Origin of the sequence: Paenisporosarcina sp. (assembly GCF_049671445.1) — a bacterium.
Lineage (GTDB): Bacteria > Bacillota > Bacilli > Bacillales_A > Planococcaceae > Paenisporosarcina.
Genome location: NZ_JBATUX010000023.1, coordinates 1 through 57,671 on the forward strand (window position 1 = coordinate 1; position 57,671 = coordinate 57,671).

The 57,671-nt window shown below is 36.1% G+C and carries 61 protein-coding genes and 1 pseudogene (1 of these 62 running past the window's edge); 50 read left to right on the forward strand and 12 right to left on the reverse strand.

Going from position 1 to position 57,671, the window contains the following annotated elements; translation table 11 throughout:
* From WBG45_RS03320 to WBG45_RS03365, 10 genes are all read left to right on the forward strand, one after another.
* Nucleotides 1-310, forward strand: a 310-nt coding sequence (locus WBG45_RS03320; protein WP_424412373.1) for a hypothetical protein, incomplete at its 5' end; no start/stop codon positions are given.
* Between the two features lie 206 nt (nt 311-516).
* Nucleotides 517-1,563 carry an ADP-ribosylglycohydrolase family protein gene (locus tag WBG45_RS03325; RefSeq protein WP_424412374.1) on the forward strand — a complete coding sequence of 349 codons (1,047 nt, stop codon included), beginning with the start codon at nt 517-519 and terminating at the stop codon, nt 1,561-1,563.
* Nucleotides 1,564-1,640: 77 nt separating this feature from the next.
* Nucleotides 1,641-2,372, forward strand: a complete 732-nt coding sequence (locus WBG45_RS03330; protein ID WP_424412375.1) for a metallophosphoesterase family protein — start codon at nt 1,641-1,643, stop codon at nt 2,370-2,372.
* A gap of 64 nt (nt 2,373-2,436) precedes the next feature.
* Nucleotides 2,437-3,900: a DUF2157 domain-containing protein gene (locus WBG45_RS03335; protein ID WP_424412376.1), complete on the forward strand. Its 1,464-nt coding sequence runs from the start codon at nt 2,437-2,439 to the stop codon at nt 3,898-3,900.
* Nucleotides 3,878-4,420: a GDYXXLXY domain-containing protein gene (locus WBG45_RS03340; protein WP_424412377.1), complete on the forward strand. Its 543-nt coding sequence runs from the start codon at nt 3,878-3,880 to the stop codon at nt 4,418-4,420. Before WBG45_RS03335 ends, WBG45_RS03340 begins: the two co-directional genes overlap by 23 nt.
* 283 nt (nt 4,421-4,703) lie before the next feature.
* Complete coding sequence (locus WBG45_RS03345) at nt 4,704-5,996, forward strand: MFS transporter (protein ID WP_424412378.1); 1,293 nt, start codon at nt 4,704-4,706, stop codon at nt 5,994-5,996.
* A gap of 107 nt (nt 5,997-6,103) precedes the next feature.
* The gene (locus WBG45_RS03350; RefSeq protein ID WP_424412379.1) at nt 6,104-6,382 is read left to right on the forward strand and encodes a hypothetical protein; all 279 of its coding nucleotides are present in this window, start codon (nt 6,104-6,106) and stop codon (nt 6,380-6,382) included.
* Nucleotides 6,383-6,541: 159 nt separating this feature from the next.
* On the forward strand, nt 6,542-6,892 hold the full coding sequence (locus WBG45_RS03355; protein ID WP_424412380.1) for a VOC family protein: 351 nt from the start codon (nt 6,542-6,544) through the stop codon (nt 6,890-6,892).
* Nucleotides 6,893-7,243: 351 nt separating this feature from the next.
* Nucleotides 7,244-7,399 carry a hypothetical protein gene (locus tag WBG45_RS03360; RefSeq protein WP_424412381.1) on the forward strand — a complete coding sequence of 52 codons (156 nt, stop codon included), beginning with the start codon at nt 7,244-7,246 and terminating at the stop codon, nt 7,397-7,399.
* A gap of 103 nt (nt 7,400-7,502) precedes the next feature.
* Nucleotides 7,503-7,946 carry a hypothetical protein gene (locus WBG45_RS03365; RefSeq protein ID WP_424412382.1) on the forward strand — a complete coding sequence of 148 codons (444 nt, stop codon included), beginning with the start codon at nt 7,503-7,505 and terminating at the stop codon, nt 7,944-7,946.
* A gap of 205 nt (nt 7,947-8,151) precedes the next feature.
* On the opposite strand, the gene cysK is transcribed toward WBG45_RS03365, so the two are convergent.
* The 3 genes and pseudogenes from cysK to WBG45_RS03380 form a co-directional block, all read right to left on the reverse strand.
* On the reverse strand, nt 8,152-9,069 hold the full coding sequence (cysK, locus tag WBG45_RS03370; RefSeq protein WP_424412383.1) for a cysteine synthase A: 918 nt from the start codon (nt 9,067-9,069) through the stop codon (nt 8,152-8,154).
* Between the two features lie 593 nt (nt 9,070-9,662).
* Nucleotides 9,663-9,764, reverse strand: a pseudogene (locus WBG45_RS03375) (H-type small acid-soluble spore protein); the annotation flags it as partial.
* Nucleotides 9,765-9,895: 131 nt separating this feature from the next.
* Nucleotides 9,896-10,132: a YkuS family protein gene (locus tag WBG45_RS03380; RefSeq protein WP_424412384.1), complete on the reverse strand. Its 237-nt coding sequence runs from the start codon at nt 10,130-10,132 to the stop codon at nt 9,896-9,898.
* Between the two features lie 185 nt (nt 10,133-10,317).
* On the opposite strand from WBG45_RS03380, the gene WBG45_RS03385 reads away from it, so the two are divergent.
* The 6 genes from WBG45_RS03385 (at nt 10,318) to WBG45_RS03410 (ending at nt 15,615) form a co-directional block, all read left to right on the forward strand.
* Nucleotides 10,318-11,505: a DHH family phosphoesterase gene (locus WBG45_RS03385; protein ID WP_424412385.1), complete on the forward strand. Its 1,188-nt coding sequence runs from the start codon at nt 10,318-10,320 to the stop codon at nt 11,503-11,505.
* A 73-nt stretch (nt 11,506-11,578) separates the two neighbouring features.
* Nucleotides 11,579-12,367 carry a VLRF1 family aeRF1-type release factor gene (locus WBG45_RS03390; protein WP_424412386.1) on the forward strand — a complete coding sequence of 263 codons (789 nt, stop codon included), beginning with the start codon at nt 11,579-11,581 and terminating at the stop codon, nt 12,365-12,367.
* Nucleotides 12,368-12,625: 258 nt separating this feature from the next.
* A complete protein-coding gene (locus tag WBG45_RS03395) occupies nt 12,626-13,411 on the forward strand; it encodes a basic amino acid ABC transporter substrate-binding protein (RefSeq protein ID WP_424412387.1) in 786 nt (261 codons plus the stop codon).
* A 34-nt stretch (nt 13,412-13,445) separates the two neighbouring features.
* Nucleotides 13,446-14,156, forward strand: a complete 711-nt coding sequence (locus tag WBG45_RS03400) for an amino acid ABC transporter permease (protein ID WP_424412388.1) — start codon at nt 13,446-13,448, stop codon at nt 14,154-14,156.
* Nucleotides 14,157-14,175: 19 nt separating this feature from the next.
* Nucleotides 14,176-14,898: an amino acid ABC transporter ATP-binding protein gene (locus tag WBG45_RS03405; protein WP_424412389.1), complete on the forward strand. Its 723-nt coding sequence runs from the start codon at nt 14,176-14,178 to the stop codon at nt 14,896-14,898.
* 153 nt (nt 14,899-15,051) lie between these two features.
* Nucleotides 15,052-15,615, forward strand: coding sequence for a sterol desaturase family protein (locus tag WBG45_RS03410; RefSeq protein ID WP_424412457.1), 564 nt, complete (start codon nt 15,052-15,054; stop codon nt 15,613-15,615).
* A 374-nt stretch (nt 15,616-15,989) separates the two neighbouring features.
* Here WBG45_RS03410 and WBG45_RS03415 read toward each other — a convergent pair whose 3' ends face one another.
* Complete coding sequence (locus WBG45_RS03415; RefSeq protein ID WP_424412390.1) at nt 15,990-16,667, reverse strand: amino acid ABC transporter permease; 678 nt, start codon at nt 16,665-16,667, stop codon at nt 15,990-15,992.
* 17 nt (nt 16,668-16,684) lie between these two features.
* Nucleotides 16,685-17,545, reverse strand: coding sequence for a transporter substrate-binding domain-containing protein (locus tag WBG45_RS03420; RefSeq protein WP_424412391.1), 861 nt, complete (start codon nt 17,543-17,545; stop codon nt 16,685-16,687).
* Between the two features lie 261 nt (nt 17,546-17,806).
* On the opposite strand from WBG45_RS03420, the gene WBG45_RS03425 reads away from it, so the two are divergent.
* Entirely contained in the window at nt 17,807-18,196 is a 390-nt protein-coding gene (locus WBG45_RS03425) for a cytochrome-c oxidase (RefSeq protein ID WP_424412392.1), read from the forward strand.
* Between the two features lie 250 nt (nt 18,197-18,446).
* Here the strand turns inward: WBG45_RS03425 and WBG45_RS03430 are convergent, their stop codons facing one another.
* Complete coding sequence (locus WBG45_RS03430; protein ID WP_424412393.1) at nt 18,447-19,010, reverse strand: MEDS domain-containing protein; 564 nt, start codon at nt 19,008-19,010, stop codon at nt 18,447-18,449.
* A gap of 255 nt (nt 19,011-19,265) precedes the next feature.
* Here WBG45_RS03430 and WBG45_RS03435 point away from each other — a divergent pair, with 255 nt between their 5' ends.
* Nucleotides 19,266-19,826: a maltose acetyltransferase domain-containing protein gene (locus WBG45_RS03435; RefSeq protein ID WP_424412394.1), complete on the forward strand. Its 561-nt coding sequence runs from the start codon at nt 19,266-19,268 to the stop codon at nt 19,824-19,826.
* Nucleotides 19,827-20,033: 207 nt separating this feature from the next.
* On the opposite strand, the gene WBG45_RS03440 is transcribed toward WBG45_RS03435, so the two are convergent.
* Complete coding sequence (locus WBG45_RS03440) at nt 20,034-20,282, reverse strand: hypothetical protein (RefSeq protein ID WP_424412395.1); 249 nt, start codon at nt 20,280-20,282, stop codon at nt 20,034-20,036.
* Nucleotides 20,283-20,719: 437 nt separating this feature from the next.
* On the opposite strand from WBG45_RS03440, the gene WBG45_RS03445 reads away from it, so the two are divergent.
* Together WBG45_RS03445 and WBG45_RS03450 are read left to right on the forward strand one after the other, a co-directional pair.
* Nucleotides 20,720-24,334, forward strand: a complete 3,615-nt coding sequence (locus tag WBG45_RS03445; protein ID WP_424412396.1) for a dynamin family protein — start codon at nt 20,720-20,722, stop codon at nt 24,332-24,334.
* Nucleotides 24,335-24,338: 4 nt separating this feature from the next.
* Entirely contained in the window at nt 24,339-25,151 is an 813-nt protein-coding gene (locus WBG45_RS03450; RefSeq protein WP_424412397.1) for a sulfurtransferase, read from the forward strand.
* 364 nt (nt 25,152-25,515) lie between these two features.
* On the opposite strand, the gene WBG45_RS03455 is transcribed toward WBG45_RS03450, so the two are convergent.
* Nucleotides 25,516-25,740: a DUF2187 family protein gene (locus WBG45_RS03455; RefSeq protein ID WP_024534779.1), complete on the reverse strand. Its 225-nt coding sequence runs from the start codon at nt 25,738-25,740 to the stop codon at nt 25,516-25,518.
* A gap of 214 nt (nt 25,741-25,954) precedes the next feature.
* On the opposite strand from WBG45_RS03455, the gene WBG45_RS03460 reads away from it, so the two are divergent.
* A complete protein-coding gene (locus WBG45_RS03460) occupies nt 25,955-27,400 on the forward strand; it encodes a DEAD/DEAH box helicase (RefSeq protein ID WP_424412398.1) in 1,446 nt (481 codons plus the stop codon).
* Between the two features lie 65 nt (nt 27,401-27,465).
* On the opposite strand, the gene WBG45_RS03465 is transcribed toward WBG45_RS03460, so the two are convergent.
* Nucleotides 27,466-28,365 carry a diacylglycerol/lipid kinase family protein gene (locus WBG45_RS03465; RefSeq protein WP_424412399.1) on the reverse strand — a complete coding sequence of 300 codons (900 nt, stop codon included), beginning with the start codon at nt 28,363-28,365 and terminating at the stop codon, nt 27,466-27,468.
* 268 nt (nt 28,366-28,633) lie between these two features.
* Here WBG45_RS03465 and WBG45_RS03470 point away from each other — a divergent pair, with 268 nt between their 5' ends.
* The 4 genes from WBG45_RS03470 to WBG45_RS03485 all read left to right on the forward strand — a co-directional run bounded on the left by WBG45_RS03470 (nt 28,634) and on the right by WBG45_RS03485 (nt 33,131).
* Nucleotides 28,634-30,799: an ATP-dependent helicase gene (locus tag WBG45_RS03470; RefSeq protein ID WP_424412400.1), complete on the forward strand. Its 2,166-nt coding sequence runs from the start codon at nt 28,634-28,636 to the stop codon at nt 30,797-30,799.
* A gap of 65 nt (nt 30,800-30,864) precedes the next feature.
* Entirely contained in the window at nt 30,865-31,788 is a 924-nt protein-coding gene (locus tag WBG45_RS03475) for a hypothetical protein (RefSeq protein ID WP_424412401.1), read from the forward strand.
* A gap of 120 nt (nt 31,789-31,908) precedes the next feature.
* On the forward strand, nt 31,909-32,739 hold the full coding sequence (gene coaW, locus WBG45_RS03480; protein ID WP_424412402.1) for a type II pantothenate kinase: 831 nt from the start codon (nt 31,909-31,911) through the stop codon (nt 32,737-32,739).
* A 191-nt stretch (nt 32,740-32,930) separates the two neighbouring features.
* The gene (locus WBG45_RS03485) at nt 32,931-33,131 is read left to right on the forward strand and encodes a cold-shock protein (RefSeq protein ID WP_016427350.1); all 201 of its coding nucleotides are present in this window, start codon (nt 32,931-32,933) and stop codon (nt 33,129-33,131) included.
* An 83-nt stretch (nt 33,132-33,214) separates the two neighbouring features.
* On the opposite strand, the gene WBG45_RS03490 is transcribed toward WBG45_RS03485, so the two are convergent.
* Together WBG45_RS03490 and WBG45_RS03495 are read right to left on the reverse strand one after the other, a co-directional pair.
* Nucleotides 33,215-33,610: a ribonuclease HI family protein gene (locus tag WBG45_RS03490; RefSeq protein ID WP_424412403.1), complete on the reverse strand. Its 396-nt coding sequence runs from the start codon at nt 33,608-33,610 to the stop codon at nt 33,215-33,217.
* Between the two features lie 12 nt (nt 33,611-33,622).
* On the reverse strand, nt 33,623-34,306 hold the full coding sequence (locus tag WBG45_RS03495; RefSeq protein WP_424412404.1) for a queuosine precursor transporter: 684 nt from the start codon (nt 34,304-34,306) through the stop codon (nt 33,623-33,625).
* A 196-nt stretch (nt 34,307-34,502) separates the two neighbouring features.
* On the opposite strand from WBG45_RS03495, the gene WBG45_RS03500 reads away from it, so the two are divergent.
* Nucleotides 34,503-34,694 (forward strand): zinc-finger domain-containing protein, encoded by a 192-nt coding sequence (locus WBG45_RS03500; RefSeq protein WP_424412405.1) that lies wholly within the window; start codon nt 34,503-34,505, stop codon nt 34,692-34,694.
* Between the two features lie 45 nt (nt 34,695-34,739).
* Here WBG45_RS03500 and WBG45_RS03505 read toward each other — a convergent pair whose 3' ends face one another.
* The gene (locus tag WBG45_RS03505; RefSeq protein ID WP_024534770.1) at nt 34,740-34,946 is read right to left on the reverse strand and encodes a cold shock domain-containing protein; all 207 of its coding nucleotides are present in this window, start codon (nt 34,944-34,946) and stop codon (nt 34,740-34,742) included.
* A gap of 205 nt (nt 34,947-35,151) precedes the next feature.
* Between WBG45_RS03505 and WBG45_RS03510 the strand changes: the two genes are divergently transcribed.
* From WBG45_RS03510 to WBG45_RS03625, 24 genes are all read left to right on the forward strand, one after another.
* Nucleotides 35,152-35,787 (forward strand): HD domain-containing protein, encoded by a 636-nt coding sequence (locus WBG45_RS03510; protein WP_424412458.1) that lies wholly within the window; start codon nt 35,152-35,154, stop codon nt 35,785-35,787.
* Nucleotides 35,784-37,661, forward strand: a complete 1,878-nt coding sequence (locus tag WBG45_RS03515) for an ABC-F family ATP-binding cassette domain-containing protein (protein ID WP_424412406.1) — start codon at nt 35,784-35,786, stop codon at nt 37,659-37,661. The genes WBG45_RS03510 and WBG45_RS03515 overlap by 4 nt, the downstream gene beginning before the upstream one ends.
* A gap of 29 nt (nt 37,662-37,690) precedes the next feature.
* A complete protein-coding gene (locus tag WBG45_RS03520) occupies nt 37,691-38,806 on the forward strand; it encodes a virulence factor (RefSeq protein WP_424412407.1) in 1,116 nt (371 codons plus the stop codon).
* Between the two features lie 624 nt (nt 38,807-39,430).
* Nucleotides 39,431-39,865, forward strand: coding sequence for a BrxA/BrxB family bacilliredoxin (locus WBG45_RS03525; RefSeq protein WP_424412459.1), 435 nt, complete (start codon nt 39,431-39,433; stop codon nt 39,863-39,865).
* Complete coding sequence (locus WBG45_RS03530; protein ID WP_424412408.1) at nt 39,865-40,659, forward strand: class I SAM-dependent methyltransferase; 795 nt, start codon at nt 39,865-39,867, stop codon at nt 40,657-40,659. Before WBG45_RS03525 ends, WBG45_RS03530 begins: the two co-directional genes overlap by 1 nt.
* Nucleotides 40,660-40,901: 242 nt before the next feature.
* Entirely contained in the window at nt 40,902-41,480 is a 579-nt protein-coding gene (locus tag WBG45_RS03535) for a YpjP family protein (protein ID WP_424412409.1), read from the forward strand.
* A gap of 71 nt (nt 41,481-41,551) precedes the next feature.
* Nucleotides 41,552-42,496 carry a thymidylate synthase gene (locus WBG45_RS03540; protein ID WP_424412410.1) on the forward strand — a complete coding sequence of 315 codons (945 nt, stop codon included), beginning with the start codon at nt 41,552-41,554 and terminating at the stop codon, nt 42,494-42,496.
* A 15-nt stretch (nt 42,497-42,511) separates the two neighbouring features.
* Nucleotides 42,512-43,003, forward strand: coding sequence for a dihydrofolate reductase (locus WBG45_RS03545; RefSeq protein WP_424412411.1), 492 nt, complete (start codon nt 42,512-42,514; stop codon nt 43,001-43,003).
* 1 nt (nt 43,004) lies between these two features.
* On the forward strand, nt 43,005-43,754 hold the full coding sequence (locus tag WBG45_RS03550) for a lysophospholipid acyltransferase family protein (RefSeq protein ID WP_424412412.1): 750 nt from the start codon (nt 43,005-43,007) through the stop codon (nt 43,752-43,754).
* 95 nt (nt 43,755-43,849) lie between these two features.
* Complete coding sequence (locus WBG45_RS03555; protein WP_424412413.1) at nt 43,850-44,689, forward strand: DegV family protein; 840 nt, start codon at nt 43,850-43,852, stop codon at nt 44,687-44,689.
* Between the two features lie 58 nt (nt 44,690-44,747).
* Nucleotides 44,748-45,572, forward strand: coding sequence for a GDSL-type esterase/lipase family protein (locus WBG45_RS03560; RefSeq protein WP_424412414.1), 825 nt, complete (start codon nt 44,748-44,750; stop codon nt 45,570-45,572).
* 15 nt (nt 45,573-45,587) lie between these two features.
* Nucleotides 45,588-46,160, forward strand: coding sequence for a YpmS family protein (locus WBG45_RS03565; protein ID WP_424412415.1), 573 nt, complete (start codon nt 45,588-45,590; stop codon nt 46,158-46,160).
* Between the two features lie 14 nt (nt 46,161-46,174).
* Entirely contained in the window at nt 46,175-46,699 is a 525-nt protein-coding gene (msrA, locus tag WBG45_RS03570) for a peptide-methionine (S)-S-oxide reductase MsrA (RefSeq protein WP_424412416.1), read from the forward strand.
* A gap of 2 nt (nt 46,700-46,701) precedes the next feature.
* Nucleotides 46,702-47,124: a peptide-methionine (R)-S-oxide reductase MsrB gene (msrB, locus tag WBG45_RS03575; RefSeq protein ID WP_424412417.1), complete on the forward strand. Its 423-nt coding sequence runs from the start codon at nt 46,702-46,704 to the stop codon at nt 47,122-47,124.
* Nucleotides 47,125-47,480: 356 nt separating this feature from the next.
* The gene (locus WBG45_RS03580) at nt 47,481-47,711 is read left to right on the forward strand and encodes a YozE family protein (protein WP_024534756.1); all 231 of its coding nucleotides are present in this window, start codon (nt 47,481-47,483) and stop codon (nt 47,709-47,711) included.
* A 30-nt stretch (nt 47,712-47,741) separates the two neighbouring features.
* Nucleotides 47,742-48,512 carry a sporulation protein gene (locus tag WBG45_RS03585; protein ID WP_424412418.1) on the forward strand — a complete coding sequence of 257 codons (771 nt, stop codon included), beginning with the start codon at nt 47,742-47,744 and terminating at the stop codon, nt 48,510-48,512.
* A gap of 69 nt (nt 48,513-48,581) precedes the next feature.
* A complete protein-coding gene (deoD, locus tag WBG45_RS03590) occupies nt 48,582-49,286 on the forward strand; it encodes a purine-nucleoside phosphorylase (RefSeq protein WP_424412419.1) in 705 nt (234 codons plus the stop codon).
* 136 nt (nt 49,287-49,422) lie between these two features.
* Nucleotides 49,423-50,919 carry a S41 family peptidase gene (locus WBG45_RS03595; RefSeq protein ID WP_424412420.1) on the forward strand — a complete coding sequence of 499 codons (1,497 nt, stop codon included), beginning with the start codon at nt 49,423-49,425 and terminating at the stop codon, nt 50,917-50,919.
* Between the two features lie 56 nt (nt 50,920-50,975).
* The gene (locus WBG45_RS03600) at nt 50,976-51,872 is read left to right on the forward strand and encodes a CobW family GTP-binding protein (protein ID WP_424412460.1); all 897 of its coding nucleotides are present in this window, start codon (nt 50,976-50,978) and stop codon (nt 51,870-51,872) included.
* Nucleotides 51,873-51,879: 7 nt separating this feature from the next.
* The gene (locus WBG45_RS03605) at nt 51,880-52,140 is read left to right on the forward strand and encodes a hypothetical protein (protein ID WP_424412421.1); all 261 of its coding nucleotides are present in this window, start codon (nt 51,880-51,882) and stop codon (nt 52,138-52,140) included.
* Between the two features lie 158 nt (nt 52,141-52,298).
* A complete protein-coding gene (locus tag WBG45_RS03610) occupies nt 52,299-53,090 on the forward strand; it encodes a CAP domain-containing protein (RefSeq protein ID WP_424412422.1) in 792 nt (263 codons plus the stop codon).
* A gap of 730 nt (nt 53,091-53,820) precedes the next feature.
* The gene (locus WBG45_RS03615) at nt 53,821-54,843 is read left to right on the forward strand and encodes a glycoside hydrolase family 15 protein (protein ID WP_424412423.1); all 1,023 of its coding nucleotides are present in this window, start codon (nt 53,821-53,823) and stop codon (nt 54,841-54,843) included.
* Nucleotides 54,844-55,289: 446 nt separating this feature from the next.
* Nucleotides 55,290-57,239: a 1,4-alpha-glucan branching protein GlgB gene (gene glgB / locus WBG45_RS03620; protein WP_424412424.1), complete on the forward strand. Its 1,950-nt coding sequence runs from the start codon at nt 55,290-55,292 to the stop codon at nt 57,237-57,239.
* Nucleotides 57,229-57,671: the 5' end (the start) of a glucose-1-phosphate adenylyltransferase gene (locus WBG45_RS03625; RefSeq protein WP_424412425.1), read on the forward strand. Its footprint extends 715 nt past the window's final position; only the first 443 of its 1,158 coding nucleotides appear in the window; its start codon is at nt 57,229-57,231; its stop codon lies beyond the right edge, outside the window. Before glgB ends, WBG45_RS03625 begins: the two co-directional genes overlap by 11 nt.

Consider the following 57,671-nt stretch of genomic DNA (forward strand, 5'->3'; position numbering starts at 1 on the left):
AGAAGGAGAAAAGGCTTTTCGAGGAAATACCGTCGGAGTAATTAGTTCTGCTCTTGCCCATTTCAGCGAAAATGAATGTGATGTAAATTGGTATATTCATCAAATTGGGAAGCTTGTAAAAAAGAAAAATGAATTCATTGTGCAAGACGCCGAAATGGCATTAATGAAAATCATAATCAATAAATATGATACACCAGGGACGAATAGTGAGGGGATTCAAGAACTTGTGACATATTTAAAAAGTCATGAGGATGATACGGTTCGAAACTATGCAAATAAATTACAGCGTTTAATCGATCAGAAAAAATAGAAATAGTTTCTTTGAGGTTTAATTTTAGTGAAGAGTTACTAAAAAGGGACTTCTCAATTAATTATCGAATATTTGCAGGTAGTAAGTTCAAAATGTGATTGTTTGTCGCGACTATTAAAAGTAATCACATTAAATTTAACAAACGCGATAATGTATCTTTGGTCGTTATTCATTAATCCGAAAAGTCTAAAAGGGGTGACCATTGAATGAAGAAAAACCAAGAATTCTATAGAGGTTGTTTGATTGGGGGAGCAATTGGTGATGCCCTTGGGTTGCCAGTTGAATTTCTCGACTTAGAAGAAATCATTGAGCGATATGGTCCTAATGGCATTCAAGATTTACAACTATCATCTTCTGGGAAATCGCTAATTACTGATGATACTCAAATGACTCTTTTTACTGCTGAAGGAATCTTGAGAGCTGAAAATAGAGGTAGATCAAAAGGGATTTGTCATCCTCCTTCAGTCGTAGAATTTGCCTATCAGAGATGGTTGCTGACACAAGGGAATACAAGATTCGAAGATTATGAATGGATTTATAATGGATGGTTACTGGAGCTCAAAGAACTACACGCAAGGAGGGCTCCTGGACATACTTGTTTATCCGCTCTTATAAGTAGGAAACCAGGGTCAATAGAAGAACATGTAAATAATAGCAAGGGCTGCGGAGGGGTTATGCGGGTTGCTCCTGCAGGTCTATTTTATAGCAAATCAGAGGCTTTTCATATGGCAGCCGAGTTTGCTTCTCTTACTCATGGACATCCATCCGGTTATCTATCTGCTGGAGCTTTATCATATTTAATTGCGTCTATTATAGAAGGACATGACATTGAAACTGCGGTGAAAAATACACTTATTGAGCTTAAGAACCACAAAAAGCATGAGGAGTGCACTCTAATCTTGATGAAGGCAATGGAGCTTGCTAAAAGTGGATCTTCTAATATTAAGGCGATAACACAGCTTGGCGAAGGTTGGGTTGGTGAAGAAGCACTAGCGATTTCTATATATTGTGCTTTGAAGTACCAGGACGATTTTAAGAAGGCGATAATAACCGCAGTAAATCATAGCGGGGACAGTGATAGTACAGGCGCGATCACCGGTAATATTCTCGGAGCATACTTGGGATTGAGCGATATTCCTTCTGATTGGATCGAGAAGGTTGAATTAAGTGAAAGTATTCTACAACTTGCTGATGACCTGCTCATAAAATATCAAGACACTGAGGAATGGTGGAAGCGATACCCAGGTTCTTAGTCGGTTCTTAAAAGTACAATCTATTACCCAATCTGACTTAGTGTATAACATAGCAACTATTTAAAAGGAGAAATAGGATGAAAAGAATTGCAATACTTTCAGACATACATGGAAATATGACTGCATTAGAGGCTGTGATTGAAGATATTAAATTACGTAATATTGATGAGGTCATTTGTATTGGTGATCTTATTGGTAAAGGTCCAGAACCAGCAAAAGTCATCGCAAAGATTAGAAATCATTGTGATGTTGTCATTCGAGGAAACTGGGATGAATTTATTTTAAATGAATCAGATTCTGAGTCAATTAAATGGCAACAAAATCAATTAAGTACGGAAGATAATTATTATTTGAAACAGTTACCGTTTTGCTATGAATTTATGCTTGGAGATAAGTTTATACGATGCGCCCATGCCTCCCCGCGATCAGTTCACGAGCGAATTTTGCCCTTTCATCCGTTGGAGAAGCAAGAAACGTTATTCGAAAATAGCGAATTGACGACTAATATTTGTGGTGAACGAATACCTGATTACTATATATACGGTGATATTCATTATGCTTGTGTAAAGCCGATTAAAGGGAAGGGCATTTTGGTGAATGTTGGGAGTGTGGGAAATCCACTGGACATCCCTGAAGCTTCATATTGTATTCTTGAACAAGTTGGTAACAGTGTTGGTGTTCAACTTGTTCGTGTACCGTATGATAAAGAAGCTGTTCTCAAAATAGCAAAAGAAGTTGAAATGCCTGGGCTTGAAGTATATAGAAAAGAAATTATGGAATGTATTTATCGTGGTAAAAAAGAGAAATAAGCAATTGACTTAATTAACACAATAATAATTTAAGATAAAAACGACAATTATCGTTAGACATGAGGTGTGTCAATTGAAGAGAAGAATCTCGAGGGTAACATACGAATTCCTTAAAAAGGAGTTTAATTACTTAGAAAGCACTGGCAATTTGAACAAAGGGCAAGCTGACGAATTAATTGATTTGTACGAGTCTCCAACAACACAAGTTCAATCACAAATGGTGAAAATGAATGCTGTACAAATCCTTTCTATTATCGGTGGCGTCTTAATCGGTTTAGGAATTCTTAGTTTTGTAGCGAGTAACTGGTCTGAACTTACAAAGACATTCAAGTTCTTTATACTATTAACTACGCTTATCGGGTTTTATCTAGCTGGCTTGATGTTAGAAATGAAAAAACCGGCACTCTCAAGAGCATTATATTATATAGGGGCATTTGCGTATGGTGCTGAAATATTCTATATCGGCCAGATGTTTCATTTAGGTGGAAATTTAGAAGATGCCTTCTTAATGTGGGGGATAGGTATTTTGCCTTTAGGGATGTATTTAAAAGACAAAATATTAAAAGGGGCAAGTCTAGTATTTGTCTATGCATTTATTGAAATGAAGTTCCTTTTTGCAGAAGGTTTATTAGAATATGGACCTATTCTCATCATTCCTGCACTTTTTGCTTTTGGCTACTATTTCATGCGAAACAACGTTTATGTCAGACTGGTAAACTTCTTCATTCTCTATCAGTTTGTTGAAATGACCTTTATGTTTGCAGATGACTGGACCAAGTATTTATCGATATTAATCATTCCTGCACTTTTCGCACTAAACTATCTTGTTATGAATAAATCAATAGAACTAATGATTGCGAATTTTGTTTTACTCTATCAATTCATTGCCATGCATTTTTTATTCGAACCCATATTAGAACATGACAATTTTCCTTACGTAGCTGTATTATCTGTACCGATTCTTTTCTATATAGGACACGTCATTATGAATAAGTCACAACCATTATTTATCGTCAACTTCACATTCACACTAATTTTAACAGCACTCTTATTTTACCACTTTGAGTATGAGAATTTTGCAGCTATAGCACTTTTCTACTTCACACTATGGATGATCATAACCTATATTCAACATCCGGATTATAAAGATTTTATGAGGTTAACAGGGACAATACTACATTTCCCAACTGCTTTAATATTGTCATTTCCTGATATATGGTTTCCTATGTTTTACAAGGATCTTGGCAATTACATGGATACGCCAGACTCGAGAGCTTTAATAGCGTCAGTTGCTTTCTCAGTCGTCTATATAATCTATGCACTGACACTTGTAAAAAAAGAGAATCTGTACGGAGTAGCAATTGTCTGTGTGTTCGTTTTACGTTTCTATGTAGATCTATCACTAGCATTTATGGACAAATCAATTGCTTTCATCATTGGGGGCTTATTATTACTAGGTCTCGGCTATTGGTTTGAAAAAACGCGGAGAAAGGAGATGGTTAAGAATGAAGAACCTCACAAAGAATAAATTATTTTTAATCTCTCTACTATTTCCGATTATCCTTTTGTTAAGCATGACAATTAAGCCATTAGCCACAATCAATTATGGCGAAACAATACGGCTACAAACAGTACCAGTAGATCCGAGTAACATATTCTATGGCGACTATGTAGACTTAGAGTTTGAAGCGGAAAACATACCGATTAATCTTGTAGAAAAGACTCTGAGAAAGAAACTGGAAGATAACACTTATGGTAGTTACCCACAAGATGAATTAAAGGTGTATATCCTCTTAGCACATAATAATGAAACAAATACGCATCAAGTGACTAGCTTATCTTTGAGTAAACCAAAATCAGGTACTTATATTAAAGGGAGTCTTAACCCATACATCAACGATGGTAAAGTGAGAGCGTTAATTCCAATTGAACAGTACTATCTAGAGGATGACACGGGATTAGAGTTAGAAGACAAAGCACGTAATGGGGAGCTAATAGCAACAATTAAAGTACGTAATGGGTATGCAATCTTGAGGAGTGTAGAGTAATTTCTGATTTTTTTATGTAATGAGTTAATTAATAATTAATCCACTTTGAAACAGAACTGAGCGGGGGAACGTGACCCTGTAAAGCTCTGTTTCGTTGCTGCTTAAGGATGATCAATTCAGTTGTACTTTCAATCATTTATCCCTATTAATCCGATATGATATACAGTAAATATTTCTTGAAAAATCGTAAGTCATAGTAATAGTATTATTAAATGAAGAGGATATAATAATGAAAGAAATCATAAAATACATAAGATACTATTTTCGGAAAGAGGTTTGAATGATGTCGCAGAAACCTGATGATTCAGGCCTTATTAAAAGTCATCCAGATTGGATGCAAAGTTTTATTGATTCGCCAGAGAAACAACAAAAGCTTTACAGACGAACTTTGTGGATTGTTGTCATTTCACAAATTTTCGGTGGAGCAGGGCTTGCAGCAGGGATAACTGTTGGGGCACTTCTCGCTCAAGATATGCTAGGTACAGATAGTTTTGCAGGAGTTCCTGTTGCGCTGTTTACTCTTGGTTCTGCTGGTGCCGCACTAATTATAGGGCGACTGTCACAACGTTTTGGACGGCGCTCAGGACTTGCCACAGGATTCTTAACTGGTGGGGTTGGCGCAATCGGAGTAATTATCGCAGCATTAACCAATAATATCTTCCTGCTGTTTGCTTCATTCCTAATCTATGGTTTCGGAACTGCTACCAACTTACAAGCGCGCTATGCAGGGACTGACTTAGCAAATGCTAAACAGCGAGGAAAGGCAATTAGTATTGCAATGGTTTCAACTACATTTGGTGCTTTTGCCGGTCCAAACTTAGTCGGAGTCATGGGTAAGTTTGCTGTGTCAGTCGGTGTGCCAGCTTTAGCAGGTCCGTTCATTTTAGCGGCAGTAGCCTATATTATTGCCGGTTTAGTTCTTTTAGTTTTACTTCGTCCGGACCCACTTGCTGTTGCAAATGCCATTGCCGATTCTAATAGCGATCGTAATTTATTTGAAGAGAATGCCAAAACACTAGAAAGCAACAAGCGAGGAATCATCTTAGGCGCAACGGTAATGGTGATCACTCAAATAGTCATGGTTGCCATTATGACGATGACACCTATACATATGAGGCATCACGGACATGATCTAAGTGATATAGGAATGGTCATTGGTTTTCATGTTGCAGCCATGTATTTGCCGTCATTGGTAACAGGTGTATTAGTTGATAAGTTTGGACGTCTTGTCATGACAATCGCTGCTGGAGCTACGTTAATGGCTGCAGGTTTTGTAGCAGCATTTGCACCGGGCGATTCCTTAATCGTTCTAATAGTTGCACTTGTTCTACTCGGACTTGGCTGGAACTTTGGTTTGATTAGTGGCACAGCACTCATCGTGGATTCAACACAGCCATCCAATCGTGCAAAAACACAAGGGAAAGTTGATGTTTTGGTAGCGTTAGCTGGTGTATCTGGGGGAGGCCTTTCAGGAATAGTGGTAGCACAAACAAGTTACGCTATACTTTCTCTTGTTGGAGGCTTCCTTTCATTACTGCTAATACCAGTCGTTATTTGGTCTCGTAAAAAGGAATAAAAGTAAGAAAAAGGGAGTTCAATTCGTATATGAATTGAACCCCCTATATTTTTACAACTTTATTGTCATTTTATGTTAATATAAAAAAAAAATGAATTCATTGGTGAGTGAAGAGATATGCCGATGGAGCAGAAAAAAATAAAATCGAAGATGAAATAGGCTATGTTGTTTATGGGGAAGAAGGGCAACGTGGAGTTAGAACATTAACATTTGATGGAAAACAAATGAATGTCTCCCATAGTGTTGATGGTAAATTTATTGAGGAATTTAACTGTAAAGATATCATGTTTGAAACAAAGATAGAAGTAGACAAGTATATTCTTAGGCAATGTACTGGGGACTATACTGGGGACTTTGAGTTATTATCAGTTTCGAATAAAGAATAAATATGAATATGTTTAACTCACATGTGCTTTACTTCAAGAAAGAGTAGAGCCTTTTTTTATTGAATTAAAGCAGCAGATTAGTAAAAAAGAAAAGGGAAAAAGAGACCTAACGACGAATTGATTCATATTGTAAATCAATTTAATTTATTGGAGGTATTTATGAATCCTATACGAAATCAAATCGGGACAGTTTTTATTCCTGTAAGTAATATTGAAAGGGCACGTAATTGGTATTGTGACATACTTGGTTTAGCAGCAGATGGCGAAATATTATTTGGTCACTTATTTATAGTACCTATGAATGGAACAGGGATTGTATTAGATAGCAAAATTTTTTCAGTTGAAAATATATTCAAAGCCCCACTATTTCATTTCAATACTAATAATATAGAAAGTGCTTACGAGTATATGAAGGAAAAGAACGTAGAAATAGTAACAGGAATTGAGCATAACCAATGGTTTAATTTTAAAGACCCTGATGGGAATCATTTAATGGTGTGTAAGTGTTAACACTTTCTTAAGCTAACGAGGTGTTTTAGTGATTAGAGCAACGAATTTTATAGAGGATAATGCAACAATCAGAGTAGGATAAATCTTCCATGGGTGTTTCCCGTAAGGGAGCGGCGACATTCTGTGATGCAACGTGGTTGTTGGAGTCAGACTAACGGTTGGGCTCGAAGCACCAAAGTTGATCGACCTTCATCACCTAGCCTTAGCATTCTATACCCGTTCTGAATACATTTTCATACTCTTTGGTGTAGCGCTGGTTTTGGTCTACATGGATGGCTAACGGGGCAGGTTACTTGAAGGAACTGCTTATTTTTTTAAGGTAGGTAATGATAAATTGTTAGGGGATGTAATATGAATAAGATGGTTGCAACTTTTAAAGAAATGTTCTCAGATTCATTTTCGATGGGTAAAGGCTTCATATATGGATTTATAATGGTTGGATCGTTAATTTTAATCGGTTTTGCTTTATTTTACGGTATTCTGTTTCTAAGAAATCTTATATTTTAACCAGTGGTGAGGAATTTTTAAACCATTCCCATCTTCAACTAAATGCTTTACTTCAATAAGGAAACTAACATATGTGGGGTGCGTTATGAAAAGATACGAAAAGATGTTAGTTGCAATTAATAATAAGGAGTTTAATTGTTTCAGTGATAAAGGGGATTGGCTTTATATTGCATCTAAAAAAGATACGAAGAAAAGACTGTTTCGTTCACCGAGCTATCTTTATTACTTCGTTTCTTTAAATCCAGAACGGATGCCTTCAGAAATTGGAGTAGTAAAGAAAATTATAGGTGAAATTACCGCTAGGGAACTTGCAGAATTAGATTATACAAGTAGAAAAGAAGATATATCGCTACTTAATGAGGATGCCTTCAAAGAATATGAATGGTTTTTAGAAAAAGTCAATGCTCAACCTGAACACACTCCTATGGCAGTAACGTGGTTTGAAAAAACACTCCCCAAGAAAGAAAAAGAGTTGCGTGTACATAAAAAGTTCTTTACTGGTCTAACGAAAGACGAGAAAAAAGAGGTGTTTGAAGATGAAAATTGAAACCTTATTCAACTAAAGTGGCAGTAGTTGAATAAGGAATATCTATAATATTTATGGAAGGTAGTATTAATATTCTGAAGATAGGGTTATTTAGAAAAAGTGATTCAAAACTGAACCGCTTATTATTTTACCCGATATCTTTTGTTACTTCCTTTTAAGTTTCGATGTCTGAACCAATTCCGTTAAGGATCTTCTGAGAAATACCTCAATCAAATAAATTCATACTTAAATAACGTTCCCCTGTGTCAGGTGCAATACATAATACTTTTTTTCCTTTTCCTAAACGTTTAGCGATTTCAATGGCTGCATAAACAGCTGCACCTGCTGATGGTCCAACAAAAACCCCTTCTTCTCGTGCTAATTTTCTGAAAACCTCAATCGCATCTTCATCGCTGATTTGCATAATTTCATCGTACACTTTTGTATTCAGAATATCTGGGATAAATCCAGGGCTTGTACCAACTAGCTTATGTTTGCCAGGTTTTCCTCCGGATAAAACAGGTGATCCTTTTGGTTCCACAACAGCTACATACAAACCAGGGAGATGTTCTTTCAAGGTTTCCCCAGTGCCAGTGATGGTTCCGCCGGTGCCTGCTGTTGCCACAAATGCGTCCAGTTCATCATTCATTTGCTCCAAAATCTCTAGAGCGGTTGTAGTTCGGTGGATATCTGGATTAGCTGTGTTTTCGAATTGTTGAGGAATAAAACTATTCGGAATTTCATTCTTAAGTGCTAGAGCTTTTTGTATGGCTCCTGGCATTTTTTCTTCATTTGGAGTCAACACAACTTCAGCACCAAAAGCTTTCAGAAGATTAATTCGTTCTTGCGTCGCGTTATCAGGAAGTACGAGTATTGCCCTGTAGCCTTTTGCAGCTGCCACCATTGCAAGACCGATTCCAGTATTGCCGCTTGTCGGTTCAATAATCGTATCACCTGGATTTATCAGCCCTTGTTCTTCAGCCATTTTGATCATATTATTGGCAGCTCGGTCTTTCACACTCTTTGTCGGATTAAACATCTCCAACTTTACATAAACATCAGCCGCTTCGACTGGTACGATCCTATTTAGCTTTACAACAGGGGTATTTCCAATCAAATCAGTAATATTGTTAAATGGTTTCATGACTAAAACAACCTTTCGTTATCAATGATACAAAACACGTTTATTCTATTGTAATACAAACAAGGCATAGCAACCAAATAGAGAAACTCGGAATTACAACATTAGCATGCTATTAATTCAAAAGAGAATGACATTAATAAAAAAACCTTCGAGTTGAAAAGTAGATAATTATGTTAAAAACACTGAAACTTGTATTAAGAAATAATTTTCAAATTAGTAGGGATGTGTGAAATGTAATGTATTTTCACTCATTACCTTAATAATAATAAGGTTCAACCAGATGACATTGGAGAAGTATTAATAATCGATATGTACTACTTGTGCTTTGGCCTGGACTTTTCTACTATATCGATTTGAATTTTAGGTGATAGATTCAATTTGATATCTAGCAGTGTCGCTCGTTCATGATAGGATTGCCATAAAAAAGAGCAGAATGGAGGAATTTGCCTCGCTCTGCCCTTTTGGTTTTAGATGGTGGTTCAGGTTTTTGGCCGAAAGTAATCCGAATGCTATACAATCCTACGTTTTAATCTCTGAGTAAAACCAAATTCCATTATTGCTCTTCTAAATATGTTACAGCAACACTTTGTTTACTCGCTTTGATCGACATGTTCTATATAAATGGGGTCACCGTTATAGGTGACACTAATCATATTTTTCGAATTAGAGATTTCTTGTGCACGGTGTGTATCCATGTTAGCACCTCCTTTCCAAGCAGAATTAACTTTACAAAACAGCAGAGCAGAGGTCTTAACCATTGCTCTGCTTTTTGTTCTTTAAGTTAAGGTGCTTGTTGCGTCCAAATGTATAAATTTAACTCCTGAGCTTATGACTGACTTAAGCGATTTTCAACAGCTTCCAAAACATTGTCAATGGACATTCCTGACATTGCAACGACAGGAAATGTGAATTCATCGTTATGTCCCTCGTTAATTGCCCTTACCACACCAACATCATAACCAGTAACATTTTCATCTGTGTTGAACATCGTCACTGTATGTCCTTTTTCTTCAAGCGCGAGTCTCACATCTTCATATGGTTTTTCTACTGCGATTTTTGCCATTATTCCACATCCTTCATTCAAAATATAGAAACACAAAAGTTATTCTGCCCTAAAGTTTCGACACTAACCACCGTTAATTCTATTACACTTATTCTGTTTCGATTTTTCTTTTCTTTAGATAAAAAAACAATCTGAATCAATAATTTCCACCTTTTATATCCATACTACTGTGAGAGGTGAAAAATATGTATAAATTGTTATCTCATAATGATTTGGACGGCGTCGGATGCGGTATATTAGCGAAACTCGCTTTTGGTAAACAGGTGAAGGTTAGATACAATTCCATTGCCAGTCTAAATCGTGAAGTAGAGTGGTTCTTGGAAAATGACGATAAGAATACATTTTTATTTATTACGGATTTGTCTGTAAACGACGAAAATGAAAGAAAACTTAATGACTTTTACCAGTCAGATGGACGATTACAGTTGCTAGATCATCATAAAACTGCGCTACATTTTAACGAATATGAATGGGGACATGTAGTGGTTGAGGACGAAGAAGGGAAATTAACTTCTGCAACTTCCTTATTTTATGAACATCTTGTAAGTAATCAACTATTAAAACCATCTGAGGCAATTGCTGAATTTGTAGAGCTAGTTAGACAATATGATACGTGGGAATGGGAGAAAAATGATAATGCACATGCGCAGCGTCTTAATGCACTTTTTTACTTAATTACTATTGAGGAATTTGAAGAAAAAATGTTGAGTCGACTAATGACCGATGACCATTTTCGTTTTGACGAATTCGAAAACAAAATACTCGATATGGAAGAGAATAAAATCGAACGTTATATTCGACGCAAACGCAGAGAACTTATCCAAACACAAGTTGGGAATTATTTAGCAGGTATTGTCTATGCCGAATCTTATCATTCTGAACTTGGCAATGAACTCGGCAAAGAATACCCACATTTAGACTATATTGCTATTTTAAATATTGGTGGAAAACGTATAGGATTTCGAACGGTACACGATCATGTGGATGTTTCAGAAGTAGCTGGTACATTCGGTGGTGGAGGGCATGCAAAAGCATCGGGTAGTTCACTCACTAAAGAAGCATACACTCAGTTTGTTTTAGAGACATTTAACTTGGATCCCCTGAGGGAAGACGCAAGGAGAAACCGATACAATATAAAACATTCTTTATTCGGATGTCTTTATAAAAATCAAACGGAAGAAATCTTCTTTCTCTATCCCTTAGGGGAAAGCGAATGGCTAATTGAAAAAAACAAAAAAATACTCGATTCAAAATTTGAAAGTTTTGATGACGGTGAGAAATATTTGAAAAGAAACTATGCCGCATGGTTAGTGAGAGATGATACGTTTGTTAAATATCTAATGGATGGGTTTTCGAGCAGAAAGTTCAAATAATCGAATCGTTTTAAACTTAGATAACCTAGGGCATGCTGAAAAAGTAAAGAACTATTAGGAGGAATAACAATTCATGTTATCAAGCAAAGAACTTCAAGCATTGAAAGACTTTCACAGTGGAGAACGTAATGTGTTAAGTATGTATTTAAATACGAATCCAGGTGACCCTGACAATTTAAACGGGGGTTGGAAAATCCATCTTAAAAATGGATTTAAGGATTTAAGTAAGTTACTTTCAGAAAAAGAAAGTGAACTGAAATCATTAAAGGCATTAAAAGAAAAAGTTCTTAATGATCTGGATAAAAATCCAGATGATTTGAGAAAAGGCTTAGTTCTTTTTGCTTGTGGGAATCCTGAACTCTGGTCGGTTCATTATGTACAAGTGCCAGTTAAATCAAGCTTCCATTGGGAAGATCATCCTGTACTTGAACAGTTAGAGTATATGTATAAAGCATATCCAGATGCAGGTGTAGTTTTACCAAGTTTTGGGGAAGTACGTATTTTAGATACGGCGATGGGGGTAGTGAAGGAAGAACTTACTTACGTATTTGATCCAAACCTTGAAGAGTGGGGACAATCGAAACAAATGGATCCAACTGGTTCCCATGTAATTGGCAGTAGTAAAGTTGATTTTCTAGAGTCCCGATTGAAAGAAAATTTAAACAGGTTCTTTAAAAGTATGGGCATCACCGTTGAACGTTTAAAGAAAGAACGTGGCTGGGAAGAAATTCATGTGGCGGGCGAAACTGAATTGGCGATTGCTTTCTCTGAAACATTACGAAAAAAACCTACAAGCTGTATTTACAAAAATTTAAACAACAGCAAAACAAGTAATGTAATTCATCAAGTGTTTGAAAAATAAAGAAGGTACTATAGCATACAAAAAAAGGTCATTTACTATCGTTGAATAGTAAATGATCTTTTTTTATGTTTAGTAAGGGTGCTAAATATTGAGGATTTGTATATGTATTTCTAGCACTTTCTGTCATTTGCTACTTTCAACCCCCATAAATTTCTATTGTATGGGAATAAATATTCAGATATACTAAAAATAATTATCTGTAATATTCAGATAATTATAGATAATTAGATTTAAACAAGATTAATAGGGGGTATTTCATTGAAACGTATTAAACGCTTATTTTCTTTAGGAATTATTGCATCTAGTGTAAGTTTAGCTTTAGTTGGATGTGGAACTGATTCAACGACAGGAACAGGAGACACTGGGGGGGATAAGAAATATATCGTTGCAACAGACGCTACGTATGCACCAATGGAATATATGGATGATAAAGGAAACATTGTAGGGACAGATATTGATATATTAAATGCTATTGCAGAAGAATTAGACATTGAATTGGAATTCAAAAATTATGGTTGGGAACCACTATTCACTGCCGTTTCAAGTGAAGAAGTAGACTTCGCGGTTTCTTCAATAACAATTACGGACGAACGAAAAGAAACGTATGATTTTTCAGATCCTTACTATGTGGCTAATCAATTAATTTTAGTGCCAGAAGATTCATCCGTTACAAAATTTGAAGATTTAAAAGATAAGCGAGTGTCTGTCCAAATTAATACGACTGGTCATGGAGTAGTAAAAGAATTACTTGGTAATACAAGTTCGAAAATTGTTGCAACGGAATCAATGCCGCTTGCCATTAGTGAAATGTTAAACGGCAATGCTGATGCAGCAATTGGGGACAATGCAGTCATCAATGAATACAAGAAAAACAATCCAAAAGTTGCCTTGAAAACAGTTGAAGATGAAGCTTTCGAAAAAGAGTACTATGGAATAATGGTTAAAAAGGGGAATAAAGAAATTCTTGATTTATTAAATGAAGGTATTGCGAAACTGAAAGAAAATGGGAAATTAAAAGAAATCACTGGTTTTGATGTAGAGTAACTTTACATTTAACAGGGTAGTGGAGGTGATTGACATGGATTTTCCGGACATTAGATGGGATATAATTTGGAACTATAGAGAATTATTTATTCGAGGAATTTGGATTACTCTTTCACTTACAATTGTCGGTTATTTAGGTGGCATTGTATTGGGTTTATTCTTAGGTATGGGGAAGCTATCGAAGAAAAAGTGGATATATTATCCGAGTAAATACTATGTTGATTTCTTCCGTGGAACCCCTTTGCTTGTGCAAATCCTCTTGATTCATTTAGCAATCATACCAGCAATTTTTGGTCATTCTTTGGGATATTTTGTTTCCGGATGTGTGGCACTCATATTAAACAGTGCTGCTTATAATGCTGAAATAATTCGTGCAGGTATTCAGTCGATTGAAAAAGGTCAAATGGAAGCGGCAAGATCACTAGGGATGCCACCCAATATGGCCATGAGACATATTATTTTACCTCAAGCATTAAGACGAATGATTCCACCACTTGGCAATGAGTTGATTGCATTGCTAAAAGATTCATCCTTAGTAACAGTTATCGCAGCAAACGATTTATTATATGCAGGCAAAGTCGTCGCCGGTGCGTATTCCCGTTTCTGGGAACCATATATCACAGTGGCAATATTATACTTACTACTTACGTTTGTCTTTGGGAAAATTATTACGTATGTTGAAAATCGCTTCAGTAATAGTTTTGTACCTAAGCAGAAAAAAGGTGTTTTTTCAATTCGGCGTTAATGGTTAGGACGGTGGACAGATGATTAAAATCAAAGGATTGCATAAATCGTTTGGAGAATTAGAAGTGCTGAAAGGCATCGATTATGAAGTGAAAGAGAAAGAAATTATTTGCGTGATTGGTCCAAGTGGTTCAGGAAAAAGCACATTTTTACGATGCATCAATATGCTAGAAGATGTAACGGCTGGAGATGTGTTCATTGATGGCGTCAAAGTCAATGATGCGAACACGGATATCAATGCCATTCGAAAAGAAGTAGGCATGGTCTTCCAACAATTTAACCTGTTTCCGCATATGCGAGTATTGGAAAATATAACGATTGCTCCGATAAAGATTAAGAAAATGAATCCAAAAGATGCTCAAGCTCTTGCTCATCAATTACTGAAAAAAGTGGGACTTGGCGATAAAGCGAATTCTTATCCTGAACAGCTTTCTGGTGGACAAATGCAACGGGTTGCCATTGCAAGAGCATTAGCAATGGAACCAAGAATTATGCTATTTGATGAACCAACTTCTGCACTTGACCCAGAAATGGTTAATGAAGTGTTGGATGTAATGAAACAACTTGCGTATGAAGGCATGACCATGGTGGTCGTAACACATGAAATGGGCTTCGCGAAAGAAATGGGAGACCGGGTACTATTCATGGATCAGGGACTTCTTGTCGAAGAAGGAACTCCTGATCAAGTGTTTAATAATCCACAACATGAGCGAACTAAAGCATTTTTGAGTAAAGTTCTATAAATCATATCTACACAAACTTCAATCTAGTGGAAGGCATCCTACTTTAGTGTATTACATACTCTGAAATAGGATGTTTTTTTGCTTAATTAAGAAAGGGTCCAATTGTTGAATAAGTATGTGAAAGAATTTATCACATTTCCAGATGTTGTGATTATGGGAGTAATTTTCTTAGGACTCTCCATTGCGACAATTCCACATCTATTAGAGCTCAATATATGGATAGCAATCGGAATTGGTATGTTGCTTTATGCAGTCAGTGAGTATGTCATGCATCGATTCCTCTTTCATATGAAAACGCTGACTAATCCTTTTCTTTTAAAGACAATCAAACGATTGCATTTTGATCATCATGAAAAGCCTAATGATTTGCATCTACTGTTTCTTCCTATGTGGTTCAGTCTTCCAAGCTTTATTATTACCGCAATTATTTTCTATGTACTTACTTCTGATTTGCAAACGACACTTGCTTTTCTTTTTGGATTATTCGGTTATTTTTTGTATTATGAGTGGAAGCACTTTGTAGCACATAAGCCTTTACAACCCTATACGAAAATTGGGAAAGACATTAAAAAAGCCCATTTGTGGCATCATTTTAAAAATGAAAATTATTGGTATGGAGTAACACATGCTACATTTGATAAAACCATGGGGACTTATAAGGAACAAGACCAAGTGGAGAAAAGTGAGACAGCAAGGAACTTGGAGAATAGAGCGTAATTATATTTACAAAGAAAGGAGGGTCTTTTCAATAAGCCACTAATATAAAAATGAAGAAAAGTGAGTATTTTTTCTGCACTTACATTTGAACATGGTAACCAGTTAAGAAAAATGTCAGTTTTGCTCATTATGAACATATGATTGATTGGAGTGGAAGGCGGCGACTCCAGCGGGAATAGCATGAGCTAAAGACCCCACAGGCGAGTTTGCTCGACGAGGAGGCTGAGGCCATGCCCGCGGAAAGCGTCCGTCTGAAACGGAAATCAACCTCTACTAAATATAATAAAGGGACTGTTCCAAAAAGTCATATTTCATGACTTTTGGAACAGTCCCACCTTGTTATGTTTATGGTATTTCAATACCGTACAGAACATTTACAGATATTTCGCATATCGTTTCTCTAAATAATTTTGCAACACCGTCATTACTGAACAAATTGCCCAGTAAATGAGTGCCACCAAAATTAATAACGTTAATAAATCATATTCTCTTGCACCTACAATACGTGCCTTTTGAAAAATTTCTGGCACCGTAATCATGGCCGCAAGGGATGATGCTTTAATTAAATCCATTAAGACATTTGATAACGGCGGAATCGCAATTCTTACGGATTGTGGAAGAATTATTCGCTTCATCGATTGCCAGTAAGAAAGTCCAAGTGCTTTTGAAGATTCCCATTGTCCAATATCAACGGATGACAGAGAAGAGCGAAGAATTTCAGCCATGTAGGCAGCACTATTTAAACTGAATCCAATCAATGCAGCTTGCACCGCAGAAAATTCGATTCCGATTACTGGAAAACCGAAATACAAGAGAAATAAGATCACTAAGATTGGAACGCCTCTCATAAATGAAATATACATTCGAGCTGGCCATTGTAAAATCAAAAGTGAAGATGTTCGTGCAAGTGCAAGAAAAAATCCTATGATTAATCCAACGACCATACTTACAAGCGCAATTAATAGCGTATATCCTATCCCACTTAGAACGAAGGGGAAAGAATCAATGGCGAGTTGAGGATCAAATAATAGACCCCATTCAATTTCATTCAAAGCATTTCCCCCAAATTTTATTCCTTAATGTCTACTACTTGAGTAACGTCTGCTCCATTAAAGAACTTTCCTGAAATTTCAGCAATTGTCCCGTCTTCAAGCATTTCGTCTATCACTTTATTGACATTATCTTCAAGTTCTGTGTTTTCTTTGTTTATTGCAAATCCAATTTTAGATGGACTGTATTTAATATCTGGATGAATCGTAATATTCAATTCAGGAAATGCAGCTACTGCAAGTGTTTGAAGGTAATAGTCATTTAATATTACGTCTGTTCGTCCAATGCCTACATCACGTAAATAAACTTCATTTGGTGCATTGTCATATGTCACTTCTTCAGCTCCATATTGACGTGCCATTTCCATATAAACAGATGTAGAAGCGCCAGCAGCTTTTTTGTCTTTGAGGTCTTCTAACGTTTTAATCCCTGATAAATCATCTTTTCGTACAACTGCAGTACCATAAGAATGTTTAATTGGTGTAGAGAAAATGAAGTTCTCTAAACGATCTTCACTGATTTCAATGTCATTTGCGGCCATATCAACTTGTCCTGTTTTAACACTAGTAAGCATTTCATCAAAACCAAGCTCTTTAAAATCGACTTCAAGTTCTAGACGTTTTGCGACTTCGCGAACGACTTCTACTTCAAAGCCTGTTAATTCATCTGAGTTTTCATCACGGTAAGAAGTTGGGAAAAGTGTCCCAGATGTAGCAACTGTGATTGATTCTTCTTCTTGAATTTTGTCCCAAGCTGTTGCAGTTTTTTCTGATTCATTTGAAGTATTACTGCTATCATCATTGTTGCAGGCAGTTAAAAGGAATAAAGACATAATTCCTGTGAATAGTGCAAAACGTTGTTTCTTCATAAACGTATTCATAATAAGCCTCCCTAAATTAGAATCCGTTTAAAAACATACCATTTAACTATGAATTTGAGCAACCCTTTCAAAGTGTAATTAATTATTTCGTTTAATCTGAACATTTCGTTATAAAAGGTATCCAGGAGCTCAATCACAAAGTTGGATGACATTTTTATTTCTAAATGGGGAATCCGATTCGAAGAGTCTTCAGAATACGATCTACTTTTCAAAAATAGAATAATAATGTAAGGACATATTCATATAGGAAGGAGAAAAAGAGTGGGTATAAAATTCATTAAAGTTTCAGTAATTTATTTTGCCATTGGCGTCCTTTTAGGAATGTATATGTCAATGGAACATGACTATGCTTTAACTAGCGTCCACGTTCACATGAATTTATTAGGATGGGCTTCATTTGCACTTGCAGGAATTATCTATTATATATTTCCTAAGGCTGGAAATCACACACTTGCTAAGGTGCATTTCTGGGGGACAAATATTGGTCTTCCTTTAATGATGGGTGGATTAGCTACCCTACTTATTAGCGGATCTGAGCAAGCAACGATATTTATTTCACTTGGTGCAACACTTGTAGTAATCAGTACCATTTTGTTTGCTTACAATGTCTTGATGAATGTACGAGTTCCAGTGATTACACCGAAAGAATAATTTCTGTTGATGACTACTCGTAACGGAGACCTTCCGTTACGGGTTTTTATTTGTCTCGAAACCTGATTTGGTCTACATGCAAGTTCTAGTGTATGAAGAAGGTATTCGAGTGGCGCTATAGAATAAGTAAAGAATACTAAAATGAAATTAGGTTTAGCAATTTAACTGAGTGAAATAACGGTATATACATAATAAAAAACCAGGAATTTTATGAACCTCCTGGTTTTTGATAAATATATCTTCTAGAAACTTAATGTTTTTTACCATAAATCGACGAATTTAAGAATGAATCATCAGTCATCACATAGGAGTGTGTCTTTACTAGAACTGTAATCAAATCTGAAGATAACTGAGAAGAAGAATATGCACAAATTGAAAGCATTTTTTCTTCTGAAACAAAATAATCTGCTGTAGCTTCAAATTCTTTTAGCAATTCAGCGTCTGGTTCAGAAGAAGCCCATTCCACATGAGCCCAAGTGCGAATGGATGAATTAACCTTCATTAAAAGTGAAAGATCTTGTTGAAAATGCTTCAGTATGGTTTGGGTATTAAAATCTCCATTGGATAGGTAATATTCAAAGTTGTTAACTAAGCGGATTGATTTTTGCTGTTCTTCATTAAAAAGTTGATTAATCCTAGTACGTACTTTAGGGAGATTTCTCATATTTTCAATAATTAATACTTGTTGTTTATTTTCAATGCCAGATTGTATAAAAGTAACCAAATTGTTGAAGTAAACTTCTTCATCTTGGAATTCATAAAAAATATGACCTTCCTTAATTTTCTCAAGTTCTGATTTATAAGTTGCTTCCATAAGTCACCTCTATGAAATTTAAAGATTTATTATCTAAGTCTTTAATTGTATTAAAATATATATATGAATAAGAAAAGCTAAAACCAAATTATTTTGAAATTTTCTATTACAAGAATAACATTGCAGCCTAAGAAGGTATAGTCATATGGGTTTTTATATGGTTCTGCTGTAATTATCTCGCTTTATTCTTCTTATCATGAATTGAAACGAAATTAGACTGGCACCATTATTGAATTTACAAAGGAGATGCTAAAAATGAAGTCTGAAAAAGAGAAAATGTTAAATGGTGAACTTTATAATCCTGCAGACCCAGAGTTGCTAAAAGAAAGATTAAACGCTAGAAGACTAACGAGGTTATACAATGAAACACTTGAGTCAGATGATTTCAAGAGAGCTAAACTAGTAAAAGAGTTGTTGGGTTCCTCCAAAAAAAACCTATACATAGAACCTACATTTCGCTGTGATTATAGGTACAACATTCATGTTGGTGAGAATTTTTATGCCAACTTTGATTGCGTATTTTTAGATGTTTGTGACATTCGAATAGGTGACAACTGCTTTATTGCACCGGGGGTACATATTTATACAGCGACTCACCCGTTAGACCCTATTGAACGAATATCGGGTGTAGAATATGGAAAACCAGTCAATATCGGACACAATGTGTGGATTGGCGGGAAGGCGGTTATAAACCCTGGAGTAAACATAGGTAATAACGTTGTGATCGCTTCTGGTTCAGTAGTCGTAAAGGATGTACCGGATAATGTGGTTGTTGGTGGAAACCCTGCGAAGATAATTAAACACATTGATATGTAGATTTAACTCTCTAAGTTTTTTAAAAACCTTAAATGACTTGAGTTGAAGAATGACTGCCTATTAATGGGCAGTTTTATTGTTAGTAGGATAATGTTTTCTAACACAGATTCTAAAGTTTATTCTTTATTCAAAAAAAAAAACCATATTATTTGAATTAATTGTGAGATTACTAGTAGAAACTTCTTTTTCTTAAAATAACTTCTTTAATTAATCGCTATCCATGTTTTCAAACCTTCTCCAACGGTTACGCTGGCCAAAAGTAACTACGAACATAGCCCACAATTGGATGGTAAAGAAAATGAGCATCCATAAGAGGGGATGTTCCCAAAAAGCTATTTTAACAATCATTGTATAAGTTATAACCGCGATTAAACTAATACCAGTTAACCCTTCTTTTCCAGCTAAAGTCATAATAATTGCAAAGAAAATCAATAAGAAAATCGGTAACCAGAACATAGACTGCCCCCTAAAAAATTATCTTGGTTATACAATTATTTTTATTCAATATTACCAATTTAATACAAATCAAACAAGTAAGTATTTATGAATTCACTCCGACTGTATATGACCACAGCATGGATGGTTTGAAAATGACTGGGATTGCAGAATACATGATCGAGCAATCCAAAATGATATTACGAAAACTGCCAAATTGCTTGATTAATAGACATTGAATTTATTCGTATTAATAGTTAACCAATTCCTGTTTGCCTTTTTTATTGGTTTTTATTTCTTTACGTTCAAAACTTAGAATTAATTGAATCTTTGTGCGTCAATTGAATCATGCGCTCTTTAAATTGTTGAATTATTAACAAGTTAAATCCCGGTATGATACAGAAGTTTCAAACATGATATGATATACATACTTTTTAACAAAGGAGTTCAAGTAAAGTATGCAATCATTTGATGACAAAATAAATCTACTATTAAAAGAAACAGCTCAAGCTTACACATTATTTAAACGAACGAACGATGTGGAGCGATTAAATAAAACCGAATTATTTGCTCGGAAATTAATGAACCGGGAGTTTACTATCGGTTTTGCGGGACATTTTTCCGCTGGTAAATCATCGATGATTAATGCGTTAACGGGAGAACAACTTCTTCCTTCTAGCCCAATTCCAACGAGTGCGAATATCGTCAAAATACATAAAGCAACAACTGATTTTGCTATTGTTTACATGCAAAACCAACAACCTGTTAAATTCACTGGAGATTATGATTTCGAAGCAGTGAAAGAATTTTGTAAGGATGGGGAAGTGGTTTCGCAAATAGAAATCGGACATGAATCTTCTGTTTTACCAGAAGGAATCACTGTTATGGATACTCCGGGTGTTGACTCTACGGACGATGCCCACCGAATGTCGACTGAATCATCTTTGCATTTAGCGGATATCGTTTTTTATATGATGGACTACAACCATGTTCAATCTGAATTGAACTTTAGCTTTACCAAGCAACTAATGAAATACAACGACAATGTGTATTTAATCGTAAACCAAATCGATAAACATCGTGAAAATGAATTGACGTTTGAGCAATTTAAAGACTCAGTCCACTCTTCCTTTAAAGCATGGGGTGTTGTACCAAAACAAATCTTTTTCACTTCATTAAAAGAAACAGATCATTCGTACAATGATTTTGAAGAAGTTAAACTAATTGTGATGTATAGCATGACAAACTGGCAGGAACAATTGGTGACATCATCAAATAACACGTTACAGAAATTACATGATGAACATCTTGAATATTTGCAAGACGAAAAAGAAGAGTGTAAAGAAACTTTCTCAAATGTATTATCAGATGAAGAGTGGTCGACAAAAGAAGACGTGCGTAAAACAGCTGAATTGTATCAAAAACAATTCACTTTGCTGACTTCAAAAACATGGATCGATTCGTTTGAAGTCAATCGTAAAAATCTACTCGATAATGCGAACATGATGCCTTATGAACTTCGGGATAAATTGAAATCGTATCTTGAAGCGAAACAAGAGAACTTTAAAGTCGGGTTATTTTTTAGTGGGAAGAAAACAGAAGAAGAAAGAATTGCTCGTGGACAACAAGTTGAAAAAGAATATGATGTCGTTATTCAATCTCAAATCGCTGGGCATATGCGTTCATTAATGAAGCAGTCGATAAAAGATGTTGGATTACTAAGTGATGAACAATCGCTAACGATTGATACAATCGAATTTCATCCACCATTACAAGTAATTGAGGACCAATTACAAAAAGGATCACTGGTTACAGCTGACTCGGTATTAAACTTTGCAAACCGCGTAGCAGATGCAACGAAAAAATGGTTTATTCAACAAACAGATGGCTGGAAAAATGAGCAAGCAAAAGCGATTGATGATTTACCGGAGGATGAATCTGGACAAGCCGATTCGAAATCCAGGGTGTACCAAGAAAAAGTATTAGCAATTGAGACGCTTGAGCAGTTATCTAAACAAATAGACGGTTTTACAAAAGAATGGTCAATGCCTTCGAAAAACGTCATAAGAGATTCAACCGACTTAGTGAATAAATGGGCTGAAAATCAAGTTTTGGAAGAGCAACAAATGATTCCTTTTGATTCTTCGATGATTAAAGTGAATACCAGTGAAGAAAGAAAGGTTGAAATACAAAACGACAGCCCTGAAACTGAAGGGGTTGCTTTACAAGAAACAATCTCCCGAGCAAAATTTATTGCGAATCAAATCGAACAAATTCAAGGGTTTTCTGAAGTCTCACGTTACCTTCAATCTAAATCGGAACGTTTAGAAAAACAAGATTTCACTATTGCTTTGTTTGGAGCATTTAGTGCTGGAAAATCATCATTCTCAAATGCCTTAATGGGTGCGAATGTGTTACCAGTTTCACCGAATCCAACGACGGCTGCGATCAACAAGATCCGTCCCATAACAGAAGATCATCCTCATGAGACGGCTGATGTTAAATTAAAAACACATGATCAATTCTTTTCAGATGTTTCCTTTTCATTTGAAGCAATTGGATTAACGGTGGCTTCACTAGATGAAGCATATGCAAAAGCTTCAGACGTAGAAAGTAAGACGTTACAAAATGAGGGCTTACAAGTACACAAAGCTTTTATTCGTGCATTTAAAGAAGGTTATCCAACATTCAAAAATCAATTAGGTACCACTCTGCGAGTCGGACGTAGCGACTTTGAAGAATTTGTGGCTCAAGAAAACAAAAGTTGTTTTGTGGACACCATTGATTTTTATTATGATTGCGAATTAACTAGAATGGGCGTGACGTTAGTTGATACGCCAGGCGCGGATTCGATTAATGCACGACATACGGGTGTAGCATTTGATTACATTCGAAATGCAGATGCGATTCTCTTTATTACGTATTACAATCATGCATTTGCGCGAGCGGACCGTGAATTCTTAATCCAACTTGGCCGCGTGAAAGATGCTTTTGAACTAGATAAAATGTTCTTTATCGTTAATGCCATAGATCTTGCTGCAAACGATGAAGAAGCGGAAGATGTTAAGAACTATGTGACGACCGAACTGCAAAGATTCGGTATTCGATTTCCTCGAGTCTATGGTGTTTCAAGTTTACAAGCGTTACAAGAAAAAGAAGATTCCATACACTTAGATTCAGGAATGCCTGTTTTTGAAGAATCTTTTCAACATTTCTTATCTGCAGATTTAAAAGCAATGGCTGTTTTGGCTTTAGCTGAAGAAACGGATAAAACGATCGAACGCTTATCAGGATTAATTAAGCAAACTGAATCGAATTTATTACGTAAAGAAGAACGTTTACAAGAACTTCGTCAACTTGAACAAAAAGTACGTCAACGATTTGCAACCTCAGCAGCAGGAGTTGTAACTAAAAATGCTTTCCAAGAATTAGACGAACTGTTGTATTATGTTTTGCAACGCGTCTATTATAGATATCCGGATTTCTTTAAAGAGTCATATAACCCGTCAGTATTTGCAAATAAATCTTCTCAAGAAGCACTTGACTATGCATTAAAAGAAACACTGGCCATGTTAAGTTTTGATTTTGAACAAGAAATGCGCGTAACGAATTTCCGTTTGAATCAATGGATTAGTAAAGCATTGCAACATCGACAAAAAGATGACATCCATGTGTTAAAAGAAATGAATAGTAGTTTCTCGTTTGTTCCTTACGAAGTGGCAGAATCAAAATTACTTGAATTTGAAGGGCCATTAACAAACTCTGCACCGTATGTGCATGTGAAGTCTTATTACAAAAATAATAAATCTTTCTTTGAAAAGAACGAAAAAGAAAAACTTCGGGATGCTTTGCAGACTGCAACTAAACCTGAAGCTGAAAACTATTTATCACAACAAAATACCCGCTTACGAGAATGGGCAACACATGTGATTGATTTAGAAGCTGAAGGATTACGACAACATATACTTCTAGATTCAGTACGCCAAATTGATTCTGAACGTATGGCCATGCAAGAAAGTAGTCGATTAGAAGAGTGGAAAGTTGTTTACGAGAAATTGAAAAAGGGAGAGTGACGTGGTGGGAACAGTTTGGAAATCAGCTAAGGAATTAGTAAATTCACCTATTCGATGGGTAGATACACGATTTTCATTACAAGATAGACTGGCGGGTAGGAAGTTGTATAATCAAGGCCATGTAAAAGATGCCGTTTATTTAGATCTTGAAAAAGATTTATCTGATATGACAAAAACGACAGGACGTCATCCACTTCCAGACAAAGAAACTATGCAGGAACTTTTTGAATCTCATGGATTCGAGTATGGTGATCATATTACAATTTACGATCAAGGCGGCATGCCTTTTGCTGCTCGTGCGTATTGGCTGTTTTGCTATGCTGGATTTCCACATGTCACATTGGTTCGTGAAGGCTATGAGGAATTAGTAGAGTTGGGTATAGAAGTGACGACTGATGCACCTAGCTATACAAAGACTTCTTTAACTCTTCAGTGGAACGAAGACATTTTCTCAACACGCCAACAAGTGAAAAACGTTTCAGAAGGTAAACCAGGTGTCCTTTTAGATGCGCGTTCAGCACCAAGATTTAAAGGTGAGCATGAGCCTATAGACTCTGTGGCAGGACATATACCTTCAGCACGTAACTTGGACTGGGAGTTTCTAAAAGTAGAGAATCGATTTAAGGAAGTTCTTGAAGTATTACCTGAAATTGAAGCAGTAGTCGATAAAAATGAAGAAATAACGGTTTATTGTGGTAGCGGGGTAACTGCTGCCCCTTTATATGCAATGTTAAAAGAAGCGGGATTCCCGAAAGTAAAGTTATATGTAGGGAGTTACAGTGATTGGATTACTCAATATCCAGTTGAAAAAAGTTAAAAAGCCTAGCTGTCCTTGAAATCGCAAAATATGACATCAGTTCTTTTTTATATTTAATAGCGCTAGATTTCTGTTACAGGCGGTCGCTTTCCGCTGTCATGGCCTCAGCCTACTCGACGAGCCAGCTCGCCTGCGGGGTCTTCTGCTCATGCTATTCCCGCTGGAGTCGCCGCCTTTCACTTCAATCAACCATAAATTCGTCATATGCAAAACAGACAATTAAAATTGGTACAATGTTGTAATATAGGTACAGATAAAAACTCATTTTTCTCCACTTATTTTGTATTAGAGAATTATTAGACAGCCCCCTTTAAAATGAACAAACAAAAAACGAAGAGAAAAAATCTCTTCGTTTTTTGTTTGCTTATGTGAATACTTTATAATTTTTATGTGATACTACTGTTAAGTTTGAAGCGGCACCAATTTTTTTGGCATCTTCTTGAGAAATTTCAACAATACAAGAATTTTCAAGTATTTTGAAAATCGTACCTTCAACTTCTACATCACGACGGACAAATGAGATTTTTTCTCTAATTCTGCGAGCTTGTACAAATTCTGACACTATTTTTTCGTGTTTTTGAAACGTCAATTGAATTCCCCATTTCTATACTACTTTTTTCAATTAAAATGCGTAATGCTCAAAAAGGAACACTCTAAATTCTCTTGAAAAATTTGTCGTATTATGAAGTTATTATTTTTTTATTATAACATAGTTTTCTGTTTTAATCTATCACACCCGATTACTTGGTATACTTAGGAAACAATAAAGAGTGGAAAAAACTCTTATATAAAGGGAGAGCATAATGACAAACACAAATTTTAAAGATTTCGGCATCTCATACGACATTCTTCGCGCATTAAAAGGATTAGGATTTATTTCAGCTACAGAAGTTCAAGAGAAAGTTATTCCAATAGCCCTAACGAAAAGAGATATTTCTGTTAAGTCTCAAACAGGGAGCGGTAAAACAGCTGCATTTGGTATTCCGATTTGCGAACTTGTTGACTGGGATGAAAACAAACCACAAGCTTTGGTATTAACACCAACTCGAGAATTAGCGATGCAAGTATCGCAAGACATCATGAGTTTTGGCCGTTTTAAACGAATTAAGGCAACTGCTATTTACGGAAAACAACCATTCGCGTTTCAAAGTTCAGAGTTAAAACAAAAATCACATGTTGTTGTTGGCACCCCCGGACGTGTAATGGACCATATAGAGCGAAGCACACTAGATTTAAGTAAAGTTGAAATTTTAGTAATTGATGAAGCAGATGAAATGTTGAGCATGGGCTTTATCGAACTAGTTGAGTCTATTATTAGCCATTTACCTAAAAAGCGTTTAACGATGCTGTTTTCTGCGACACTTCCAAAAGATGTAGAAAAGCTTTGTCATAAGTATATGGATAATCCTTTGGACATCGAAATCGAAAAAACGGAGAGCGTAAATCAACAGATTGAACACTCCGTATATGTTGTGAAAGAAGCAGAGAAATATGCATTACTAAAAGACATTACGATCGTTGAAAATCCAGATAGTTGTATCATTTTTTGCCGGACGAAAGATAATGTCGACAAACTGGTCGACTTATTAGATGACGAAGGCTATACAGTGGACAAAATCCACGGAGGAATGGAACAAGACGAGCGATTTAACGTGATGAATGATTTTAAACGCGGTGATTTCCGTTATTTAGTTGCTACAGATGTTGCTGCTCGAGGAATTGATATTGACCGTATTTCTCATGTAATCAATTATGATATGCCGCTTGAAAAAGAAAGTTATGTTCACCGTACAGGTCGAACAGGAAGAGCAGGAGAATTAGGGAAAGCGATTACTCTTGTAACTCCTTATGAAGACAAATTCCTTGCTGCTGTTGAAAAATATATTGGGTTTAATATTGACCAAAAAGATGCTCCATCAAAACAAGATGTAGTGCTAGCTAAAGCTGCATTTAAAGAAAAAATGACAGTACAACCTGAAATTAAAGTTGATAAAAATGAGCAATTAAACGAAAACATCACGAAATTATACTTTAACGGTGGTAAGAAGAAGAAAATCCGTGCTGTGGATTTTGTGGGAACCATTGCTAAATTAAGTGGAGTAACTGCTCAAGATATTGGAATTATTAAGATTCAAGACAATGTATCTTACGTGGAAATTTTAAATGGTAAAGGTGCAATCGTGCTAAAACAAATGAGAGACACAACCATTAAAGGGAAATTACTTAAAGTTCACATTGCAAACAAATAATATTATTATGTAAACTAAAGATTATCTCAGATAAAAACGCAGTCGCTATTAAAGCAACTGCGTTTTTAGTCATTTTCTAAAGGGACTAAAAATTGAACGGTTTGTGGTTTTATCTTTATTTCAATGGGAGTTTGTAAATAGATTTCTCCATCAGTATCTACATTTTTCGGTTCATCTGTGCGAATAATAATATGTTTTCCCGTGTAATGAGTTACATTCATCAAGTCATCAGGAACAACATCTGGTTGAGCTAATGAAAACCATTCACGAATGGCTAACATCGTGGAAGATTGGATTAATAAAACATCCAAAACTCCATCACTCGGATCGATATTATCGAGAGGGAAGCGATGCGTACCAATTGATTTCCCATTCATAACAAGTATCATAACCGCTTGTTCATTATAGGTTATACCATCAATTTCAAGATAAATCGGAAATGGTTCGCTTTGTTTAAATGTCTGGAAAGCACTCATAAAATAGCTTAACTTCCCGTATTTCCCTTTTAAATCAGGATTAATATTTTCGGAAGCCTCTGTTATTAAGCCTATGCCAGCAAAGTTCATAAATAAACTTTCGTTAATTTGTGCAATATCTATTTCCTTAACGATACCATTGGCAATTTGATCAGCTGCTTCTTTCAATGAAAGCGGGATGCCTAATGTTCTAGCGAAATCATTACAAGTACCACCAGGAAGTAAACCTATAATTGGGAATTTATCTACATTTTCTAATACTTGGACTGCAGTATGCAACGTGCCGTCGCCACCCATTAAAAATAAGACATCCGCATATGAAGCCTTAACACACGCTTCTTTAAATTCTTCGGCCGAGAACGTTTGAACAATCGTTAATTGATGACAATGCGTTGCTATTACAGGAACAACTAAAGCTAATGTCTGTTCTGCAGTTGCTTGACCGGCTTGTCCATTAAATAACAGGACGCCATGTTTGAATCTTGGCACATTTTCACCTTCTTATTTTGATTTAAATCTCTTAATTTCACTATAGCATAGAAAAGAATAGACAGAGGATTAATAACGGTTAGCCTGCAATAATTCCGCTTTATGAATTACTTTGTCAATGGTAAACTTACAAACCATCAAGTCGAATACGAAAAATTAGTAATCGGACAAATAGCATCACAAAAAAGCCTCTGTTATACTCATAAGTATGTTTTAAATCGGTGTCTTTAATAAGATAGCGATTTTTTTGTTGAAAAGGAGTTTTAAGATGACCGATTTTTTTGAAAGACAGGCGAATCAACATAATGTTCGTTTGAATAAAGTACAACAAAAAGCGGTTCTCCAAACGGAGGGACCACTGCTATTATTAGCCTGTCCTGGCTCTGGAAAAACGACCACACTAATTATGAGGATTGGCTATTTAATAGAAGAAATAGGGGTACCACCTAAACGAATAAAAGCAATTACATTTAGCCGTGCTTCGGCGAATGATATGAAAGCACGTTACGAACAATTCTTTCCATCATTAGGACAAGTTGATTTTTCGACGATTCATAGTCTAGCGTTTTCAATCGCATCCCGCTACTTGAAGAGTCAAGGTATTGCTTTCACTATGATTGAAGGAACACCAAATTCGAATATCCCAATGAAATCGCAAATTTTAAAAGATCTATATAAACAAGCTTTGAAAGAAGATTGCTCTGATGATCAATTGCAAGAGATGATGCACTTCATTAGTTTTATCAAAAACTATATGGTTCCCCAGTCGGAATGGGGTCAAGAAACCTTACCAAATAAGGAAGCTGTCAAAATTGCCATCCAGTATGAAGCCGTAAAATCGCAAAATCCTTCTCATTTATGGCTTGACTTTGACGATTTGCTTGTACTAGCATATGAAGCTCTATCGACCGATAAAGCCATTCATGCTGCTTTTACTAGTTTGTATGACTATGTGTTAACGGATGAGAGCCAAGATACATCGCGACTTCAACATGCTATTGTCGAACAACTGGTGTCATCTCACCAAAATTTATGTGTGGTTGCGGATGATGATCAAACGATTTATTCATGGAGAGCTGCAGACCCATCATATTTGCTCGATTTTAAAGAAACGTATCCGCATGCAAAAATATTGAAGATGGAACAAAATTATCGTTCGTCACCCAATATAGTTAAGGTTGCAAATGAATTAATTAAGCGAAATTCAAAACGTTATAAAAAAGAAATGTTTACAGAAAATAGGTCGAGTAAAGATATTGAATTAAAACAATTACATGATGACCAAGCTCAAATGAGGTATGTCATCTATGGCCTTCTAGATCTTAAAGACACAGGAAGTGCGGCAATTTTATTTCGCAATAATGCAAGTGCCATTCTCTATATCAGTGAACTTGAACGCAGGGGTATTCCATTTTACATGAAGGATGTCGATCAACGATTCTTTACACACTGGGTAGTTGAAGATATCTTGAATTTCATGCGGCTAAGTTTTAATTTAGAACGGAAAGATATTTTCTTGAAGATTGCACGCAAATTCAATCTGTATTTATCAAATGATCAAATTCGGAAATTTGAACGAATCGTAGAAGAAGGGGATGTCTTTCAACTACTCTCTAGACATGTCCAATTAAAGGATTATCAAGTCCAATCATTGCTGTCCTATTCAAAAGTATATAAACAAATGAAAGAATCACGACCTAAGACAGTCATTAAACTAATAAGGGAACAACTTGGATTTGAACAAGTGTTACAAAAACGAGCAGAAAAATTCGGATTCCGAATCGAAGTATTGTTGGACATCTTGAACACACTCGAACAAATTGCTGAGCCTTATACTACTATGGAAGCATTTGCAAAACGATTAAAAGAATTAGATACGCTCACACAAAAAGCCAAAAAAATTAAAGATCCACAAGCTGTGACACTCTCTACGTTCCACAGTGCGAAGGGTTTAGAGTTTGATCATGTATATATGATTGATTGTCATAATGGAACTATACCTTCTGACGAAGATTCTCGTGATGCAGAAAAGCTTGAAGAAGCAAGGCGATTATTTTACGTAGGCATGACAAGAGCTAGACATCATCTGGAATTGTTAACTTATGTCGAAAAAGATGGCAAAGAAAAAACTGAATCCCGATTTGTAAGTGAAGTGAGAAGTATTCTGTTGAAAAATAAAAAACAACAAGAATTAGCCATTTATCAAAAAGAGCATGCGAATCCAAATACCATATATGAAGTGAGTGAACTTATTGCTGGTTTAGCGATTATTCATACAAAGTTTGGTGAAGGGCATATCGTTCGTTTTAAAAGTGATCGTGTCATCCTTCAATTTGAAGACATTCAAAAAGAACTTTCCATTCAAATGATTATTGATAAAGGCTTATTAGCTAAAAATATTCAACTTTCAGTGAAGCAGCCGATTGTTAAGTGATTGTTACACGAACGTCATGAACTATTGGTAGTATTGGTAGGAATCTAAAGAGGTTGGTGAAATAAATGAGCAAAAGAATTAACTTAAGTCAAGGTAAACTCCAAAAATGGGAAGAATCATTTATTCCTGAAAAAGATATATTTTTCCTACGTGAACAAGATCATCACTTATTAAAAGAATTTGGAAATAATTGTTTATTATTCTCGAAGGAAGAATTTTCGAATCATCCTACTTATGCGGCTATTTCATATGCGAGTAGCTATACCTATTGGACGTTAACAGAGGATATTACAACAGTTGTGGTATTACCTCATCGTGTATTTCCTTCTTTGAAAGAATCAGTAAAAAAAGCGGTGTTAACCATTCAACAAGAAGTAGGTAGGGGTCTAATTTTTGAAAGCCGCTATTTCGATGGAATCCTTAGAGAACCAGCCAAATCTTTGCTTGCACCATATGAATTTGTCTCTGATAATCAACAATATATAGCTATTCAAAAAGAAGTTTGGAATCAACTCCCAAAATCGTTGAAGTCAGATTTATTAAATCGAATTGCGTATGACTATGATTCGCCTGGAATTTTTGATCCTTATGTTCCTACGGAAAGTATGACAAGTACATATGTTAATACGTATCCAAATGAACACGGTCCCAACTGTTTATCTTCAACCTTATTTGTTGCAGCTTCAATTTCTTCAGGTACGTTACTGGATTGGATTATTAAAGAATGGGTTCATCCAACAACGTTTATGAATGGGCTTAAGCAACTGGGGTATAAAGAATCGCCTCTTTCAGAAGATGCTATGTTTCCCCATGACATTTTAGTTTGGAGAGACAAACAAGACCGAATTGTGCATGCGAGTTTTCATATTGATAAACATTATTTCTTTAATAAAAATGGTCAAACATTCTTCAATCCGTGGAAAACTGTTCATATGAGAGAACTAGAAGAAGAGTGGGGTAAGCACTCTGTGAAAGTGTATCGTAAATAAGGTTAACAAAATAAGGTGTTGTTAAAACTTGTTATATTCTCTAAACTGAATATAATTACGCATAAAAATTTTAGCGTCGCTTAATAGCGATGCTTTTCATGTGTTCAAAGGAGAATATACATGGTACAAGCAATAGGAATAGATGTAGGCGGCACTTTAACTAAAGTGGCTTTCTTTGATCAAAATCATCAACTAAATTTATTGCATTTTCCATCCTCAGATCTTCATATAGTGAGTGAATGGATTACCTCATATAAAGAAGATATTCAAATCGGCTTAACAGGTGGCCGTGCAGAACAGTTAAAAACATTTTTGCGTTCTCATGAAAATCTTCATTACTTAGTTGAATTTGATGCAACAATTGCAGGGGTAAACTACCAATTAAAAAAAGATAACCATCAATTTACTGAAGCAGTGATTACGAATATTGGGACAGGTACATCCATTCATTCGCTAAAAGGGTCAGAACATGAACGAATTGCTGGTACCGGTATCGGAGGAGGCACTTTACTTGGAATGTCAGCACTCATGACGGGAATCCATCAATTCGATGAAATTGTTAAGTTTTCTGCTGCTGGCAGCCGATCTGAAGTGGATATGCTGGTAAGTGATATTTATTTTGGCAATAAAACTCCGATAGATGGAGGGTTAACTGCAAGTAATTTTGGGGATGCAGGACTGAGACCATTATTGGAACGATCGAAAGAAGATGTTTTAGCAACGGTTCAAGGTTTAGTTGGAGAAGTTATTTCCACGCTAAGTATACAATGTGCTTTTGCTGAAGAGGTAGAACATATTGTTTATATAGGCTCGACTTTAGCCCACAATGAACCGCTTCAAAAAATCATTGGAAATTACACGAAGCGTAAAAATCGAACTCCAGTATTTCTCAGGGATAATGGCTACAGCGGTGCAATTGGCGCTCTTTTAAGCAAAATTGATGGAAAATAATTCATTATCAAATTCCATTTTTCTAAAAATTCACCAACTTTTCATTTGCAATTAACGGAAATCCATGTTACATTAATAGAGGATTATTTTTGTTCGGATATGAGTAAGACTTGTAAGAGATTTTATCTCCACGATTTGAGCAAGGATAGTAACACAATGTGTACAATTGTACACGAGGAGGATATACACATATGGAACAAGGTAAAGTGAAATGGTTTAACTCAGAAAAAGGTTTTGGATTTATCGAACGTGACGGCGGAGACGATGTATTCGTACATTTCAGCGCTATTCAAAGCGAAGGTTTCAAATCTCTTGACGAAGGTCAAGAAGTTACTTTTGAAATTGAGCAAGGCCAACGCGGTCTTCAAGCTACTAACGTAAACAAAGCTTAATTTTAAAAACTAACCTATAAACAGACTCTCCTCGGAGAGTCTGTTTTTTTTTGTAAGCAAAAAAGGACTCACGAGCAATGTGCTCATGAATCCTTTTTTCTAATGATGGCTTGACGCGCTAATTGATCAGCAGTCAGATTGGATTTAGAAGGAATCCATTTAATAAAGAAGAAATCAAACGTATCGGCAATCTCTAAAGCTTGATCTAGCCATTCTTTATATACTGGACTCTTAACAAAACGTTTTTCAACTGCCGTAACCACGACCTGTGAATCCGATCTCACAGAAATAAACTCTTTAGACAGTTTTTGCGCTTCCTCAAGACCGCGTAATAATGCAATAAATTCAGTCGTATGATTATCGTAAGTACCTACATACTTTGAAAACCTTAGCTGATGACCCTCACCTTTAATGAATATCCCTACACCACTAGGTCCAGGATTTCCAGCACTTGCTCCATCAATATACACTTCAAGCATACATTCAACTCCTTATTTTTCATCCATTGGTGTGATACGTTTTGCCATATATCCAAATGGAGTACCAACAATTGACACAAGGAATTTCAAGACATAAGTAGAAATAAATATACTAATCCAAATATCTACTGGGTACACACCTATAAATGCAATAGATGTGAAAATGAGCGTATCAAGTAACTGACTTAGCATCGTTGACCCATTATTACGAATCCAAAACGCACCGTCAGATGGGAATAATTTTCGTAAGAAACTAAATATTAGTACATCTGTATATTGACTAATGATATATGCAATCATGCTACCAAGCGCGATTCGTGGAATTAATCCGAAAATTGTCGCTAACGATTGTTGTGCAAAATCATCAGGAGCTGCTTCAAACAGTAGAACAACTTGCATGATAATCATCATCATTATTAAAGACGAGAAACCTAACCACACAGCTTTTTTAGCTTCTTTTTTTCCGTACTTTTCATTTAAAATATCGGTAACCAAGAAAATGCTTCCGTATACAGCGTTTCCAAGTGTAGCGGTCAAACCAAAAATCTCAATGAGTTTGACTACTTGAATATTTGCTAATACGGTTGCAAATCCAACCCACACAAATAATCCTGTTCTTCCAAAAAATTTGTACATGATTAATACGAATATCATGTTCAAAATTGCAAATCCTAATCCGAGCACTTCATTAAACATGTAATTCCTCCTGTAGTTTTGATAACGCGGGAGCTAGCGAACCGCAAATAAACAATGTTGTTTTCTAACTTGACAATTATAATGGCAGTTGCAAGTAAAAGCAACGCGGGTGTAAGATAAAGTTATGTTTTTTGAGGCTTTCAATATTAAATATACCAATGGGCGTAAGTAAGTCTATAATGAAAGGATGAAGCAATTGAATAAACTTACAGTTATCAATGAAATCGATGATTTGCTTGAGACTTATTGCGATGGTTGCTTCATTAAAAGAGAGTTAAAAATAAACGGTGGCAAATCATTGGCACATCGTTTTTGTATTAATAGTTGCACGGTTGGTGATCAGTTGCAATTCTTAGGTCAAGAGTTGAACAAAGTCAAAACGAAATAACATAAACATTTAAAAACCCACCAATCGAAAGACTGGTGGGTCATCTTATGACTCAATTATTAACACGTTTGCAGCTTGTGGACCACGCGTTCCTTCAATAATTTCAAAGGACACGTTTTGACCTTCCTCTAACGTTCTGAATCCTTCAGCTTGGATTCCAGTAAAATGGACGAACACATCGTCACCATCATTATAATCGATAAATCCATATCCTTTTTCGGTGTTAAACCATTTTACTTTGCCATGATGCATGAACGTTCCTCCTCATAGGGGTAGAGTGAAATGTCAATTTTTCAATCCGCAACACACAAAATATTCTGTGAATGGATGGCTATACTATACATGATTTGTCGAACATAGTCAACGAATTGTCGAATCGTTCTGTTGCGAATAGACCTTAATCTATGCAATGATACAATTAGTAAATTTAGTTGCTCGGTTAGGAAGTGAAATCCATATGGATGCTATTGAAAAATGTGAACACTTAGTAAAAGACATTTATAATAATTTTGATGCTAGTCATGACTTTCAACATATTGAACGTGTCAGACATAATGCATTGTTGATTAGTAAAGAAGAAGGATTAGTACGTCAAGATATCATAGAACTTGCAGTATTACTTCATGATGTCAGTGATGTGAAATATAGTGGTAATGAAGGCAAAGCAAAAGAGACAGCAATATTAGATCAACTGCAGCTATCGCTAACTGATCGCAAATGGATTGTTGATATAATTGATTCAGTTTCATTTAGTGGTGGTCACGAAAAAGAAGCACTGACAATCGAAGCGAAAATTGTTCGAGATGCAGATCGATTGGATGCTATTGGTGCAGTTGGAATCGCTCGTACATTTGCTTTTGGTGGAGCAAAGGGAAGAAAACTATATGATTGGTCCGAATCCGCTAGAGTAAACATGACTGAACAAGAATACCGAACAAAAGAAACTTCATCGGTGACACATTTTTATGAAAAGTTATTACTATTGAAAGATTTAATGTTAACTGAAGCAGGAAAAAAAATAGCTCTACAAAGACATGAATTTATGTTGGCATTTATTGACCAACTTAAAATAGAAACGAGTGAAAAATTATGAGCCATTTAATAGTTTCAAATTTAACAAAGACGGTTGGAGAAAAAACATTATTTGAAAACATCGATTTTACCATTTACGCTGGAGAACGTGCAGGTTTGATTGGTGTAAACGGAACAGGAAAATCGACTTTCCTTTCAATCATTTCAAAACAAATTGAAGCGGATAGTTTAACTATGGATCATCCAAATCAATACCGAATTGCTTTTTTAGAGCAAGATCCTCAGTTTGATGACGATTTAACCGTTCTTCAAGCTGTATTTAGTGGGGACTCGCCTGCCTTAGTTACCAACAGAAAGTATGAGGAAGCATTAGATAAATTAAATGAAGATTCCTCTTCTGTTGAATACCAGGATGCGTATATGGAAATCCAATCTCAAATGGATTTAAATAATGCTTGGGATATTAATGCGATGGCTAAGACTGCTTTGCAAAATCTCGGAATAGATATGTTCGATCGTAAAGTAAACGAACTTTCTGGAGGACAACTTAAACGTGTTGCATTAGCAAAAGTGTTAGTAGAACCAGCAGATTTAATATTACTGGATGAGCCTACTAACCATTTAGATGTTCAATCATCAAAATGGTTACAAGAAAGTTTAGCACGACTATCAAGTGCGATTATTTTCGTAACTCATGATCGCTACTTCTTAGATGGTGTATCTACACATATCTATGAAATTGCTGACCAAACCATGTACACACATCGAGGGAATTATGGAGATTATTTAGAAGCAAGAGCAATTCGTGAAGATATGGCGGCGTCTTCCCAGTCAAAACTACAAAACCGTTTCCGTGCAGAGTTAAAATGGATTCGTCGTGGTGCCAAAGCAAGAACCACTAAACAAAAAGCACGTATTCAACGTTTTGACAAATTGGACGAACAAATGGTACGCAACAATGACAATACATCTCTAGACATGAAACTTGCTACAACTCGTCTAGGTAAAAAAGTGCTTGAAGGAATTGATTTATCAAAAGCGTATGAAAAGAAACAAATCATTAAAGACTTCTCGTTTTTACTTCAACCAGGTGATCGTATCGGTATTGTAGGACCAAATGGAGCTGGTAAAAGTACGCTTATTAATATGTTAGCTGAGAAAATTATGCCTGATAGTGGTGAATTGACTGTTGGCCAAACTGTTAAAATCGCTCATTTTGAGCAAACCATACCACCAATGAATCCAAATACACGCATGATTGAATATGTCAGAGAATCTTCGAACGATATTGAAGGTGCAGACGGTATTAGACAATCAGCTGCACAAATGCTAGAACGCTTTTTATTCCCGCTTAATGGTCATGGAACTCCAATTGGTAAATTGTCAGGTGGGGAACGTAAGAGACTTCATTTATTGAAATTATTAATGGAATCACCAAACGTCTTATTACTGGATGAGCCAACAAATGATTTGGACATTCAAACATTATCAGTTCTAGAAGATTTCATCGAACAATTCCCTGGTGTTGTTATTACGATTTCTCATGATCGCTTCTTCCTGGATCGTATTGCGAAAAAATTATGGGTACTTGATGGAAAAGGTAACACAAGAGAAGTGCAAGAGATTTATTCTGACTTCCTCGAGCAAGCACCAGAAATCAAAGCTGAACCAGTTGTCATAGTAGAACAACCAGAACCAGTTAAGACGAAAGAACCGAAGAAAAAATTATCGTTTAAAGAACAAAAAGAGTGGGAAACGATTGAAGCTGACATCGAAAAAGTAGAAAGTGCTATCATCGTGGCAGAAAAAGAGGTTGAATCTGCCGGTGCGGATTTCGAAAAACTTCAAAAAGCAACAAGCAACTTAGAAGATTTAAATGATCAATACACTCAATTAATTGAGCGATGGACATATCTACAAGAAATTATGGGCTAATGATACAATATGGGTAGGAGGGATTTTGCGTGAAAATACTTACAATTGAACCAACACCAAGTCCGAATACAATGAAAGTTATTGTAGATCATGAACTTCCTTTTGGGAAAAGTTTTAATTATAAAAAAGAAGATAGTTTAGATGCTCCAAAAGAGATTCTTTCTATATTAAACATTGCAGGTGTCAAAGGAATTTACCACGTGGCAGATTTTTTAGCGATAGAACGACTTGCAAAAAATGATTGGGAACAAATTTTAGCTGAAGTGCGAAATGTCTTCGGAGAGAATAATCAGACAGTCGACAGTGAGGATCAAGTAAATGAACATTTCGGTGAAGTAAATGTTCATGTCCAACAAATAAAAGGTATTCCACTTCAAGTCAAAGTATTCGATCAAACTTCTGAAGAACGTATTGCATTATCTCCTCGCTTTGTTGAAGCGATGAATGCAAGTATGAAAGAACAAGATGAAAATTACATCTTGCAACGCAAATGGGCAGATTTTGGTGTGCGTTATGGTGATAAAAAAGACATTGCCGAACAAATCAGAGAAGAAATAGAAGCGACTTACCCAGATTCACGACTCCAACGATTAATTGAAGAAGCAAAAAGTCCTAAAAATGAAAGTATTGCAAGAGGGCGAAAAGTGACCATAGAAGATTTCCAATTAGATACGTGGCAAGAGCGATTTCAATTACTCGATCAATTAGCAGATCCGTCTATAGAGGACTATCCGCTACTTGTACAAGCTTTGGAAGATGAACAAATGTCAATTCGTCGTCTTGCTACTGTATATCTAGGAATGATTATTGATGAAAGCGTCATTCCTTATATGGAAAAAGCATTGCAAGACAAGAGCCCTTCGGTAAGACGTACGGCTGGAGATTGTATGAGTGATCTTGGTTTCGCGCAATTCGAAATTGCTATGCAGACAGCTTTAGGTGATAAAAACAAACTGGTCCGTTGGAGAGCAGCAATGTTCCTCTATGAAACTGGTACCGAAAAATCCCTTCCTGCTCTTCACCAAGCAAAAGAAGATACAGAATTCGAAGTGAAATTACAAGTCAACATGGCCATCGCTCGAATCGAGCAAGGCGAAGAAGCAAAAGGTTCAGTCTGGAAACAAATGACCGAATCAAGAAATTAATTGAAAAAGGTAGTGAAAAGTGATGCGGTCACTTTCACTACCTTTTTATATTTAATGTAAAGTGTTGATTTTATAAGGTTGAGTGGGGTTAGTATCATAGCTAGTCAGCTTGGTTAATGAGACGTCTTTTGGAGTGCCATTTCGATTGTGAAAAATTTATCACTCGAATTGCGGGGGTTATCGCTCAATCTGGAGATTTATCGATCATTTCGAAGGTTTTATCGCTCAAACCCGTCTCACCACAAAGTTAACTTATTGAAACACTCATCAACACTAATAAAGAACCTATACAGATTTAGCGTAAGGCTCCCTATGTTTCTATCAAAGGAATTAATGAATGGTTTTGTTTTCGCTGCGTTGCCGTATAAACAATCATATCTCAGGTTTCTTTGGAAAGCACCATGCTTGCACCCTTATTACTTCTGTAGGTACAGCAGAGGATACGTCTGAAGCGCACTGAAAACCTCTATCATTCACTTATAGCCGAAAAACTAACGAATCAAAAAAGCATACGAAGAATAAAAACAACACGATTACGTGAAAAGATATCAAATACAAGTTATGATAGATAATGAAATGGCATATATAGCAAATGAAGCAGAAAAAGAAAGTGGGAAAAAACACATGAACGCATATGATGAGTATATGAAAGAAATCGTAAAACCAATGAGAGCTGAACTATTAAATGTTGGCTTTACAGAACTTACGAATGCAGAAATGGTCAACGAACATATGACACAAGCTTCAGGAACTTCTCTTGTTGTAATTAACTCAGTTTGTGGTTGCGCAGCTGGTTTAGCACGTCCAGCAGTTGCTGAAGCACTTAATGAAGTGACTAACAAACCGGAACATTTAGTAACTGTGTTTGCTGGTCAAGATCAAGAGGCTACATATCAAATGCGTGCATATTTCGAAGAAGTACCACCAAGTTCACCTTCAATCGCGATTGTGAAAGATGGCAAACTGGCATACTTTATTCCACGTGAACAAATTGAAGGTTTCCCGATGGAGCAAATTAAAGATCATTTAGTTGAAGTACTAAATCAAGTAACTGCATAATGAAAACAATTGTCACCACAGCTGGGAGACCAACTGATTTTACAAAGCAATTAGCGAAGACCGCGGCGGTTCAATTGGACTTACCTTATATCGACCGCCAAAAGAGAACAGTCATACAATTACAACAACATTATCAAAGTGATGTTTTAGTGGCTTCAAAAAGTCGCTGGGAGTATTATGGGCAAAACTCTACAGAACCTTTCTTTTTCCACCCAAGTTCAGCGATGTTTCGTTTAAAGAGGGTGGAGAGAGGGGAACGAGACCCCTTACTTGAAGTTTGTCAATTGCAAAGAGGAGATTCGTTTTTAGATTGTACGTTAGGGTATGCCTCTGATAGCTTAGTTGCTGCCTTTGCAGTCGGCGAATCAGGTAATATAACTGGATGTGACGCCAATCCTATCTTGGCTTTTATATTGAAAGAAGCATTTCATAATGGCAGAACGGATTATGTGGATTTTCAAACATACATGAACCGAATTCAAGTCATTTCAAATAATGCTGTTTCTTATTTAACTACATTAGCTGATGAATCAGTAGATGTGATTTACATGGACCCAATGTTTGAGACGTCAATCTCAGAGTCTGTCAATATTAGTCCGTTACGCTCTTTAGGAGTTCAAGATACTTTAACTGATGAATGGGTGAATGAGGCAAAGCGTGTAGCAAAAAAACGTGTCGTATTAAAAGCACATTTTAAATCACCTTGGTTTGAACAATTTAACTTTGAACAAATTGTTCGTCCCAACACTAAATTTCATTATGGCTTCATAGAAAAAGCTGCTCTCCATAATTGATGGAGGCAGCTTTTTTCATTTAGTCTGTAAAGCATAAAGAAGTAATATAACCTAGTAATAATAATAAACCAATTCCTATAAGTGTATGCATGTCCATTATAATTCCTCCTACCTAAAAAAACGAAGCTGTTTCTACCTTTTTATTGTACAATGAATGGAACGAAGATGAAACCTTTTCGTGTTTGAATTCGTAATAGATAATTAAGTTGTTAAAAAATGTTCAAACTTGTAGGTGAGAGATAATGAAAAATTGGATTCAGAAGACACTTGTCGTTGCGGTCGCCCTTTTAACATTCGGTATTATTTCTCCCAACCATACTATTTGGGAAAACTTACTAGATGACAAGGCGAACCAGAAAACGATTTCTTCACAAAATACGCAACATACATACTCAGTTGAGTGGGTTGATGATCGACCCTCGACGTTTATTGAAGATGCCATTGAAATAGCCAAAGAACAGTCTTTACTAAAATTCGGATCACGAATTGGTCCTGTTATTACAGATGAGTTTGATGAAATCATCTTCCCCAAAATTCAAGAAGCTATTCAACTATCATTAATTGATATGGACAACGAATCTCTTAAATCATTAGCAATAAGTGAGAATCCTTCAGGTGATCACAGTGAAAAGATTTTTCATATTTATGATACTGTCACTGGATCTGACATCATTCGATTCCATGTAAGAACGGATCGAAAACCGCAAGATGGCTATTTCTTTAATTTTCATTACCACACAGCTTCAGACAAATTTGCTAAGCACTTTACTTTAGGTGATATTTATTGGTCAAAAAATATGCCACCAAAGTGGCTTTCATAACACACAAAAAACCTTTTTCAAGTATACTTGAAGAAGGTTTTTTTGTGTTTATTAATTGGGGGTTTTTCAATATGGAACAATATTTACAATTATGCCAAACGATTTTAGCTGATGGAACAGTGAAAAATGACCGAACAGGAACTGGAACGAAAAGTATTTTTGGCTATCAAATGCGATTTGATTTAAGTAAAGGATTTCCATTAGTGACCACTAAAAGTACAGCTATGCGCCTGATAACATCTGAATTATTATGGTTTATCAAAGGAGATACGAATGTTAAAACGTTAATCTCAGAAAGGAATCATATATGGGATGAATGGGCTTTTGAGAAATGGGTAAAAAGTGAAGTTTATGAAGGTCCTGATATGACGGATTTTGGACGACGTGCTGCACAAGATGAACACTTTCAACAAATTGTTGATCAACAAATGGCTATTTTTAGAGAAAAAATACTATCAGATGGAAATTTTGCTGAAGAGTACGGCGATTTAGGACCTGTATATGGTCGACAATGGCGGTCTTGGCCATCAAAGGATGGACAATCGATTGATCAATTGAAGAACGTTATTGAGTCCATAAAACATAATCCGGATTCTAGAAGACATATTGTAACCGCTTGGAACCCTTCTGAAGTGGATGATATGGCTCTTCCACCATGTCATACATTTTTTCAATTCTATGTAGCTAACGGGAAATTATCTTGTCAATTGTATCAACGCAGTGCAGATGTTTTTCTAGGTGTTCCTTTTAATATCGCGTCATACGCTTTATTAACGCACTTGATTGCAAAAGAATGCAATTTAGATGTGGGAGATTTTGTTCATACTTTAGGAGATGCACATATTTATTCGAACCATATGGACCAAGTCAATGAGCAACTTTCACGTCAACCACGTGAACTACCAACATTGACCATTTCAAATGATAAAAAGTCTATTTTTGATTTAGAAACAAGCGACATTTCTGTTGAAGGTTATAATCCACATCCAAGAATTAAAGCACCAATTGCCGTATAGAAAGTAGGGGAAATAATGATTTCATTAATAGTAGTCCATGATCTTAATCGTGTGATAGGTCAGGACAATAAAATGCCTTGGCATATTCCCAACGAACTAGCTTACTTTAAAGAAAAAACAATGGGGAAAGCCATTGTTATGGGACGCAGTACCTATGAATCCATTGGGCGTCCTTTGCCGGGTCGCTTAAATATCGTGATTACACGAAATAACTCATATGATGCTGAAGGAGTGACAGTTGTTCACTCGATTGAAGAAGCAATCGATGTTGCTAATAACCATCATGAAGAAGTCATGATTATTGGTGGAGAGCAAATCTTCAATGAAGTTTTACCTTATGCGGATCTTTTGTATATCACGCTTATTGAACATGATTTTGAAGGCGATACGTTCTTTCCATCCTATGAACAAGACTGGGAAGTCATTTCGACTTCAGAACAACATTCTACTGATAGTGGGCTAAAGTACACGTATATGTTGTATAAGAGAAAGGTTCAAGTTAAATAACATGTATAATTCATTGCGAACCTTTTCTTTTCTATTTGGATATTTACCGTTTTCACTAAAAGGCTTACGCGAGGTACAAACGCTAAAGGGGAAAATTCCTATCAAAGATTACGACGAACTAGTACACCAGCAACCAAAGAGATGGGCTCAAGGCATTTTGAGACGAACCAAAAGTACATTTAAAGTGGAAGGATTAGAGTTAATTCCAGAAGAGACTGTGCTGTTTGTCTCTAATCACGAAGGCAACTTTGACATTCCATCACTCATCGCACATATTCCAAAACCTTTTGCGTTTATGTCTAAAGTTGAAGTGAAAAAACTTCCTATTATTATAGACTGGATGGTAGCGATGAATTGTGTCTTTATTGATCGAACTAACCGTAGAAGTTCAATGCGTTCAATAACGGACATGGTATCTACTTTAAAAGCGGGTCATTCAATGATTATTTTCCCTGAAGGAACAAGAAGTAAAGGGACTGAGGTACAAGAATTCAAGTCTGGCTTTGTTAGAATTGCTAAAGAAGCAAAAATTCCGATTGTACCCATTGCTATTGCTGGAACTTCAGATATTTTGGAAAACAATCAAAATAAAATCAAACCAGCTCATGTTTTCATAACTGTTTTACCAACTATTTCTATTGATACAATTCAAGAACTTTCTTCAAGAGAATTAATCGCACATGTTCAACAGAAAATTGCTGTAGAAGTAAAACATTTGCAACAAACAAAAAACCAGATGCCACATTTATAGCATCTGGTTTTTGCGTTCGTTTGCTAAATGCTAATAGTTTACAGAACCAGTACATATTTTTATAATAAAGGTATGAGAAGAAGGGTGTGACAGGGATGACCAAAATTCATATCGTAACCGATTCAACCGCTGATTTATCAACAGAACAAATTGCACAATATTCTATCCATGTTGTGCCATTAACCATACAAATTGATGGGAAAACGCTAATAGATGGAGTAGATGTTCAAGCGGAGCCATTTTTAGAGATGATGAGAACTTCCAAAGAACTTCCTAAAAGTTCACAACCCGCTGTCGGTATTTTTCAAGAGCTTTATGATGAATTAGGCAAAAATGGCGATAAAATTCTGTCAATACATATGACAGGAGGAATGAGTGGTACAGTTAAGTCTGCTCAAGCTGCTGCAGAAATCACAAATTCTGATGTAATAGTGATTGATTCACGTTTCATTTCATATGCTTTATCATTTCAAGTAATTGAAGCTGCACAAAAAGCCCAACAAGGGATGCTTATTGAAGACATCGTGAAACACTTGGATAAAGTTCGAGAAAACACGAAACTATTTGTTGTCGTTGATACGCTTGACAATCTAGTAAAAGGTGGACGAATCGGTAAAGGAAGAGCGTTAATAGGATCGTTACTCTCCATTAAACCAATTGCGTCACTTGAAGGTGGAGAATATACACCTGTCCATAAAGCCAGAAGTCACAAACAAGTGGTTCAATATTTATTTAAACAATTTATCGAAGACGCTACAGGCAAAACTGTTAAATATGTGGGGTTGTCGCAAGCAAATGGCTATGCGATGTCAGATCCATTAAAAAAAATGATTGAACAATCAGGCTTTAATGATGTGACAGTCGCATTTACGACACCTGTGATTAGTACTCACACAGGAATTGGTGCAATAGGTTTTATGTACATGGTTGAATAAAGTATAAAAATGAGCAGGGAGAGATCCCTGCTTTTAATATGAGAAGGAGAGAAAAAACATGAAAAAACAGTTGATACTTGTCATCTTGGTGAGCATATTCATCTTGACAGGATGTCAATTTGATCAAACTAACCAAGCAAGCCAAATGGATTTAACTACAAGGCAGTCGCTTAAAATGGAAAGTTTCACGTTAAATAACATGTTTATTTCTGAAGAAAAGATACTGGTTGGTCTCGGAGATTCATTGACACAAGGTGTAGGAGACGAGCGAAAGATGGGTGGCTATTTAGGTCGTTTTGCTACTGAGATGGAGTCGTTCCAAGGTGTTAGTAAAATCGATTTGTGGAATGAAGCAAAACGAGGAAGACGAAGTGATCAACTATTAAAGCAAATTCAATCTGGCGAAATTAATGACTCTTTAAAAAAAGCTGATGTAATTGTTATGACAATAGGTGGCAATGATATTATGCGTATAGTTAAGCAAGATTTATTTAAATTGCGAGTCGATGCTTTTCAAAATGAATTACTTTTATTTGCAAAACGCTATGGCGAAATTTTGATAGAAATTCGTAAGCTTAACCCTGATGCGCCACTAATTATATTAGGGTTATATAATCCTTTTTCAATTGTTACGGATGAGGCAAATGAATTCGACCAAATTTTAGCGAACTGGAATAATACAATTAATAATGTGGCTTATAGTGATTTTAATTCCTGTTTTGTCCCGGTAAACGATTTATTTAATTCCAATTCTAAAATGGTATATCACACGGATTTTTTCCATCCAAATAGTAAAGGCTATGAACAAATGACAGACCGTGTACTAGAATCCCTCAAATCATGCGGTTTAAAACAATTAACAAAAGGGGAAATGGATTTTTAAGGAGTTGAATATTTTATGAACCTATGGAAAGTTGCTTTCCTATTACTACTTGCACTATTAATTACTACAACGGTAATTTTTGTTTTTTGGATAAGTTCTCCTTCAGAAAAAACAATCATTCCTGAACCACAAGCAGCTTCCGAGGGGCATGTATTGACGGTTAAGACAACAAAAGAAGATTTTGAAGGTATCGCGAATTCTTACATAAGGGATGCAGTGAAAGGTCAACCTTTACCAGTTACATTAAGTGTAGAAAACCAAATCCTTTTATCAACTGAACTCACTATTTTTTCAATAAAGTTACCTGTCATTATGAAATTCGATCCGGTAGTCGAGCCTGATGGTAACTTGAAGTTGGTCCAAACAGGGGTTGAAGTCGGCAAATTAGAAATTCCGCCCGAAACCGTGTTAAAATTGTTGAAAGATTCTGTAGCCTTACCTGATTGGATGATTGTTCGTCCAGAGGAAGAGGATGTTTATATCGATTTATCTCGTATTCCTATGCAATCGAATGTGGAAGTGCGAGCAAAAGAATTTAATTTAGAACAAGATGAAATCATTCTAGAAATACTCGTACCTAATAAGTAAAGGAGGTCGTCATAATGGGCTTAGAAAAAGCAACGTTTGCAGGTGGTTGTTTTTGGTGCATGGTTAAACCTTTTGATTCCTATGATGGCATACATGCTGTGGTATCAGGATATACAGGTGGGGATTTAGAAAATCCTACTTACGAGCAAGTATGTACAAATGCAACTGGTCATAGAGAAGCAGTCCAAATAACGTTTGACCCTAGCGTATTCCCATACGAGCGACTTGTCGAATTGTTTTGGATGCAGATTGATCCAACCGATCCAGGAGGTCAATTCTACGATCGAGGTTCATCTTATGAATCAGCGATTTTTTACCATAACGATAGTCAAAAAGGAATAGCTGAAGCATCCAAAATAGCATTGCAATCAAGCGGTAAGTTTTCAAAACCCATTGTCACTCCAATTTTAGAAGCAAAACCGTTTTACCCAGCAGAACAGTATCATCAAGATTACTATAAAAAAAATCCAACACACTATAACCGATACCAAGTAGGCTCAGGAAGAGCTGGATTCAAACAAAAAATGTGGGGTGAATAACATTGTCTAAAGAAGAGTTGAAAAATAAACTTACACCTATGCAATATCACGTAACACAAGAAAATGGCACAGAACCTCCTCATCGAAATGAATATGACCAACAGTTTAATGAAGGTATTTATGTAGATGTTGTTTCAGGAAAACCATTATTTAGCTCAAAAGATAAGTATGATGCTGGTTGTGGATGGCCGAGCTTTAGTAAGCCGATAGAGGGTCCAGAAGTAACAGAGCATGTAGATGAATCTCACGGCATGAAAAGAACGGAAGTTAGAAGTAAATCAGCGAACTCACACTTAGGACATGTCTTCCCAGATGGTCCTGGTCCAGACGGCTTGAGATATTGCATAAATTCAGCATCTTTAAAATTTATTCCAAAAGAAAAATTAGAAGAAGAAGGATATAGTGAATACGTATCCCAATTCTAATCAACAACATATTAACATTAGTAGCACAAACCAAGGCCATTGGTTTGTGCTTCATTTTTTTTATAGTAGAAGTGAAGGAAGGTCGAGCAGTTCCAGGGATCAAATGTGATTCCGTTGAAGTCGTCAACTTTCACCACAATCATTCCGCAAACTGCTTTCTACACCTGTTTTATTCTTTGGACTTATAAACTGTCCCTTCATATGATTTGCTATAAGAATGCTCTTGATAGTGAAAAATAATTGTAAATCCATGGTCAACAATAGTGTAGGTCATTAGAGCCTTTATCGTATGTTTTTACTTCGCACTCAAAATCCTGTATATATAGTAAACAACAATATTTATTTGGAGGAACATTATGAATCACTCATTTTACAAATATGCACTAACATTTAGAGGAGGACCTGTTTCAGACAAAATGGCAATGTTTGCTGAAGCAATGTTTTATGATTTGTCGTTCCCAAAACAATCAAATGATTTTGAAGAGATTTCAAGTTATATAGAGGAACTAGCTCATTCAGATATGTCTGCAACTATTTTTGATGAAATGTGGTTATTATTTGAAACCAATGTGGCTTTCCGACAGTAGTATAGGTAGAACAATTAAAGGAGGAGTAAAATGTCTTTTTTCAATAAAGTTTTAGCATCTGTTGGGGTTGGAAATGCAAAAGTTGATACCAAATTAAACGATTCAACTTTTAAGGTGGGGGAAATGATTTCAGGAATGACTGAGGTAATTGGTGGTAACACCTCTCAATCGATTGAAGCCATTTACATCAAGGTTTATACTACCTATGAACGAGAAGCGAATGACAAAAAATACACGGATTCGATTGCGATTTATTCTCACAAAATTACCGAACCATTTACGATTAATGAACAAGAGAAAAAAGCATTCCCTTTTTCTTTTAATCTCCCCTTAAATACGCCAGTAACGATGGGTAAAACACGTGTATGGCTTCAAACGGGTCTAGACATCAAAAATGCAGTTGACCCAGGAGATAAAGATATGATTGAAATTAGACCAAACGCATTTATTCAAGCCGGTTTGACGGCTGCCCAGAATTTAGGATTGAAATTGCGTAAAGTTGATTGCGAAGAAGCTCCTCGTGCATACAGAGGAATAACAAAATTTGTACAAGAATTTGAATTTGTTGCTTCAAGCGGACCATTTCGAGGGAAATTCGATGAAATTGAATTTACCTTCATTCCAAAAGGATTGGATCAAGTGGAATTACTGATTCAAGTTGATCGACGAGTTCGTGGGTTAGGAAGTTTATTTTCAGAGGCACTAAATATGGACGAATCGTATATTCGTTTAACCCTGTCAAGCGCTGACTTATCTACGCTTGAGACAAAACTACATCAAGAAATTGCGAGATATTCATAACACCATTTGCATCTGCTGTTAAAAAACAGTATGATAGTACGGAAATGTTTATAAAGTGAGGGTATAATAATGAGTGTTCATATTAATGCGAAAAAAGGCGATATCGCCGATACTATTTTACTACCAGGAGATCCATTACGTGCAAAATACATTGCAGAGACGTTTTTAGAAGACGTTGTTCTATACAATGAAGTTCGTAATATGTTTGGTTACACTGGCACATACAAAGGCAAACGTATTTCTGTTCAAGGAACTGGAATGGGAGTTCCATCAATTTCAATTTACGTTACTGAATTAATGGCTGAATATGATGTTCAAAAATTAATTCGCGTTGGTACATGTGGTTCAATTCACAAAGATGTCAAAGTGCGTGACGTTATTCTTGCACAGAGTGCTTCAACTGACTCTAAAATGAATGAAATCATTTTTAATGGCATTAACTTTGCACCAACTGCAGACTTTGACTTGTTATTAAAAGCGTATAATGCAGGAATTGAAAAAGGTTTAAACCTTAAAGTAGGTAACGTATTTACAGAAGACGTATTCTACAATGAGCATGCAGAGCATGAAAAGTGGGCTCAATACGGAATTTTAGCACTTGAAATGGAGTCTTCAGCACTTTATACTTTAGCTGCTAAATTCGGTCGCCAAGCGCTTTCAGTATTAACTGTAAGTGATCACTTGTTGACTGGTGAAGTTACGACATCAGAAGAACGTCAAATAACATTTAACGATATGATTGTAGTGGCATTAGACGCTGCGATTCAAGATTAATCTAGGTTAGCGAGAAAAGGCTGTCATCTGTTATTTGACAGCCTTTTTCTTTCCGTTTAACCATATTAACTGATAAACTATACATAAATATTGAAGCATATATTCTAATGTTTTCGAATTGAAAGTGGTGAATAAAATGGATGAACAGCAAAAAAATCCCGAACAACAAGCAGATCAATCTGAACAAAATCATCATGATGGACCAGCGGGGAAATATATTCGTTTGAAACCTTTCTTTTTCATCATGCTAATTTTCTCTCTAATTTTAAGTACTGCAGGATTAACAATTTTTGCGTTAACCTTTGGAGAAGATAAAGTAGTTGAGGTAGGTTCACCAGAGAGACGAGAGTTTCAAAAACTTTACCAAGCTTATGACGAATTGAAATCTGAATACTACGCAGATATTGATCAAGAATCTTTAGTTAATGGTGCAATCAATGGGATGATAGATGCGCTTGGTGATCCGTATTCGGATTATATGAATCAAGACGAAGCTGCACAATTTGAAGAAAGTATTTCTTCAAGTTTCCAAGGAATAGGTGCTGAAATACAAGAACGTAATGGAATGATTTCAGTGGTATCTCCTATTAAAAACTCACCAGCTGAAAAAGCAGGGATTTTAACAAATGACAATATCATTGCTGTAGATGGTAAAAACATTCAAGGCATGGGTGCCTCTGAAGCAGTATTGTTAATTCGCGGTGAAAAAGGAACGGAAGTAACTTTAACCATTCAACGTGGAGAAATGTCCGAGCCCTTAGAAATTAAAATTGTTCGTGATGAAATTCCAATAGAAACTGTCTATGCTGAAATGCTTGAAGACGATGTTGCACATATTCAAATTACAAGCTTTTCACAAAACACATACGATGAATTGCTGACAGCTCTTACAGAAATGGAAGGCGCAGGAATGAAAGCGTTAGTGCTTGATGTAAGACAAAATCCGGGTGGATTATTAACTTCAGCTATCAATATTTCTGATTTGTTTGTTGAAGAGGGGAAAACTTTATTCCAGACTCAAGAAAAAGGCAAAGATGCAGAAGTTTTCTTAGCTACGGATGGAGAAAAATTAAAAGTACCCGTGTCATTATTAATTGATGAAGGTAGTGCTTCTGCTTCAGAAATTCTAGCAGCCGCTATGAGTGAATCTGCTGGAACACAATTAATAGGATTGAATTCGTTTGGTAAAGGAACTGTACAAACGGCAAATGAATTACAAGATGGATCAAATATGAAATTCACAACAGCTAAATGGCTAACGCCTGATGGTAACTGGATTCATGAAAAAGGCATTGCACCTGATGTGAAAGTGGATTATCCTAAATACTCGAAATTACCATATTTGGACGCATCAATCGAACTAAAAAATGGAGTTTTATCAGATCAAGTTAAAGCTGCAGAAGAAATGCTGACTGCCATTGGAATTGATAGTGGTAAAGTGGATGGATTATTCGATGATCAAACAGAAGCTGCTGTTAAGGAATTGCAAAAAGAGGCAAAAATCGAAGAAACAGGTATTTTAACTGGTGACACGACTTATGCTTTAATGGACAGCTTACGCTTGAAAATTAAAAAAGATGACCCACAGTTGTTAAAAGCAAAAGAAATCTTATTAAAAGATCTAGCAAAATAAACAAAAGCTGGCCTGCAAGTTGAGGTCAGCTTTTTTCATCAGAAAGGATGAACAAAATGAAGGATGTTTATTTATTTAGTGGCTTTTTAGGAAGCGGAAAAACATCATTACTAACTGACACAATACGTCAATTAAAACAAAAAGGGTTAAAACCTGCCGTACTCATGAATGAGTTGGGGAAACTTCCTTTTGATTCACAAGCTGTCGAGGAAGATATTCCTTTAAAAGAAATGTTAGAAGGCTGTATATGTTGTTCTGGATCTGAGAAAACAGAAGCACAACTACAAACATTATTAGCTGGTGAAAATTTTGATGTTCTCATTATTGAAACGACAGGTGCAGCTCACCCAGTTGAAGCATTAGACGCGGTTTATTCCCCGTTGTTTGCAAAGCAACTAAATGTAAAGGGAATTGTGACAGTTGTAGATAGCATTCGGTGGCTTGATCGACACTTACTACCACCACAAATGCGTTCTCTATTTCTAGAACAAATTCGTCATGCTCATTTATTATTAGCAAACAAAATGGATTTATTATCTGAAGCTCAACAAGCAAAGGTTACATTTGAATTACAAAGTTTCAATCCATCAGCGACATTAATTCAAACATCACATGGTAAATGTCCTTTATCAATATTAGAAGAGTTAACAGGTACCGTTAGTGACAAGGATGTTAACAAAGCTAGAGTAGGTCAAGAACTTGCATTATCAACACGATTGGTTTCATTTAAGCATGCTGTCGAAAAGGACACCTTTGAAGAGTGGTTGCGTACATTACCATCTACTATATATAGAATGAAAGGCTATGTCCCTATCAATGGAATTAAAAATCCAATGCTTTTCCAATATTCATATGGGATGGTCCAATGGTTACCTGAATATGTGAAGATGGAGCCAAGCATTGTAATCATTGGCGAGCAACTCGCACAAATAAATATTCCTGGAAGTGAGTGATTGACTAATGACTGAAATCATCCAAGCATATCAAACTCTATTTCCATTTCGTCAATCAGCTACTACAATAACTTCAATAGAACAACTTGAACAAAGGATTCATATTGAACTATTAGATGAGTTAACTCATCCGCGTGTTCGTAAAACTCCTTCTGACAAACTCCAGATTGCGGTTGACAGAATCGAAAATAGTGACATATCAGACATTTTAAAAGTGCAGCTAATACATCTATATAAAACTGTATTTGAAAGCGTCAATACCTTTTAACATGAAACTTATGGATATTCCTCTAAAACCATACATAAAAGCACTCTTAAATCTGCTTAACTAGTACATTTTCGTTTCAATTGGTAGTATTGGTAACGTTTAGGTATTTTTTTGAGAGATTCCAAAGATAGACTAGGTGGCAGAGGAGGGAATAAAAAATGAAAAAAATGTTACTAGGTTTAACAATGGGAGCGATGGTGTTCTCAGTAGGACAAGCTACAACAGCAGAAGCTTCATTTTCATCACCCACGTGTCAGACTCAAAATGTTTCTGATTTGTCTACACGTACTCAAGCAAAACAGGTGGATTTTTCGACCATAGAAAAACAAATGCTAGAAAAACTATATGCACAACTAGCAGCTGCAGGATTTACACCAGCACAAATTAAGGAAGTTGCACAAAAGCCAGCAACACCTGAAGCTTCAAAACCTGCTACAAAACCAGCAGCACCGGTTACAAAACCAGCAGCACCGGTTACAAAACCAGCAGTACCGGTTACGAAACCAGCAGCACCGGTTACGAAACCAGCAGCACCGGTTACAAAACCAGCAGCACCTGCTTCATCAGGTAATGTTTCTTCAATTGAACAACAAGTTCTTACATTGACGAATCAAGAACGAGCAAAAGGCGGATTAAAAGCACTTGCAACAGATTCAGCATTAATGAATTCTGCACGTGAAAAATCAGCAGATATGAGCAAGAATAACTATTTCTCTCATACTAGCCCAACACTGGGTTCACCATTCGATCAAATGAAAGCTAAAGGCATTCAATACAAAGCCGCTGCTGAAAATATCGCAATGGGTCAACAATCAGCTGCTGAAGTCGTTAAAGGATGGATGGAGTCACCAGGACATCGCGCTAATATCATGAATGGTAGCTTTACTCATATTGGTATTGGATACGATGCAAACGGTAATTACTGGACACAACAATTTATTCAAAAGTAATAAGTGAAAAATATAATAAGAATTAAACGGTCATCTAATTATAGAGATGGCCGTTTTTTCTATGCCATTTTCTTTTTCGATGGAGTTTAAGTTACTGTTACATTCCCAGGATTATTAAATATTTATACTTTAACAGATTCAAATGCTAAAACTTAATTCCATCATATGTACAAAGGATTTCAAAATGGGTTTCCGCACCTTTCTGATGGGGTATCACATGTAGTACTTGCCTAATTCATTTTATTTTTTTAAATAAGTAATAACTAGTTTAGGTAATTGTTGATGCAATATCTAAAATCTCTAACTATCAATCGAAACAAGTTCATAAATGCCTTTTGATGGATATACATAAATATTTGAAGGGCATCCCTTTGAATTTGTTAATATTTTCGGTCGTTTGATTTGAGTGAAGGGCGGCGACTCTTACAGGACACAGGTGTGACCCCGCAGAGAGCGTCCGCCCGTAACGGAAATTGACAGAGTCTCTGTTAATATAAAGTTCGTTTTTGCATCCGGTTTTATGAATTTTGAAATTGACTCAATTGTAGAATTTAGAAAATTGAGTCTGCTTGCTTATAGAAAAAACAGCTTTTTACATAAACTAACTAGTACCTAATCTATTCATTTTTTAATCCTTTTTGAGAAGTTTTTAATGAAACTGCAAATGTCTAGAATCAACAAATATGGTTAACGATAACTGTAAGCATATAAATTTTGGAGGTGTCTGTATATGAAAATTAATGATGCATTAGAGGTTTTAGATCGCATGCGCCTTCCAAATGGTGCATATACAGCAAGTATTTCGAAGGATTATAATTTCGTTTGGATACGTGATGTAGTATATACCGTTCTACCTTATTTACAAAACAGTTCTGATCGCTATGAAAAAGCATACCATGCTTTATTCGACCTGTTTAAAAGATATGAATGGAAAATCGACATTCACCGTGAACAAAAACCAGTTCACCTTTTTGAATATATCCATGCAAGATACTCAACTGAATTAAAAGAGATCCCTCAAGAGTGGGGTCATGCACAGAATGATGCAATTGGTGCATTTTTGTGGGGAGTAGGAGAAGGTGTTAGCAACGGCCGAAAGGTTATACGCGATGACAAAGATCTTGATATCGTCCAAAAGCTAGTCGACTATCTTGAATGTCTCCAATACTGGCAAGCACATGATAATGGAATGTGGGAAGAAAATATTGAACTACATGCTTCAAGTGTCGGTGCCTGCGTAGCTGGATTGCATTCAGTGAAGATGCTTGTAAACGTAAGAGACGAACTTATCCAAAAAGGAGAAGAAACGTTACGCTTTATTTTGCCAAGAGAAAGCGCAACAAAAGATACCGATTTAGCCTTGCTATCACTAATCTATCCTTATCGAATTGTAGAACGCAAAACAGCTCTTAAGATTATTGAGAGAGTCACACAGCGTCTCGAAAGAGAAAATGGCTGCATCCGTTATGCAAATGATCAATACTACAACGAAGGTAGCGAAGCAGAATGGTGCTTTGGGTTACCTTGGTTGGGATTATGTTATTTTGAATTAGGTATGTATGAAAAAGCATTTGAATATGTACTTAAAACGGAGCGCCTGATCCCTAATAATTGGGAGATCCCTGAATTATATATCGGGGGTAAAAATATCCCGAATGGTAACACGCCACTTGCATGGTCAGTTGCTTTATCTTATTTATTTTTAAACCGAATGAGTCATAGAGCTTCGACTCAACTTACCGGAAATGATTGAATAGATCATATAATAAAGTGAGTACGATATTAATTCACAATAGCAAAAAGGAACGAAGTGATTTTTCACTTCGTTCCTTTTTGTTTTATTAAGAAATTCAGGTCACTCACACCTCTTTATACTCTAAACCAAGGAGCAGTATTTTGGTGACTGAAGCTGCCTGAAACTAAGAATGACAAAATGTTTTGAACGTTTATAAGACATTTAAAAGCTTTCCCAACTGGGTAGCAAATCTTGTAACTTGTATTCAAGTTGAAGCTTAAATATTCTAACTGAATGAATATTCATCTGAAATTAGGATGAAAGCCAATCTTTTTCCACTATATACTTCATAATCTTGACAAAAATCTGCTCATTTTAGAGGATTTCAATAACTTACGACGAATAAACTAGGATAAGAAATGATAAAAAAACAACTACTCACATAGAGTGGAGGAGGTGTTAAATTGGAAAAATTGCTGAAGTTGCCAGAACATCTATATCCAAGTGACTTTGATATCTATCTTTTCCATGAAGGAACACTGTACGAAAGTTATAAATTACTGGGGGCACATGTTTTTTCTGAAAATGGTTTTCAAGGAGTGCGCTTTGCCGTTTGGGCACCACATGCAAAACAAGTATCCGTCGTCGGTAATTTTAATCATTGGAATGGATACCAAAACCAAATGGAACGTATTGACCATTCAGGAATTTGGGTACTATTTGTTCCTGAGCTTTCCCACGGAGATATTTATAAATATGAGGTCACCGGACTGGATGGACACAAAGAATTAAAAGCAGATCCATATGCTTTTTATACGGAGCTACGTCCTGCTACAGCATCAGTCGTTTATAAATTAGATAACTATCATTGGCAAGATCATCAATGGATGGCTCAGCGAGTAAAAAAAGATATATACCACAAACCAATGATGATTTATGAAGTACACCTAGCTTCATGGAAACAAAAAGAAGATGGAGAATTTTATACGTATCAAGAACTTGCGGATGATTTAGTCGATTATGCAGTTGAGAACAACTTTACGCATATTGAATTAATGCCTGTGATGGAGCATCCGTTTGATGGCTCATGGGGTTACCAAATTACTGGATTTTATTCAGCAACGAGCCGATATGGAACACCTGAACAATTAATGTATTTCATTGACCAGTGCCATCAAAAAGGGCTTGGGGTAATTCTTGATTGGGTTCCTGCTCATTTTTGTAAGGATATCCAGGGTCTTGGTCGTTTCGATGGAACACCTCTATACGAATCAACAGATCCATTGCGTGCTGAGAGACCAATTTGGGGAACCTATAGCTTTGACTATAGTAAACCAGAAGTGGTTAGTTTCTTGATTTCTAATGCCATGTTTTGGATGGATGTTTACCATGTAGATGGATTCCGAGTCGATGCGGTTTCTTCGATTGTTTATTTAAATCATGATAATCCGCTTCCAGTAAAGTTAAAGAATCAGTATGGCGGAGAAGAAAATGTGGAAGCTGTTCAATTTCTAAAGAAGTTAAATGAAACCATTTTCAAAAAGTATCCGAACGCACTCATGTTCGCTGAGGAGGCCACTGATTGGCCGCTAGTAACCAGTCCAACAAGCCAGGGTGGTCTAGGGTTTAATTATAAATGGAACATGGGTTGGGCGAATGACGTACTAAAATATATGAAACTTGATGTGAGTGAACGTCCGAAGAACCATCAGTTATTAACCTTTTCATTTTTCTATGCATTCTCGGAAAATTATATTTTGCCATTCTCACATGACGAGATGGTCCATGGGAAACGGTCATTAGTTAATAAAATGCCAGGTAATTACTGGCAGAAATTTGCCAATTTACGTTTGTTGATGGGTTATTTATTCGTTCATCCAGGAAAAAAACTTTTATTTATGGGCAGTGAGTTTGGTCAGTTTGATGAATGGAAATTCAAAGATGAATTAGATTGGATGCTTTTAGATTTTGACTCGCATCGCAATTTCTTTCATTACTTCAAACAGTTAAATAGATTTTATCAAGAAACCAATTCACTTTGGCGTCTCGATCATGAGCAAGCGGGCTTCGAATGGATTGATGCGGACAATGCAAATCAAAGCGTCATTACGTTTATGAGAAAAGGTAAACGCAAAGGAGATTATTGTGTGATTGTTTGTAATTTCTCTGCAGATGTTTACCATAACTATCGAATTGGTGTTCCATCAAATGGAACCTATTTTGAAGCATTTACTAGTGATGCCTCTTCATTTGGTGGATCAAATCAGTTAAATAGCTCGGCAATTCAATCAACTAAAATGCCACACCATAACCAACCTTGCAGCATGGAAATTACTGTGCCGCCACTTGGTATTACGATTTTTAAGAAACAGACAAAAGCAAGACAGAAGGGAGTCATTGCACATGAAATCTAAAAAATGGGTAGCCATGCTCTTAGCAGGTGGCCAGGGTTCAAGACTCAGAGAATTAACAAGCGACTTAGCTAAACCCGCAGTGCCGTTTGGTGGGAAATATCGTATTATCGATTTCACATTAAGCAACTGTACACATTCGGGTATTGATACCGTAGGAGTACTCACTCAATATCGTCCGCATATTTTGAACTCTTATATTGGCAATGGTCGTCCGTGGGATCTTGACCGCAATAATGGAGGGGTTTCAATGCTACCACCGTATCAAGGGAAAGATGGGGGAGAATGGTACAAAGGAACAGCCAATGCCGTTTATCAAAACTTCCACTTCATCGATCATAATGATCCGGAATATGTACTTGTAATCTCAGGAGATCATATTTACAAAATGGATTATAATAAAATGCTTGAAAATCATATTGAAAAAGGTGCTCA

Coding starts and splice junctions, on each gene's coding strand:
- WBG45_RS03615 (WP_424412423.1), top strand. CDS start 53,821: ATGAAAATTAATGATGCATTAGAGGTTTTAGATCGCATGCGCCTTCCA.
- WBG45_RS03530 (WP_424412408.1), top strand. CDS start 39,865: ATGAAAACAATTGTCACCACAGCTGGGAGACCAACTGATTTTACAAAG.
- WBG45_RS03555 (WP_424412413.1), top strand. CDS start 43,850: ATGACCAAAATTCATATCGTAACCGATTCAACCGCTGATTTATCAACA.
- WBG45_RS03380 (WP_424412384.1), bottom strand. CDS start 10,132: ATGGCAAAAATCGCAGTAGAAAAACCATATGAAGATGTGAGACTCGCG.
- WBG45_RS03445 (WP_424412396.1), top strand. CDS start 20,720: ATGCAATCATTTGATGACAAAATAAATCTACTATTAAAAGAAACAGCT.
- WBG45_RS03490 (WP_424412403.1), bottom strand. CDS start 33,610: ATGCTTGAAGTGTATATTGATGGAGCAAGTGCTGGAAATCCTGGACCT.
- WBG45_RS03565 (WP_424412415.1), top strand. CDS start 45,588: ATGAACCTATGGAAAGTTGCTTTCCTATTACTACTTGCACTATTAATT.
- WBG45_RS03470 (WP_424412400.1), top strand. CDS start 28,634: ATGACCGATTTTTTTGAAAGACAGGCGAATCAACATAATGTTCGTTTG.
- WBG45_RS03340 (WP_424412377.1), top strand. CDS start 3,878: ATGAAGAACCTCACAAAGAATAAATTATTTTTAATCTCTCTACTATTT.
- WBG45_RS03435 (WP_424412394.1), top strand. CDS start 19,266: ATGAAGTCTGAAAAAGAGAAAATGTTAAATGGTGAACTTTATAATCCT.
- WBG45_RS03390 (WP_424412386.1), top strand. CDS start 11,579: ATGTTATCAAGCAAAGAACTTCAAGCATTGAAAGACTTTCACAGTGGA.
- WBG45_RS03600 (WP_424412460.1), top strand. CDS start 50,976: ATGAAGGATGTTTATTTATTTAGTGGCTTTTTAGGAAGCGGAAAAACA.
- WBG45_RS03475 (WP_424412401.1), top strand. CDS start 30,865: ATGAGCAAAAGAATTAACTTAAGTCAAGGTAAACTCCAAAAATGGGAA.
- WBG45_RS03430 (WP_424412393.1), bottom strand. CDS start 19,010: ATGGAAGCAACTTATAAATCAGAACTTGAGAAAATTAAGGAAGGTCAT.
- WBG45_RS03365 (WP_424412382.1), top strand. CDS start 7,503: ATGTTAGTTGCAATTAATAATAAGGAGTTTAATTGTTTCAGTGATAAA.
- WBG45_RS03605 (WP_424412421.1), top strand. CDS start 51,880: ATGACTGAAATCATCCAAGCATATCAAACTCTATTTCCATTTCGTCAA.
- WBG45_RS03580 (WP_024534756.1), top strand. CDS start 47,481: ATGAATCACTCATTTTACAAATATGCACTAACATTTAGAGGAGGACCT.
- WBG45_RS03535 (WP_424412409.1), top strand. CDS start 40,902: ATGAAAAATTGGATTCAGAAGACACTTGTCGTTGCGGTCGCCCTTTTA.
- WBG45_RS03560 (WP_424412414.1), top strand. CDS start 44,748: ATGAAAAAACAGTTGATACTTGTCATCTTGGTGAGCATATTCATCTTG.
- WBG45_RS03525 (WP_424412459.1), top strand. CDS start 39,431: ATGAACGCATATGATGAGTATATGAAAGAAATCGTAAAACCAATGAGA.
- WBG45_RS03610 (WP_424412422.1), top strand. CDS start 52,299: ATGAAAAAAATGTTACTAGGTTTAACAATGGGAGCGATGGTGTTCTCA.
- WBG45_RS03550 (WP_424412412.1), top strand. CDS start 43,005: ATGTATAATTCATTGCGAACCTTTTCTTTTCTATTTGGATATTTACCG.
- WBG45_RS03345 (WP_424412378.1), top strand. CDS start 4,704: ATGTCGCAGAAACCTGATGATTCAGGCCTTATTAAAAGTCATCCAGAT.
- WBG45_RS03420 (WP_424412391.1), bottom strand. CDS start 17,545: ATGAATACGTTTATGAAGAAACAACGTTTTGCACTATTCACAGGAATT.
- WBG45_RS03385 (WP_424412385.1), top strand. CDS start 10,318: ATGTATAAATTGTTATCTCATAATGATTTGGACGGCGTCGGATGCGGT.
- WBG45_RS03330 (WP_424412375.1), top strand. CDS start 1,641: ATGAAAAGAATTGCAATACTTTCAGACATACATGGAAATATGACTGCA.
- WBG45_RS03485 (WP_016427350.1), top strand. CDS start 32,931: ATGGAACAAGGTAAAGTGAAATGGTTTAACTCAGAAAAAGGTTTTGGA.
- WBG45_RS03545 (WP_424412411.1), top strand. CDS start 42,512: ATGATTTCATTAATAGTAGTCCATGATCTTAATCGTGTGATAGGTCAG.
- WBG45_RS03325 (WP_424412374.1), top strand. CDS start 517: ATGAAGAAAAACCAAGAATTCTATAGAGGTTGTTTGATTGGGGGAGCA.
- deoD (WP_424412419.1), top strand. CDS start 48,582: ATGAGTGTTCATATTAATGCGAAAAAAGGCGATATCGCCGATACTATT.
- WBG45_RS03360 (WP_424412381.1), top strand. CDS start 7,244: ATGAATAAGATGGTTGCAACTTTTAAAGAAATGTTCTCAGATTCATTT.
- WBG45_RS03460 (WP_424412398.1), top strand. CDS start 25,955: ATGACAAACACAAATTTTAAAGATTTCGGCATCTCATACGACATTCTT.
- WBG45_RS03400 (WP_424412388.1), top strand. CDS start 13,446: ATGGATTTTCCGGACATTAGATGGGATATAATTTGGAACTATAGAGAA.
- WBG45_RS03440 (WP_424412395.1), bottom strand. CDS start 20,282: ATGTTCTGGTTACCGATTTTCTTATTGATTTTCTTTGCAATTATTATG.
- WBG45_RS03595 (WP_424412420.1), top strand. CDS start 49,423: ATGGATGAACAGCAAAAAAATCCCGAACAACAAGCAGATCAATCTGAA.
- WBG45_RS03410 (WP_424412457.1), top strand. CDS start 15,052: ATGGGAGTAATTTTCTTAGGACTCTCCATTGCGACAATTCCACATCTA.
- WBG45_RS03355 (WP_424412380.1), top strand. CDS start 6,542: ATGAATCCTATACGAAATCAAATCGGGACAGTTTTTATTCCTGTAAGT.
- WBG45_RS03510 (WP_424412458.1), top strand. CDS start 35,152: ATGGATGCTATTGAAAAATGTGAACACTTAGTAAAAGACATTTATAAT.
- WBG45_RS03515 (WP_424412406.1), top strand. CDS start 35,784: ATGAGCCATTTAATAGTTTCAAATTTAACAAAGACGGTTGGAGAAAAA.
- WBG45_RS03505 (WP_024534770.1), bottom strand. CDS start 34,946: ATGCATCATGGCAAAGTAAAATGGTTTAACACCGAAAAAGGATATGGA.
- cysK (WP_424412383.1), bottom strand. CDS start 9,069: ATGAAACCATTTAACAATATTACTGATTTGATTGGAAATACCCCTGTT.
- WBG45_RS03585 (WP_424412418.1), top strand. CDS start 47,742: ATGTCTTTTTTCAATAAAGTTTTAGCATCTGTTGGGGTTGGAAATGCA.
- coaW (WP_424412402.1), top strand. CDS start 31,909: ATGGTACAAGCAATAGGAATAGATGTAGGCGGCACTTTAACTAAAGTG.
- msrA (WP_424412416.1), top strand. CDS start 46,175: ATGGGCTTAGAAAAAGCAACGTTTGCAGGTGGTTGTTTTTGGTGCATG.
- WBG45_RS03540 (WP_424412410.1), top strand. CDS start 41,552: ATGGAACAATATTTACAATTATGCCAAACGATTTTAGCTGATGGAACA.
- WBG45_RS03405 (WP_424412389.1), top strand. CDS start 14,176: ATGATTAAAATCAAAGGATTGCATAAATCGTTTGGAGAATTAGAAGTG.
- WBG45_RS03495 (WP_424412404.1), bottom strand. CDS start 34,306: ATGTTTAATGAAGTGCTCGGATTAGGATTTGCAATTTTGAACATGATA.